We start from the raw sequence: 55,976 nt of genomic DNA, 5'->3' as shown, positions 1-55,976 counted from the left end.
GACAGGAGGTTTGGCACATGGGCCAGAAGAAAAACGCGGATTAGCCGGCCGCGTTGCCGGTTTTGTGGTAGCCATTGCTGTTACCCTCTCAGATATGCGCCCTTCGTTGGGGAAGGGTGTCCCACCGCCGGGCATAAGCCCAAGTGCGGGCTTTCACAACAGTAAAAATGTCGCTAGACCGCCGCTTAAGGCGCTTTTTGCGACACTCTCTGACGCGGATAGGAAACTCATGTTTACGGTCACTCTTTTGACAAACCCTGCTGAGCGAACGCTGGAATTAGCGTTGGTTGATAGTTTGCGTAACGCTTGGGGTGGCGGAGAAGCGCATTGGCTCGCCGTTGATGAAGCGGCCGAATTCGACATTCCGCAAACGCCTGATAATCAATGGGATGTTTGGCAGGATCTGCAAGACAACGGCGTTGATCTGATTGTGCAACCCACCGCAAACAGGCGCAAAAAAATGCTCTTGGCGGATATGGATAGCACGATGATCCGTCAGGAATGCATTGATGAACTTGCCGCTGAGGCGGGCGTCGGTAAACGCGTTGCTGACATTACCGCGCGGGCGATGAATGGTGAGTTGGACTTTAACGAAGCACTGACCGAACGGGTTGGCCTGCTCAAGGGTTTGCCCGAATCGGTGATCGAAAAGGTGCTGGACGAACGGATCACATTGATGCCCGGCGGTTATGAACTTGTCAGCACGATGAAGGCGAACGGCGGATACGCCGCGTTGGTCTCTGGCGGGTTTACGGCGTTCACTGCACGAATCGCTGCCACCCTCGGGTTTGATGAAAATCGGGCGAACACATTGTTGGTCGCCGATGGAAAGCTGACGGGTGCGCCCGGCCTGCCAATTTTAGGCAAGGCTGCCAAAGTCACGGCTCTCGAAGAAATCACCGCCAAGCTTAACATTCCAGAGGCGGATGTTCTTGCCGTTGGTGATGGGGCAAATGACCTAGGGATGTTGACGCGCGCGGGCACGGGCGTTGCGCTTCACGCGAAGCCATCGGTGCAAAAAGAATGCGCCGTGCGCGTGAATCACGGTGATCTGACCGCGCTGTTGTTTATCCAAGGGTACAGCCGCGACGCCTTTGTGACCTAAAGCCGCTTGCAACGGCTGCAAAATCTGCGCGTCATATGGGGAGTTAAAGGATACCCCCAATGAAAAAGACGCTTAGACCCGCGACGATTGCTGCTCATGCTGCGGGGGCATTGGACCCACAATCTGGTGGGGTTGTGCCAGCCTTGCAGCCGTCAACGACATTTACACGCGACGAGAATTACGCGCTCACCCGGCCCGACAATATCTATTCACGCGATAATTCCGACAATTTGCGCCAAGCAGAGGAAGTTATTCGCAAACTCGAAGGGGCCGCGGAAACGTTGTTGTTTCCATCGGGTATGGCTGCAATTGCGGCGGTATTTCGGACTTTGGCTAACGGTGCGGCGGTTGTCGTTCAATCTGGCATCTACTGGGGCACAACGTCATGGGTGCGCGATTTCTGCGCCCGGCGCCAGATTACACTGATCGAAGCTGACCTGCCTGATTTGGTGAAACAAGCGCAGCAATCTGGGGCGGCGATGGTTTTTGTTGAAACTCCGTCTAACCCTTGGCTTAAGACAGTCGATATTGCCGCGCTTAAGGCGGCAATTGATGCGGTGCTGGTGGTGGATGCGACTGCTGCGACGCCGATCTTGATGCAACCTTTGGCGATTGGCGCGGACATCGTGATGCATTCAGCGACCAAGGCAATCAATGGGCACTCTGACGTCTTGGCGGGTGTGTTATCGACCAACGACATTGCGGCGCAAATCTGGCAGGATATCCGTGCAGATCGCAAAGGGGCGGGGGCGATCCTTGGCCCGTTCGAGGCATGGCTTCTGACGCGGGGAATGCGGACGTTGCCGTTGCGTATTGAGCGGATGTCACAAAACGCTATCGCTCTGGCACAACATCTGTTCGACCATCCAAAAGTCGCGGATGTATTTTATCCAGGCTTGCCGTCACATCCCGGTCACGAGATCGCGACCAAGCAGATGAACGGCGGCTATGGCGGTTTGTTATCAGTTCTCGTCGATGGATCACGTGAAGACGCGCTGCGGGTGGTTGCCAAGCTACAGTGTTTCTTGCGGGCGACTTCATTAGGCGGTGTCGAAAGCCTCGTCGAACATCGGCACACAATCGAGCCACACACTGGCATCCCCGAAAACTTGATCCGGGTTTCAGTCGGGATCGAAGATATTAAGGATTTGATCGCGGATTGGGATCAGGCGTTAGACTGAGGCAAGGGGTGCATGAACAAATTCAATTGTGATCGGGACTGTCAGCCTAGTGAGGTGGGGCATGACCATCGATAAAGTTTTGATCCGTATGACGGCTATCAATGCCACTGATTAGTTTACTGAGCAATCGTTGACGCATTCAGGTCGGAGTGTTTTGTTCGGTGATGAATTTAGCGATGAGCGTAGCAGATGATATTCACATCGGAAAAGAAATCTCAGAAAATACGGCATGCCTTGGCGGAATACGTTGACGCTGCGCTAACAGCGGCGCGTTTTTTGCCGCGACCACTCGTCCATGATCGTTGGCTAACCGGCCCTCAAGCTTTTTATGGATATGGCAGTTTTAGCCGTGAAAATGCAGATAGCTTAGACCTCTGTCGCATCTGTTTTTGGCGGTACGGGCACAACTTCTATTTTCAGCGATATGGCGGCGCCTTTTTTGTGGAGTTTGCACGGGTGCCCTTGCCCTTCGTCGTCGAGGATATCGATCTATTTTCTGATGATCCCACGATACATGAGAAGGTGATTGAGCCAGACGATGTAACGCTCGATAGGTGTGCTAAATTTCCAGCCGGTGCGCTTCGTGGGTCACCGGATATGACAACCGTCCAGCGCCATATATTCAGATACAATCACATCTGGGACGATCAACAAGCCTTGAATGACTTATCACAAATGGTCGCCGGATACTTGCCGCAGATGGAACAGTGGTTCGATGACAATCTCGACAGACCCAATGCGGCAACACTGCGGACAAAGGTTTAGTTTCGCCTAAGAGAAATCAGGAGCGAGATCTTTTGATCTGCAAACCATTCTTGAGAAACACATGCGACTTTGGGCTCAAAGCCGTCATTCCTTCCAAGTTGGCCCCTTAGAGTAATGCCATACGACAAAAAAAGCCCGGGCAAATTGGCCCGGGCAAGTCCAACAGGGAGGTGGTGATGAACCCGATCACCGGCGGGATCTTGGGCCCGGTAGCTCACGGAGGGAGGAAGAGGAACTACCGGGTTTGGAGTACTACGCCACTAATCTATAGCCGCCAGATTCGGTCACAAGAAGGCGAGCATTTGACGGATCTGGTTCAATTTTTTGGCGAAGACGATAGATGTGGGTCTCTAACGTATGGGTTGTAACGCCAGCATTGTAACCCCAAACCTCGTGCAACAGCACGTCGCGGGCAACTACGCCCTCGGTTGAACGATAGAGGAATTTAAGGATGTTTGTTTCCTTTTCGGTCAGGCGAACCTTCTTATCGTCTTCTGTTATCAGCATTTTTTGCGCGGGCTTAAAAGTATAGGGCCCAAGCTGGAAAATCGCGTCTTCGGATTGTTCATGCGCGCGCAACTGGCTGCGGATACGCGCAAGCAGCACGGGGAACTTGAACGGCTTGCTGACATAATCATTCGCGCCTGCGTCTAAACCTAAAATTGTGTCAGCGTCACTATCTTGGGCCGTCAACATGAGAATCGGGCATTTGACGCCCTGCTTGCGCATCACGCGGCATAGTTCGCGCCCGTCCGTGTCGGGTAGGCCGACATCAAGGATCATCAGATCGTAGAGACCTTCCTTTGCTTTTGTCATCGCGCTCGCGCCGTCATCGGCCTCGAATACGTCAAAGTCTTCGGTCATTAGCAGCTGTTCACCCAGCGCCTCACGCAGGTCATCATCATCGTCGACCAGCAAAATTTTCTTGAGTTGTCCCATGACAGCCTCCTTCTTTACTCACAAGAGATGTGGTCTTGATACGCAGAGGACAAGGATTTCCGTCAAACATTCACACGCTCGTGTGATTAATCGTGCAAATGTTTCACTTTGCTTCAGAACAGGGTAACGATGTGTCATAATATAACAGGGCACATGGCATGGGATTTAATCCAGATATCACCGAACGACTGGCGCGCGCGCGGGCTGACCTGCGGATGGGCGTTCCTGTTGTATTTGATGGTGGCGCTGTCGTTTTAGCCGTTGAGACGTTAGATTCCGCGCGTTTGGCACATCTGAGGGAACTGGGCGGAACCCCGGTGCTCGCTGTGACAAGCTGGCGTGCCCAAACACTAAAGGCCCATGCCTATGATGGTGATTTGGCGCGAATCGAGCTTCCATTCGATGCCGACCTGTCATGGGTCCAATCTGTTGCAGACCCGGCTGACGATCTGCGTTCCCCGATGAAAGGTCCGGTTAAAACCCAGCGTGATGGTGATGCCGGTTTGCATCGCGCCGCAATCGCGTTGACCAAAGCGGCACGGCTTTTGCCTGCGGCAGTGGTGCTACCAATCAATGATCCGGTCGGATTTGCGCGTGATAACGACCTTACCTTAGTGCCCGCCGATGGTGCGCTGAATGATGCGCTGAGCCCGCATAACCACATCATCAGTGCACGTTTACCATTACAGGTGTCCGAGGCGGGGCGGCTGCACATTTTCCGGCCTGATGATGGCGCCGAAGAACACTATGCCGTTGAAATCGGCCAACCTGATCGGGACAAACCCGTTCTGTCCCGTCTGCATTCGGCGTGCTTTACCGGCGATCTGCTGGGGTCATTGAAATGTGATTGTGGGCCGCAATTGCGCGGTGCGCTGGCCCAAATGGGCGAAGAGGGCGCGGGGGTTCTGCTATATTTAAACCAAGAGGGGCGTGGAATTGGGCTTGCCAATAAGATGCGTGCCTATTCGTTGCAGGATCAGGGTTTTGATACGGTAGAGGCCAATCACCGCCTAGGGTTTGAAGATGATGAGCGTGATTTTCGCATTGGCGCTGAAATTCTGAAACGGATGGGATTTTCGCAAGTTCGCCTGCTCACCAATAATCCTGCAAAGGTCGCGAGAATGGAAAGCTGCGGCATCCAAGTCGTCGAACGTGTGCCGCTGCGTGTGGGTGAGAATGCGCATAACCACGATTACCTACGCACAAAGGCCGCAAAATCGGGCCATTTGCTGTAGCCGCCCCGGTCGCTACTTTCCTTCGGCGACGTCTTGCTGGATCTGCTTGGCGCGATCTTCTGGGATTCCGAAAAGCTGCTCAATCTCGTGTAGCACTTTGTTTTCTTTTTCGTGGCGAATGTCATCGGCATAGACCACACGCCATAGTGCCCGGAGCGTGGCGATCTTTTCATCGTCACTGATCGCGTTTTGTAAAATGCCTGCGATGTCTTGTGTCTTGGGAAGCTGTCTTTCGAGCGTTTCGCAAGACGCCCGCATTTTTGCCGCCTGCACTGGGTTCATCGCGTATCGTTCGGCCAGCACTTTGTCGATCAAAGTGATTTCTTCAAAGAGATAGGCGTCATCTGCCTTTGCTGCACGTACCAGTAGGGCACCCATTGCGTGCCGCACGTCAGCTTCGGGCAGGCTTGTTGGGTTTTTGGCATCTCCGTGATGGCAAAAAAAGGCGAGCAGATTGTCAAACATCGAAGCGATCCGTTGGTTGGGTTCCAATCGTGCCGCCCAAATGCGCGGCCCCTACACCGAAGTGTTGCGAATAATCTTCATCACGCAACTCAAAAGCGTTGATATTGCTGCATTTCATCGCATAGCGCGGCAAAGTTACATCTGTCGCGACGTTGGCAATGATCTGCGATTGCAACCCCGCGCGGCCCTGTGCCATATGAAAAACAGATGAAGGGGACATCATGATTGCACTGGTTCGCACTGTAGCGCTGTTATTTTTATTGTTGGCGCCTCTATCCGGCTGGGCGCAAGATTTGCGGATCACGACCGTGACGCGCGAACCGTTTTCGATGAACCAACGTGGTGATGAAACAGGGTTTTCTCTCGATCTGTGGGCGGAAGTTGCCGAGGATCTAAATTGGACCTACGAAATCGTGCGTGTTGATAGCTTTGGCGATATGCTGAGTGCGGTCAGCTCCGGCGAGGCAGACGCTGCCGTGGCGAATATTTCGATCACCTCAAGTCGAGAAGCCATTTTGGACTTCTCGCAGCCGATTTTCGAATCTGGCTTGCAAATTATGACGCCGTCAGACGGGCAGGGCGTTTCCATGTGGAACGCGCTCTTGTCGCTCGATCTTTTGCTGGCGATTGCAGCGGCTTTTGCAATTCTTTTCGGTGGCGGGATGTTGATGTGGCACTTTGAGCGCCGCTACCAAAGCTATTTTGACCTGACTGCCCGCGAAGCAATGTTCCCCGCATTTTGGTGGGCGCTGAACCTCGTCGTGAATGGCGGTTTCGAAGAGCGCCAGCCACGTTCCCCAATGGGCCGTGTTTTTGGCGTGTTCATGGTGATCTCTTCGCTGTTTGTTGTGTCGATCTTTGTGGCGCGGATCACTGCGGTACTGACAGTTGACGCGATCCAGTCGCAAGTGAGCAATATTGGCGATCTTTACGGCAAATCTATCGGTACGGTCGAAAGCTCTACCGCGGCGGATTTCTTGGATCGGCGTGATTTGAATTTTGTTGGTTATGCGAACCTCGAAGAGCTGATCGCTGCTTTTGAGGATGAAGATATCGACGCTGTTGTCTTTGACGCACCGATCCTTGCCTATTACGCGGCCAATGACGGCAAAGGGCAGGCCCGCGTTGTTGGTAATCTTTTCGTTCCAGAAAACTATGGGATCGCGTTGCAATCTGGATCGCAACTGGCAGAGCCGATCAACCAAAGCCTGCTGCGCCTACGCGAGAACGGAACATATGATTCCATTCATCGCAAATGGTTCGGTTCCAGCAACTAGAGTTATGGCGACCCGCTAGTGGCGGGTGCCGTCGTCGCCTTCGTAGAATGGGGTCATTTGCGCGACGATGACGCTGTTTTCGTCTAACGCGCGTTGCATCAGCTCTATCTCGTCATCACCGATATCGTGCCCCTCGGCGAGGCGTTCATCTAGCGTTCCGTAGCCGGACACATCCAGTGGGGCAAGGTCCGCTTGTTTCAGGATGGCGACAGTTTCGCGCACGGCTTCTGCCTCATCGATGCCACTTGCATAGCACATGAGCGCGGCCCCGGTTGCCCCCTCGGGAAGCCCGTCGTTTTCGTTGCGGCCGACTTCGACCAGTAGGGTAAAGACCTGCTGGCGGCTTTCTTTCTTGCTCATTTGGTGTCTTCCTCTTCCCAACGAGACTTTGTCGCCCACATCGAAGAAATAATGATAATGATCTGAGCTGGCAGATAAATCACCAGCATAAGAAACAGAATTGTCCAAAGCAGCGAAAACTGCATGACATAGATAAAGGTCAGCGCAGGCGGATAAACCGCGAATGCCAGCACTAACCCGGTCAAAACGATGTCAGCCAGAACTGGCAACCAAGCGGCCCGCCGCGAGGGGCGTTCCCCTGCAGCGATACGCTTGCGCGCCAGCGTCCGGCTAATCAGCATTAGTCGCGCAACAGTTCGTTGATGCCGGTCTTGGACCGCGTTTTCGCATCAACACGTTTCACGATGACCGCACAGTAGAGGTTCACACCGTTTTTGGATGGCATCGATCCAGATACCACAACAGAATATGGTGGAACCTCACCATACATGACTTCGCCAGTTTCGCGGTCGACGATTTTTGTGGATTGGCCGATGAACACGCCCATACCCAAAACAGAACCTTCGCGAACAATACAGCCTTCGACAACTTCGGAACGCGCACCGATAAAGCAGTTGTCTTCGATGATAGTTGGGCCCGCTTGCATTGGCTCTAGGACGCCGCCGATGCCAACGCCACCAGAAAGGTGCACATTTTTACCGATCTGGGCGCAGGACCCGACGGTGGCCCAAGTGTCAACCATCGTACCTTCGTCAACGTAGGCGCCAAGGTTCACAAAGGATGGCATCAACACAACGCCAGGGGCGATAAATGCGGATTTGCGGACGACTGCGTTTGGCACAGCGCGGAAACCTGCGGCTTTCCACTGGTTTTCGCCCCAGCCTTTGAATTTGCTGTCAACTTTGTCCCACCAGCCGCTGCCCTGCGGGCCGCCGGTTTGCTCTTCCATGTCTTTGATGCGGAAGCCAAGCAATACAGCCTTTTTGGCCCATTGGTTTACGTGCCAGCTGCCGTCATCCAGTTTTTCAGCAACGCGTAGGCTGCCGCTATCCAATGCGTTCAGCGTATCTTCGATTGCTTCGCGTGTTTCACCCGTTGTCGCAGGTGTAATCGTGTCGCGCGCTTCCCACGCGGCTTCAATTGCGGTCTCAAGGGCGGCGTTGGACATCGGCGTCTCCGGTTTTTTCTGGTCACTTGTTGCTATGGGCTATAGACCGGAAAAGCCCAAAAGCGCAATGCGAGGAAAAGCAGTATGAAAGACGATCGCCGTCACCCACTTCGTCATAGTTCTCAGGATCGCGAGGCCGCGACACAAATTCCCGACACGCCACAGACGCGCGCGCCGTCTTATGCCTTGGCTTTCGCAGACGAAGATTTCCTTTGTCGCGAGGAACTGCGCCCGGTGCGTTTGCAGCTTGAGCTACTTAAGCCAGAAATGCTGATGAACGAGGCCGAGATCAATTCGACGGTCGTTATGTTCGGCGGTGCACGCATTCCGTCGCCCGCCAACAAAGATGAGGCGCGAACCCAGACGCTCGCTGATTTGTCGGTTTTTTATACCGAGGCGCAGAATTTTGCGCGGATCATGACAGAGCGGTCGCTCAAGGCGGGCGGTACAGAAGACGTGATCGTTACCGGCGGTGGCCCCGGTGTAATGGAAGCCGGCAACCGCGGTGCCGAAGAGGCGGGCGGGAAATCCATTGGCTTGAACATTGTATTGCCTCACGAACAGGCACCCAATGAATATGTGACGCCTGAGCTTTGCTTTAATTTCCACTATTTCGCTATTCGCAAGATGCATTTCCTGATGCGGGCATCTGCAGTTTGCGTATTCCCCGGCGGATTTGGCACACTGGACGAAATGTTCGAGGCACTGACATTGATCCAAACCGGCCGCATGGCGCGGGTTCCGTTCTTGCTGTTTGGACGTGAATTCTGGGAAAAGATCGTGAATTGGGAGGCCCTGTCAGACGCGGGCACAATTTCTGCCGACGATCTGGATCTGTTCCGTTTTGTCGACACTGCCGAAGAAGCCGTTGCCGCCATTGATGCATGGGAAGGCAAAGGCGAAAAGCGCGGCGTAATTCCGGGGCGCTGAATGATGCACAAGGCGATCATGGTCATGGGCGTATCAGGTGCCGGTAAGTCCACGATCGCCGCTGCATTGGCGGATGACATGGGTGGTCGTTACCTTGATGGTGACGATTATCACCCGCCAAGCAATGTCGCGCATATGGCGGCGGGCAATCCTTTGACCGATGACATGCGCTGGCCGTGGTTGGATATACTTGCGCAGGCCGTAAATGCGGCCCGCCAAGAGCAGATCATCGTCTTTGCCTGTTCTGCGCTCAAGCAGGGCTATCGCGATTATCTGACCAATGCGGTTCCCGATCTAAAGCTGGCCTATTTGGATGCACCCTATGATGTGGTCGCGGCACGTTTGGCTCAACGCGAAAACCACTATATGCCGACGAGCTTGCTTGACAGTCAGTTTGCTGCGCTCGAGCCGCCAGCATCACCCGATGCGCAGGCGTCAATTGATCAGCCCATTGCCGATATTGTGCGAGCCTTGGCGCTATCGCTCTGACGGCACCTCGAGGTGCTGCATCGGTTTTGCGGTCGGTGAGCGGATCGCTTGGATCGCGGCCTTGGCCAGGAATTCGCCTGCCGCGCCAACCTGTTCTGCGGTCGTCAAAATATCTGCACGGAACAGATTTAGGAATGGCATCGCCTCTTTGGTATAGACATCAATGTCCTTGCCGACCTTCGCACCGCGTTGTTCGAGCCCGGCAACAGCGGCCATCGCGGATGAGGTGGATGCCGTGATGATACCGTCGATGTCATTGTACTTGGCCAGCGTGTCACTGACATAGGTCACTATTTCGCTGATGTAGCTATCGCTCGTAACTGGATCAGCGAGCATGATTTCCACGTTACATTCGGATGCTGCTTGCCGTGTTCCAAAGATCACATGCTGGGCATAGCTTTGCGCCGTCGGCGGAGCAATCAGCAAAAGTTTCTTGCGTCCCCGTGAGGCGAGCTTGCGCACAGCGAGCTGGCCGAAGGCGCTATTATCAAAATCGTAATAGGCGTGCCGCTCGGCCCATTCAGAACGGCCATGGGTCGCAAAGGGAAAGCCGCGCTCCATCAGGTAGGCGATGCGAGGGTCTTGGGGGCGAATTTGGTTGATAATCACCGCGTCCGCTGATCCCGTTTCGACGATATAGCGCACTGGTTCTAGCGGGTCCTGATCAGGAAAAAATGGTGTGACAACCAAATGAAAAGGTGTGTCGCGCAAGCCGCCGGCAACGGATGAAATCAGGCGTGCTGTGTGGCTCATGGTGTCGTGCTCTGTCGACATCACCAGACTGATGACATTCGTACGCCCTGTCCTTAGCCGAACACCAGCGCGATTAGGCACGTAACCAATTTCATTCGCAATTTTGCGGATGAGCTTTTTGGTTTCTGTCCCGATATCAGGCGCGTCATTCAGCGCGCGTGATACTGTCGGCACAGCAAGTCCACTGATCCGCGCGATGGTTTTGAGCGTCGGCTTGCCACCTTCGGGCCGTACATCAGCCGATGTTTCAGGAAGCGTCTTGTTCCTTGGCATGGTGATTTTCCTCCCGTTTTTTGAGGTCGTAAGCGGCAAAACTCCTATTTGGAACTGCTGTTTTACGTGTCAAACCCGAGTAAATTCAGGTTGTCCCTCATATCGCCTGCGTGTTTTCTAGGCAATAATTTAATTTTTCTTGCGAGGTCAATCTAAAACGATATAGGCTTTTCTACAACGATTTAGAACCAGGGAGGAGAGAATCGTGAAACTGACAACCAAATTGATGGCGTTCTCGGCTATCGTCAGTGCATCGTCCGCATCCGCGGTCGAATTGGAGGTTATGCACTGGTGGACGTCCGGCGGCGAGGCAGCAGCTGTTGCTAAATTTGCTGAGGCATGGGACGCATCCGGGAATAAATGGATTGATGGGGCCATCGCTGGCGGCGGGGATACAGCCCGTCCAATCATGGTAAGCCGCATTATCGGTGGCGATCCACCCGCAGCGTTCCAGTTTAACCATGGTCGTCAGGCCGAAGAATTGATCGAAGCAGGATTGCTTCTTGATCTCACCGACGTCGCCGAAGCCGAAGGCTGGGCCGACATCGTAAATCCCCCCTCATTGTTGGACGCTTGTACTGTAGATGGTCGCATCTACTGTGCCCCGGTGAACATTCACTCTTGGCAGTGGATGTGGCTGTCAAACGGCGCCTATGAAAAAGCTGGTGTGCCCGTCCCAACAAATTGGGCTGAGTTCACAGAAACCGCCCCAGCACTGCAAGAAGCAGGGATTACCCCGCTTGCGATGGGTGGTCAGTCTTGGCAGCAAAACGGTGCTTTCGGCGTGATGGCCGTGGCGCTTGCCGGTGAAGAAGCATGGCTTGCCGTAAACCGTGACAAAAACGCCGACGTTGTGATGGGCCCAGAATATGCGCGCGTCTTCGAAGCGTTTGGTGCCGCACGTGAACTATCAGCTGGCCTGAACGTTCAAGACTGGAACCAAGCGACCGCAGCTGTGATCAACGATACCGCTGGTGCGCAGATTATGGGCGACTGGGCGCAGGGTGAATTTGCAGTTGCTGGCAAGGTTGCTGGCACCGACTATTCATGTCTGCCTGGCTTGGGCGACGTTGCTATCCTGTCAACAGGTGGTGATGCATTCTACTTCCCGGTTGTTGACGATGCAGAAATTACTGCTGGCCAAAAAGAACTGGCTGCCATGCTGTTGTCGCCACCTGTTCAGGTGTCGTTCAACTCTGCCAAGGGTTCGCTGCCAATTCGTGGTGATGTTGACCTGACAACAGTGAACGAATGTACGCAAAAGGGTCTCGACCTTTTGGCTGCGGGCAACATCCTGCCAGCGGGTGAGACATTGATTTCGCCTGACACGACCACACAGCTGAACGATCTGATGACTGAGTTCTGGAATACACCTTCCATGACACCTGCCGAAGTGCAGGAACAGTACGCAGCCATCATCGCTGACGCTGACTAATCTCGTGAAAAACTGAACGCGCATAGGCCCCCCGATCTGGTGGGGCCTGTGTCGACACGTAGCCATTTATCTAGGGAGGAGAAGGATGGCGCTTTCAGAAGCCGCACATGCCGGTGCACAAACCGAGCAAGGTGGGCCAAGCCATAAACCCGTGCGATTGTTCAAGAATATATCGGCTAAGATTGCATCATTGCCGATGGTCTTTACCGCGCTTGTTGTGTTCTTGGGCGGAACAATTTGGACAGTTGTTTATTCGTTCACTGATTCAGGTCTATTACCGCGATTACGTTGGGACGGACTGGACCAATATGAACGGCTCTGGAATAGCCGTAAATGGTTGGTGTCAATCGAGAACCTCGCGATTTATGGGGTATGTTCGCTGATTGGGACACTTGTGATCGGCTTTACGCTTGCGGCGTTGCTAGATCGCAAAGTACGTGGCGAAGGCGTTCTGAGGACGATCTTTCTTTATCCATTTGCGCTGTCATTCATCGTGACGGGGCTTGTCTGGCAATGGATCCTGAACCCACAGTTGGGTTTGCAAAGCGTTGTGCGCGGTATGGGCTGGGAAAGCTTTACCTTTGATCCTTTGAATAACTCAAAAATCGTTATGTTTGGCCTGCTGATCGCGGGGCTATGGCAGGGGACCGGGCTGATCATGTGTATCATGCTGGCAGGTCTGCGCGGCATTGACGAAGACATCTGGAAAGCCGCCCGTGTTGATGGGATCGGCACCGTAAAAACCTACATCCGTGTGATTATCCCGATGATGCGACCCGTGTTTGTGACGTCGCTGGTGCTGATCGCATCTGGAATTGTGAAGCTCTATGACCTTGTGGTGGCGCAGACCTCTGGTGGACCGGGGATCAGTTCGGAAGTACCGGCAAAATACGTCATGACCGCCATGTTTGGTGGGCAAAATCTGGGGCAAGGGTTTGCCGCATCCACGATGATGCTGGTGACGGTTGTGATCATCCTTGTGCCTTGGGCCATTCTTGAATTCGGAGGGAAGAAGCGTGGCTAATCCCGGAACACTTGCTCCGACTGCGGCAGTCAATGCAGTCAACCCTGATCTCGACGAACCGCGCGGCCCAAAACCACGCAAAGCGCTAAGCCGCACGAACATCATGCTCTATGGCACGTTGATTGTGGTGGCGATGTATTACGCGCTGCCGCTTTACGTGATGGTCGTCACCTCTCTTAAGGGGATGCCCGAAATTCAGATGGGTAACATTTTTGCCCCACCGCTTGAGATCACCTTTCAACCCTGGGTCAAAGCATGGGCCGAAGCCTGTACCGGCATCAATTGTGATGGTCTTTCACGCGGGTTCTGGAACTCTGTCCGCATTCTGATCCCTTCTGTGATTATTTCGGTCGCTGTGGCCAGTGTGAATGGCTACGCCTTGTCGATGTGGAAATTCAAAGGCTCAGAGGTGTTCTTTAGCATCCTCATGATTGGGGCCTTTATTCCCTATCAAATCATGCTCTATCCAATCGTAATCATGCTGCGCGAGGCTGGCTTGTACGGTTCGCTGACAGGTTTGGTTTTGGTGCATGTCGCCTTTGGGATGCCCATCAATACCTTGCTTTTCCGCAATTACTTTGCCTCGATCCCAGAGGAGCTGTTCAAGGCTGCCCGCGTTGACGGGGCCGGGTTCTGGTCGATTTTCTTTCGGATCATGTTGCCGATGTCACTGCCGATCTTTGTTGTGTCCTTGATCATTCAGGTGACGGGCATCTGGAACGACTTCCTCTTTGGGGTGACCTATATTTCTTCGCCTGATCGGTATCCGATGACCGTGCAGCTGAACAATATCGTGAACTCTGTACAGGGGGTTAAGGAATACAACGTGAACATGGCGGCCACTTTGCTGACCGGGCTTGTTCCTCTCGTTATTTACTTTGCCTCTGGCAAACTTTTCGTACGCGGCATCGCTGCCGGCGCTGTCAAAGGCTGATAAAATATGACTAACTCTGTAGAAATCAAAAATCTCGACCTTTCGTTTGGCGCAGTCAAAGTGCTGCAAAATCTCAACCTCAACATTGGCGAGGGCGAGTTCCTTGTGCTGCTGGGTTCATCGGGCTGCGGCAAGTCAACTTTGTTGAACTGCATCGCGGGCTTGCTCGAGGTGACGGACGGCCAGATTTTCATCAAAGGCAAGAACGTCACTTGGGCAGAGCCATCTGACCGCGGTATCGGGATGGTGTTCCAATCCTATGCACTTTACCCGCAGATGAGCGTGAAAGGGAACCTGTCGTTTGGTTTGAAAAACGCCAAAGTCCCCAAAGATGAGATCGAAAAGCGGGTCGCACGGGCGGCTGAAATCCTGCAAATCGAAGCCTTACTCGACCGCAAACCGGGTGCCTTGTCCGGTGGTCAGCGTCAGCGTGTCGCGATTGGCCGCGCTCTGGTGCGTGACGTTGATGTGTTCTTGTTCGATGAACCATTGTCGAACCTCGATGCAAAACTGCGCGTTGATCTGCGTGTCGAGCTCAAGCGCCTGCATAATCAGCTTGAAAACACGATGATCTATGTGACCCATGATCAGGTCGAGGCGATGACGCTCGCGGATCGTATTGCTGTCATGAAGGGCGGCAAGATCATGCAGTTGGGCACGCCAGACGAGATTTATAACCAACCGCGCAACCTTTATGTGGCGGACTTTATTGGTAGCCCGTCGATGAACTTCCTTGAAGGTGCGCTTGAGGGTGGTGCATTTAGGGTCGATGATATGGTGATCCCGATGGACGATTACGAATTCGCCGGGCCCCAAACGGCGGATCGTCCCGCAACGATTGGGATACGGCCAGAGCATGTGGTGACGGGCGAACTCGTTAAGAATGCGCCGTTACAGTTTGAAGTGGCTGTTGATCTGGTCGAGCCAATGGGATCGGATACGTTGGTTTACGCAAAACTTGGCCAGCATAGTTTCCGCATCCGGATGGATGGGCAGGCACGCGTGAAAGACGGCGAAAAGCTGTCGATTGGGATTGATCCATCGCGCGCGTCCTTGTTTGACAAAGCAACAGAGGATCGCCTGTGACACAGCTTAGTCTTGCTGGTGAATGGTCGCTGTCGGATGACAGCGGCGATTACACCTGTGCAATGCATCTGCCCACCGATGGGATCACCGCGCTGCATGAGGCAGGGCTAATTGCTGATCCTTATTGGGGGCGCAATGAATATGATCTGCGCTGGATTTGCGAGCGTGACTGGACAGTCAGCCGTCATTTCGACGTTTCCGAAATCGATATAGATTTGGTGCTGTCCGAGGTCGACACTGTTGTGACGGTCCGTGTGAACGATCAGATTGTCCTAAAGGCAGAGAACGCATTTCGCACCTATCGCGTGCCATTGTCAGAGTTCGCAAAGGTCGGGACGAATACGATCAGCATCACATTCCATTCCCCAGTTGTGGCGGGTGGGAAAAAGCAGGCGGCGCATCCTTTTCCGCTGCCCATCAGTAAGAACTGCCCAATCCCGGATGGGAATATGCTGCGCAAACCAGCCTGTGATTTCGGTTGGGATTGGAATATTGCGCTGGCTCCGTTCGGAATCTATGGCACCATGGCGATCGAGCCATCCAAAGTTGCCCGTATTGAGCGGCTAGCAGTGACCCAAGATCACAGCGAAGGAGCGGTCGCGCTGGGCGTGACGGTCTACACCGCACATCACGATGGTGAAGTCTCTGTATCTATTGCGGGTCAGACAGTGTCAGGCACCGTGGATAACGGCTGCTGTGACTTGTCCATTCAAATCGATAATCCCGATTTATGGTGGCCTGCGGATCAGGGTGATCAGCCGCTCTATGATCTGACTGTGACTGCGGGTTCTGCCACGGCACATCGCCGTATTGGTCTGCGCAAGCTCGAACTGATCACCGAAAAAGACGACGCCGGGATGGGGTTCAAGTTCCGCATCAACGGACGGGATGTGTTTTGCAAAGGGGCAAATTGGATTCCCGCTGACGCATTGCCTGGCCAGATTACCGAAGAAAAAACACGCGACTTGCTGCAATCGGCAGTCGACGCGAATATGAACATGGTCCGAATTTGGGGCGGCGGTCGGTATGAGCCAACCTCGTTCTATGATGCTTGCGATGAATTGGGCTTGCTGGTTTGGCAGGACTTTATGTTCGCTTGTAACCTCTACCCATCCGACAACGCCTATCTGGACGAAGTCCGCGCCGAGATCAAAGACAACGTCGCGCGGATGCATCATCACGCCAGCATTGCGGTCTGGTGCGGTGATAATGAACTGATTGGCGCGCTTGGCTGGTATGATTGCAGCATCAACGATCGTGATCGGTATTTGGTGAACTACGATCGACTGAATAGGGCGATTGAGACGCAGTTGCTCGAAACTGATCCGACTGCGATTTGGTGGCCGTCATCGCCTTCGCCGGGCCCAATGAATTTTGGTGATGCATGGCATGATGATGGATCGGGCGATATGCATTTCTGGTCGGTCTGGCACGAAGGCCGGGACTTTGAGCATTATCGGGATGTCAGCCCGCGGTTTTGTTCAGAGTTTGGCTTCCAAAGCTATCCGTCGATGAACGCGATCCGCAAATTTGCAGGCGAAGCCGATCAGAACATTGCCGCGCCCGTCTTTGAAAGCCACCAAAAGAACGAAGGTGGCAATGCACGGATCGCAGAAACCATGTTTCGCTATTTCCGCTGGCCTAAGCATTTTGATGACTTTGTGTACATGTCCCAAGTTCAGCAGGGGCTTGCGATTAAAACAGCGGTCACCCATTGGCGAAGCCTCAAACCGCATTGCATGGGCACATTGATCTGGCAGCTCAATGATACATGGCCGGTTTGTTCTTGGGCGTCATTGGATCATGGGGGCGATTGGAAATTGCTGCACCATATGGCGCGGGATTTCTATGCTCCTGTCTTGGTCACGGCGGTACCACAAGATGACGCGCTTGTTTTGCGGGCGGTCAATGACACGCCGCAGCGATGCGAGGTTACCGTCACGGCCTATGGCGTGAACATGCATGGCACGCTGCGCGAGCTTGGAACAGATCGGGCAGAAGTCGCAGAGAACGCCGTTGATGTGCTTCGCGTTGCGGCCCACGACCTTGGGCAGGATGAATTGTTGCATTTTGAATGGAGCGTTTCAGACGGCTCTACTGGCAGCGATACCTTCGCGCCTCGACCATACAAAGACTACGATCTTATTGTGCCTAATCTGGCGTATCAGGTTGATGGAAATGTAATCACGATCACCGCAGATGCGCTGGCGTTGTTTGTCGCCGTCGAGGCGGACGTCGCCGGGCGATTTGATGACAATGCATTTGCCCTTTTACCGGGGCAAAGCAAACAGGTGCGTTTCACACCTGCTGATCCAACTGACAAACCAAACTTCACGCTGCGCGATTTGCACAGCGCGACCTACGCATAAATAAGGAGAGCACGATGCCGCGGATTTCATACCAGTTGTACTGTTCGCGAAATTTTCCGCCCTTGGCCGACACGCTGAAAATGTTGGCTGACACAGGGTTCAAAGAGGTCGAAGGCTTTGGTGGCTTGTTCGATGATCTTGATGCGCTCAAGGCGGGGCTAGACGCGACAGGTCTTAAGATGACCAGCACGCATATCGGGCTGGATATGGCCGAAGGCGATGCGGCCAATTTGATCGCAACGGCCAAGGAATTGGGAACAAATAAGATCATCGTTCCCTTTGTCATGCCCGATGACCGCCCCAAGGATGCCGCCGGTTGGGCTGCGTTCGGCCAACGTCTGTCCGAAGCGGGCAAGCCGTTCCAAGATGCAGGGCTGCTGTTCGGCTGGCACAACCATGACTTTGAATTTGTTGCCACAGAAACAGGTGACCTGCCGCTCGACTTGATCGCTGCGGCCTCTGACGATCTGATGCTTGAGCTGGATCTAGGCTGGGTCTTGCGTGCCGGGTTTAGCCCCGTCGACTGGATCAATAAATATGCTGGCCGCATCACGGCTGCGCATATCAAGGACATTGCCCCAGAAGGTGAAAACACTGACGAAGATGGCTGGGCCGATGTCGGTCACGGGGTCCAAGACTGGGCACCCATTCACGCTGCGCTTCAGGCGACAGGCGTGGACCACTACGTGATCGAACATGACAATCCAAAAGACCACGCGCGCTTTGCGCGCCGCAGCTTGGCCTCAATTCAAAAATTCTAAGAGATACTCATGACAAAACTTGGTGTAGGCATCATTGGATGCGGTAATATCTCAACCTCGTACTTAAAATTAGCGCCGCTGTTTAAGTCGCTCGAGGTCAAGGCAGTGGCTGACATCAACATAGATGCCGCAAATGCGCGTGCTGCGGAATTTGGCGTGCGTGCGGAAACTGTGGATGACTTGCTCAAGGCCACTGACGTTGATGTGGTCGTAAACCTGACGATCCCAGATGTGCATTTCGCCGTGACCAAGCGGATTTTGGAGGCTGGCAAACACGCCTATTCCGAAAAACCGCTTGTCCTAACGCTGGATGAAGGCAAAGAGCTACGCGATCTCGCAGAGGCCAAGGGCCTGCGCGTTGGCTCTGCGCCGGATACTTTCCTGGGCGGGGCGCATCAATTGGCGCGTGCGCAGATTGACGCTGGCAAAATTGGACGGATCATCGGTGGGACCTGCCACGTGATGAGCCACGGCATGGAAGCATGGCATCCCAATCCCGACTTTTTCTTTAAGCCGGGTGGCGGCCCCGTTTTGGATTTGGGTCCATACTATATTACCAACCTCATTCAGCTTATCGGGCCGGTGAAATCTGTAACGGCGCTTGCAACTGCGACCTTTGCCACGCGAACTATCGGCAACGGTGATCGCTTGGGTGAAACGGTGCCCGTTGAGACACCCACCAACATTCAGGCCTTGCTTGAATTTGAAAACGGCGCGGTTGTGACACTTGGCGCGAGCTGGGACGTCTGGGCGCACCGTCATGCAAATATGGAGCTATATGGCGAAGATGGGTCCATCTTTGTGCCTGATCCGAACTTCTTTGGCGGAGATATCGAGATCAGTGGCGCGGATAGTGAAATCACCACTGTTGACCCGTGGGAGCATCCATTCGGTGTCGCCAACCAAGAAGATCGCGCGAACTATCGCTGTGCCGGGCTGGCAGATATGGCCGCCGCAATCGCCGAAGGGCGCGAGCACCGCTGCAATATTGACGTGGCCGTGCATGCAGTGGACGTGATGACCAGCATCCTACGCGCCGGAGAAGAGCGGCGTTTCGTTGAAATGACCACGACGTGTAAACGGCCAGAGGCACTATCCCCTGAAGAGGCGCGCGCACTGCTCGCATAAAGACAAGCGCCCGCAGTCTTTTTGCTGCGGGCATTTCATTTAGATAGCATGAGCCGTCGGTTGATGCGGGGGTGGCATGCCAATTGGCATACGTTGTGTGCGGCTCGCTAATGCAGAGGCGCGTTGTTTTAAATCATTGCGCACCGCGTCGCGAACAAGGCTTGCAATCGCAACCTCGTCACGTCCGGCAACATGTTCAAGCGCGTCAAGCAGTTCAGGCGGGAGATCAAGCATAATGTGTTTCATGCGGTATGCTTAACGAAACACGATAAATATATGGTTAAAGCCCGGTCTCTTGTGCGATTTGCGCGCGACTTTTTCGCTGACGTTCGGTTGCTGATTTCAACTGACCACAGGCAGCCATGATATCTTCGCCGCGTGGCTTGCGTACAGGTGACGAATATCCAGCATTAAACACGATATCCGCAAAGGCGCGAATACGGTTATTCGACGACCGCTTGTAAGGTGCGCCGGGCCATTCGTTGAAAGGGATCAGGTTGATCTTAGCAGGGATGCCTTCGATCAGTTTAACCAGTCGATGCGCGTCTTCGTCGGTATCATTTACGCCATCCAGCATCACATACTCAAAGGTGATCCTCTCGGAATTTGAGGCTTTGGGATAGGCGCGCAATGCGTCGAGCAAGTCAGCGATTGGCCAACGTTTGTTGATTGGCACCAGCTTATCGCGCACTTCGTCTGTGGTAGCATGGAACGACACGGCCAGTTGGCAACCGATTTCTTCGGCAGTGCGGGCGATCTCGGGTACGACGCCAGAGGTCGATAGCGTAATGCGACGACGCGAAAGCGCGATACCTTCGGGATCAAGCGCGATCTTCATCGCGTCACGCACATTTTCAAAATTGTACAACGGTTCGCCCATGCCCATCAGCACGATGTTCGACAAAAGGCGTGGCGCCGCGGTGTTGCGTGCGCCCTGTTCGGGCCATTCGGCCAAATCATCGCGCGCCAGCATAACTTGGCCAATGATCTCACCCGGCGTCAGGTTACGCACCAATTTTTGCGTTCCGGTATGGCAGAACGAACAAGTGAGCGTGCATCCGACTTGGCTCGAGATACATAGCGTCCCGCGATCCGTTTCGGGGATATAGACGACCTCGACTTCGTGGCCACCAGCGATCCGCACCAAATATTTCCGGGTGCCATCTTCGGAAATCTGGCGTGTCACGACCTCGGGAAGGGCAATGACGAATTTCTCAGCCAGCATGGCGCGGTAGTCTTTGGACAGATTGGTCATCTGATCAAAATCGCGCACCCCCCAATGGTACAGCCATTGCCAGATTTGCCCAGCACGCATTTTCGCCTGCTTTTCCTTCGTGCCAGCAGCGATCAACGCCTCGCGCAGGGCAGGGCGGGTCAGGCCAATGATATTTTGCGGACCGTCCGGCAGTTTGCGCGGAATGGTCAGGACATCCTGGGTGATGGGGGCCTTGGGGTCCATTGGGTGCTCCAAATCGGGTTCAGGCGTTGCATATAAGAGGAACGGGCCGCTTTCACAAGAAAAGCAGCCCGCCCCAGAAAAACTAATTTTGCAACGCGAATACGTTGCGATTGCAGCTAAAGCTTAGCTGGCACACTGCGAGGCAGCTTCGTCAACTGCGGCGGTAAAGCCAAGCAAGCTGAATGTATCTTGTGTTTGCGTGCCGCGACCTGAACGGCCGGTCAGTACCGCATCGGCACCACGTTTCATGGCAGCAACGAATTTAGCATCGTCTTCGGCACTAGCGGGCCATGCGAATTCGCCTTCGGTGAACATCTCGTAGCTGGTGTCGCCGATTTTGACAGATACTGTCGACCCACTAGCAAATGGATATCCAGCGGCAAACATGACCTGACCTGATACGTTTTCTGACGGACGATAGAAAACAATCATCTGAATTTCGCCACGGCGCACCGTTACAACGTTGCCGTCGCGGGTATTTACCGTTTCAACAGGCGCAGAGACCGCCCAGCATTCTTTTGGGTCGCTTTCCACATAGACCGCCCAATCTGTATTTGCCGCAACACGGTTTTCGCTCGAGTCCTGCGCAACCGCCGCATTCGCAAAAGTAAGTGCCGCCGCGATGCCCAACGTGCGTGCAATATTCAAAATCATCTCGCAGCCTCCAAGCTGTCTTTTGCCTCAGTGTGGTCTGTCAACTGCGATGCCATGATCGACACCTTTTGGGTAGCAGACCCCATTATATCCGGATACTTTATCACCTATCAAAAAATAGCGTAGGGGGAAAAGCCCCCAAAACCGTGATGGGCGCGCTATTGCAACGACAGTTACAATCCAAAAAGGCAAAAAAATGGCGAATCCTGTTGATCTGGTCGAAGTTTGGCGCGGCGAGCTGCTTGAATGTGTGCATCAGGGCCATGCGGTGATCTGTGATGACACTGGCGAAATTGTGAACGCTTGGGGTGATCCTTCGGCTGTGATTTTCCCACGGTCGTCGTGCAAGATGATTCAGGCATTGCCTCTGCTAGAAAGCGGCGCAGGTGCGCATCTATCGCAAGAACAGCTCGCTTTGGCCTGTGCGTCGCACCAAGGTGCCGCAATTCACACGGATCGTGTGGGTGTCTGGCTTAAGGAAATGGGTATGACCGAGGATGATTTCCGCTGCGGTCCGCAAGTGCCCGGCGACAAGCCCGCACGCGAGGCATTGATCCGCGCAGAGCAAGAGCCGTGTCAGATCCATAACAATTGCTCTGGTAAGCACGCTGGCTTTCTGACCTTGAACAAACACTTGGGAGGCGACGCAGATTACGAGAAAATCGACCACCCGGTGCAGCAGGCCGGGAAAGCCGCATTCGAAGAAACAACCCAAGAAACCAGCCCGACCTATGGGATTGATGGGTGTTCTGCGCCGAACCATGCTTGCACCGTTCACGGGCTTGCGCGGGCAATGGCGTTTTTTGCAAGTGCGCATGATCGGTCTGACCGACGCAGCAACGCAGCGGTTCAACTGCGCGAGGCGATGATGGCCTTTCCCGAATTGGTTGCCGGCGAAACCCGTGCGTGCACTGATTTGATGCGGGCGATGGATGGGCGCGCAGCGATCAAGACCGGGGCCGACGGCGTATTTGTCGCCATCATTCCAGAAAAACGTCTGGGTGTTGCGTTGAAAATCCGCGACGGCGCAACCAGAGCAAGCGAATGCGCAATCGCGACTATTCTTGTGAAGCTCGGTGTTTTGGATGCCAATCATCCTGCAGCTATCGCACGGATGGCGCCGATCCTTAAGAACTGGCGCGGGATTGAAGTGGGTCAGGTGCGGCCAGCCGCTACATTCGCCTAGCGAATGCGTGTCTCGGGCGCGGCAATCACGCCCGAGACATATTGATTACTCTGCGATGGCAGACAGCAAATCTGGGTTCGTTACCAGATTGCGCACACCGTGGGCGTGATCTTCTTCAAAGACGTTGTCTTCGAACCATGTGCCAACGGTATTGATATCAACGCGCGCGACATTTGGACGAACGTTCCAAGTGACTTGGAAAGGAGAGCCATTTTCGTTGTAGCTCGGGCCTGTTGTGGAACCTGCGTAAGTGATCGCATCGCCTGTGTTTGTTGGAATGTTTGGCGCTTGGTACAGGCCATCAACCATTTCAACTTTGGCCAGTTCGGTAAAGTCTAGGGCATCCGCGTCATTGACCAGCACAAAGACTTGTGCCTCGACCCGCAGTTGTGGGTTGTTGATTGCATCAGACAAGCAAGTACCCAGTGTCGGGCCAGGCTGCGCTTGGGCTGTTGAGAAGACATAGTGTACTTCGATCGTATCGCCTGGTTGCAGGTCGCCATGTTCGGTTGCGCCGATCGGTGCATCAATTGGGGCCAGTTCTGCCTCGGTCAATTCGCCTGCGTATTTAAAGCCAGTCCCGTAGCCGTGACCGTCGCCGTTGCCAGCATATTCGGTGAACTCACCGCCGCGGTGCTCTGCGTTTTCATGAAAGTGAATGTCGCACAGGTTCATTTGCGAAAATGCAGGTGCGGTCTGAAAGCTACGTGCATTGGTGCCGTCAATCACCGAGATGTCGCGGGGTGATTGTGGGCCAAAGCCTGCGCCATCCGTATTCGCGGCAAGCGCTGCGCGCTGCGCGGCTATGACATCGTCTGCGACAGTGTCTGCGCTTTCTGCGAACGCAACGTTCTGGAATGCCAGTAGCGACGCCAGAGCGACAACCGAAGCTGATTTCATTTTCATGATGATCTTCCTTATTTATTGTTCAGACCGCCAGAGCGGCAGGTGCGCCCGGATGTGACGATCCGGCGGCAACGAGCACCTTGGGGTTTCTGATGTAAAGCCAAAATATCCTGAATATAGAAACAATGCGAAAAACCGCGCATTTTGTTGCCTTTTCGTTCTGTATTCGGTGGCGTGGCCCGCATGTTGTGTGTAGCATTTGGCGCGAACGCAGTATTTGCCCTGCCACGCAGGCGCACGATGTCTGAATTGCCACGCCAAAGAAAGAATGGAAAACCATGCCTTTTACGCTTGCCACATGGAATATTAACTCTGTCCGGTTGCGCGAGGACATCGTCGCCAAGTTGATGCGCGAAGAGGCCCCTGATGTCTTGTGCTTGCAAGAATGCAAAAGCCCGGTCGATAAAATTCCGCTCGCTCAATTTCAGGCGCTTGGCTACACGCATATGGTTGCGCGTGGTCAAAAGGGTTATAACGGCGTTGCGATTTTCTCAAAGATTCCAATGGTCGAGGCAGGTGCCGAAGACTTCGCCGCTCTGGGCCATGCGCGCCATATTGCGGGACGGCTTGAGAATGGTGTCACGATCCATAACCACTATGTGCCCGCAGGTGGTGACGTTGCTGACCGCGAGGTAAACGAGAAATTCGGCCAAAAACTGGACTATTTGACTGATATGCGTGACGCCTATCATGCTGCGACCCCAGAAAAATCAATTTTGGTCGGTGATCTAAATATCGCGCCGCGTGAGGACGATGTTTGGGATCATAAGAAGCTGCTCAAAGTGGTGAGCCATACTCCGATTGAGGTCGAGCATTTTGCCGAAGTGATGGATGCGGGCGGCTGGGCCGATGTAACGCGCAACGACGTGCCCGAAGGAAAGCTGTACAGCTGGTGGTCCTATCGTGCCAAAGATTGGGATGCCGCCGACAAAGGGCGACGTCTGGATCACATCTGGGCAAGTGCCGATATCAAGAACGCGGGTCATTCCAGCCGCGTATTGCGGGATGCCCGTGGATGGGAAAAGCCGAGCGACCACGCCCCAGTTTTCGCGACCTTTGATCTTTAGGATTATCTGCGACCCGCAGTTGAACGCGGGTCGCGATATGCGCAAACCTAGCGTTTGTGGGTGCGTTCTGCGTATTCTTTATATTCATCGAGCAGGTGATCTAGCTCTGCCAATTCGACTTCGAGATCATGAAAGATTTCGGTTTTTTGGTCGAGGCTGAGTTCGCCGCCATCGATCAGGATTTGCTCATTCGCTTTGATGGTTTCCCAGCGTGCCAGCAGCTGGTCCAAGTCTTCGCGGATTTTATCTGTTGGTGCTTCCTGAAGCCCCGCCTCAGGCATGCCAAACCGCAGTGCTTTGAGAGAGGTTTCAAAAATCGTCACAGTTTCGATCAAGTCGGCGCGGGCTTCTTCGGCGTGATAGTCCGCCCAGATTTCGCAGGCATCTTTCGCCATCTTCTGTGTTAGCATCCGCTGCCGCCCTGCGATTTCAATCATCATCGCATCTGCTGCGCTGATCTCAAACGGGTGGGCATATTGCCCCGAAATGTCAGCCGCTAAAATGGTGGTAAGCTCAAGCAGCTTTAAGTTGTGGTCATCAATGATATGGGCGCTTTCTACATCGGTGCTGTCAGCCAGAATCGCGTCAATCGCACCGTGGATTGATGACCATTCGGTATCCACATGTTCGATATCGACCAAGGTTAGCCGACGTGTTTCGGGGTGCAGAATGTTAAGTTCTGGGTCGCCGTCGCGCAGGGCGGCAATATAGCGGTCGAACTCAGCGGTTGCCTTGGCCAAAACCTCATGTGCTTCGTCGGTCGCGATACCGGAACTGAGCGCACAGGATGCCGCCGCGACTTGCTGTGTTAAAGTACGTAACTGGCCAGCGATCCGGATACGCTCTGCACCATCAGATTCAACGTCATATTGGACTTGGATCAGTTCGGCATCGGTTGTGATGTCTTCGGCCGTTGCGGCGACAAGTGTTCCAACAAGGGCAAGCGGTGCGAACAGCACCATACGCGGAAAAAACATAGAATCGTCCATTCAATGAAATATTTGTTTAGCTACGCCAAGCTGTGAAAGACAAATAAGTCCAAATCATGATGCGGCCGTAAAAAATTTATCGGCTATGCGACGAGTGCAGCCCGGACAATATGTTGACGCAAGTCATCAGCCCTCATGATTGCGTCGTATCCCTTGGGACGCGCTTGGGGTGTGGAATTGAATGTCTGGGCAGTGCGACTTGTTAAATTTGTTCATTGGGTGGGGCCGCGACGTCGCGCATGCATTCGAATATTGAAAAAACACAGTTGCGTTGTTAAATTTAAGTGCAGCCCTGCGCCGGGGTTCTGACGGCGTGTATTAAGGAGGACAATGATCTGTCTCTTTCAACTTCGGCCTCAGATGCGGCCACTGCAGGAATTACCGGCATGACCGCGCCAAAAACTGTGACCAGCGAAGCCATGTTGGCAACCGTTCTTCAATCTCTTGACGATGATAAAGGTGAAGACATCGTGCAGATCAATCTGCGCGGTAAATCCGAGATGGGTGACTATATGGTCATCGCCTCTGGCCGGTCTTCGCGTCAGGTGACTGCCATGGCGGAAAAACTGGCAGAACGCGTGAAGCAGGAATTCGGAACCTTTTCCAAGATCGAGGGCAAAGAATCCGGTGACTGGGTGTTGATCGACACTGGCGATGTGATTGTTCACATTTTCCGCCCGGAAGTGCGCGAATTCTATCAGCTTGAAAAAATGTGGCAGCCCGGGACGGCAACGGCAAGCTAATGCGCGTTCACATTTGCGCTGTGGGCCGGCTGCGGCAGGGCCCCGAGCGCGACCTATACGATGACTATCTGACACGCTTTGATCGGACGGGACGGCCTTTGGCGCTGGGCCCGGCGAAATTGATTGAAGTCGAGGACAAAAAGCGTAGCGGCATGTCTGCCGAAGCCACGCTTTTGCAAAAGGCGATTCCGAGCGGCTCTTTGATTTGCACCATGGATGAACGGGGCAAGCTGATGTCCTCGCCAGATTTCGCAAACTTATTGGCAAGCTGGCGTGATCAGGGGCGTCAGGATGTTTCCTTTGTCATTGGCGGGGCTGATGGTATCGACCCGGCGTTGCGATCGCAGGCTGATGCATCGTTGAGTTTTGGCAAGATGGTCTGGCCCCACATGATGGTGCGCGTGATGCTGGCAGAGCAATTGTACCGTGCTGCTTCGATTTTGTCTGGTGGTCCTTACCATCGGGCGTAGTTCCGCCTCCGGCGGGAGTATTTTTACCAAAGCGAGGTTGGGCGTGTTTTGTTTGCCGCACAGCTGCGCTAGACCATGCGTAAAGTCATTACGGAGATTATCTGATGTCGGCACCTAAACCTGTAGTCTTGTGTATTCTTGATGGTTGGGGGCTGCGTGAAGACGCAACCGGTAATGCGCCTAAATTGGCGAACACTCCGAACTTTGACGCTGTCATGCAGGGGCCACATGCCAAGCTGTTGACCCATGGCCGTGATGCCGGATTGCCCAGTGGGCAAATGGGTAACTCTGAAGTAGGGCATACGAATATTGGTGCAGGCCGCGTGGTGGCGATGGACCTTGGTCAGATTGAACTGGCGATCGAAGAAGGCACATTTGAGCGGGCCGAGGCGTTGCAAGCGTTTATCGCGAAGATGCAGAAAAGCGGTGGCCGCGCGCATTTGATGGGCGTTGTCTCTGACGGTGGTGTGCATGGTCACATTGCGCATATCGTTGCGGCGGCGCAGGCTTTGGATGCGGCTGGTGTTCCTGTTGTCGTGCATGCGATTACTGACGGGCGCGATGTCGCCCCCAAATCGGCGATCCCGTTTATGCAAGAACTACAAACTGGATTGCCTCCATCTGCCAAGATCGTAACCGTGATTGGCCGTTATTTTGCAATGGATCGTGACAACCGTTGGGAGCGCGTTCAAACGGCCTATGATGCCATGGCTTCAGGGAATGCGGCCAACGCCGAAAATCCAATTGCTGTGATCGAAGCAGCCTATGCGGATGGCAAAACGGATGAGTTTATCCCGGCCACCGTGATCGGCGATTACGCTGGCTTTGCTAAAGGCGATGGGTATTTTTGTTTGAACTTCCGCTCGGATCGTGCGCGCGAAATTCTGGCCGCTATTGCTGATCCCGCATTCGACGGGTTTGAGCGTGTGCAGCCGGAATTCGCCGGGTTGCTGGGTATGGTGAGCTATTCGGACCGCCACGATGATTGGTTTGAAACGGTCTTCCCAAAGCGCGATATCCAAAACACTTTGGGCGCTTGGGTCGCGAAACATGGTTTGCGTCAGTTCCGGCTCGCAGAAACTGAAAAGTACCCACATGTAACGTTTTTCTTGAACGGAGGCGTCGAAGCGCCCGCCCCAGGCGAAGATCGCTATATGCCGAAATCACCAAAGGTGGCGACGTATGATTTGCAGCCTGAAATGTCGTCGGCAGAGGTAACAACAGCCTTTGTTCAAGCCATTGAAGATGGATACGATCTGATTGTCACCAACTATGCCAACCCTGACATGGTCGGGCATACAGGGGATCTGAATGCGGCGATTGCGGCTTGCGAAGCTGTCGATCAGGGCTTGGGCGCCGCGCTGGCTGCGCTGAAGGCGGCAGGTGGCGCAATGATCGTGACCGCAGACCACGGCAACTGCGAGACAATGATTGATCCCGAAACGGGTGGGCCACACACTGCGCATACGATCAACCCGGTTCCGGTTGCACTGGTTGGTGGGCCTGACGGTGCGGTCTTGCGTGATGGGCGTTTGGCCGACCTTGCGCCGACAGTGCTGGATCTAATGGGCCTTGATTTGCCACCTGAAATGACCGGGCGCAGTTTGATCGAAAAATGAGGCTCGCAGCGGCATTGATTTGGCTGGCTTTTCCAGCCGTGGGGCAGACAGCGGATGCAGTTGCGCGTGATGCGATTATCCAATTGCAGGACGCCCAAGGCCGATTGCAAGCGGCTGGCGGAGCCAGAGAACAGATCAGTGCGCTTACCGAAACAGTACAGGCTTATGAAGTGGGGCTAGCTGCAGTGCGTTCGGGGTTGCGTCAAGTAACCGAGCGCGAGGCGGAATTATCCGCAGAGCTAGTAGCGCAGCGAAACGAGATGGGGCAGCTATTGGGTGCCTTGTCTGTGATTTCGAATACGCCCAAGCCCGTGACATTTCATAACCAGCAACCGCCGCTTGACGCTGTGCGAGCCGGGATGTTGGTCAGCGATGTTGCCGCTGGTATTCAGGTGAGGCTTGATTCTTTGAAGGTGCAAATCGCAGAGCTATCTGATCTCTCTGCTTTGCGTGCGGAGACCGAGGCCAATTTGGCTGAAGGCCTGAGCGGGGCGCAATCGGCGCGGGCTGCATTGGGGCAGGCGGTTTCTGAACGCACTGACCTACCTAGCCGTTTTGAAGAGAACCCCATTCAAGTTGCTCTGCTCTTGGCGAGCGCAGAAAGCCTTGGCGATTTTGCTGATGCGTTGTCCGTCGCACTCCCCGATCCGAGCGAGACGCTGGCCCCTATGGGAAACCTTCCGCTGCCTGTGCCCGGTATTGTGCAATCTGCAGGGCGTGATCGCGAAGGCGTCTATATTGCAGCGGCGCCGCAGGCCTTAGTTACCGCGCCCGTTTCTGGCACATTGCTATATCGTGGTCCGCTATTGGATGATTTGAATGTGGTGATTTTGGAACCCACAGCGGATGTATTATTTGTGTTTGCGGGTCTTGATACGCTTTATGGCGAAGTTGGGCAGGTTGTCCCAAAGGGTGCTCCTTTGGGGTTAATGGGTGGCGACGCTACAAAAGTTAACGGTATTTTGACTGAAAACGAGCCTGATAGCACAGAAGCAGAGGCGCAGCCTCTTTATCTTGAGGTCAGGGAAGGGCAAAGTCCGGTATATCCGGATGCATGGTTTGCGCTGGAATAGACATAGGACGTAGGATGAAAAAGTTGATATTGGCCGCTGCAGGCGGTGCCGCTTTGGGTTTGGTAACAACAATTCAGGTTGCGGGGCCTCTTGTTGCTCAGGACGTGCAAGAAAGCACAAGCGTATATGAGCAGCTTGATCTGTTCGGCGATATTTTTGAACGCATTCGTTCTGACTATGTCCAAGAGGTCGACGACAAAGAGCTGATTGAAGCTGCGATCAACGGAATGCTGACGTCGCTCGACCCCCACTCCAGCTACATGTCCGCCGAAGACGCAGCTAAAATGCGGGTCAGCACCCGCGGCGAATTTGGCGGTCTCGGGATCGAAGTCACCCAAGAAGAAGGCTGGGTCAAAGTCGTATCGCCCATGGACGGCACACCGGCAGAGGCTGCAGGCATTTTGGCGGGTGATTACATCACTGCGGTCGATGGTGAATCTGTCATGGGCCTGACCTTGGACGAGGCTGTGACGCTGATGCGCGGGCCCGTTGGTGCGGAAATCGTCATTACCGTTGTCCGTGAAGGCGAAGTAGAGCCTTTTGATGTCTCGATCATTCGTGACACCATCAAATTGACCGCTGTCCGCAGCCGTACCGAGGGCAACGCAGTTGTCTTGCGTGTGACGACGTTCAACGAACAGACCTTTCCGAACCTCAGCGAAGGGATCGAAGAACAGGTCGAAGCCGCTGGCGGTATCGACAATGTCGACGGCTTTATTCTGGATTTGCGCAACAACCCGGGCGGGCTGTTAAATCAGGCGGTTTTTGTATCGGATGCGTTTCTTGACGCTGGCGAAATTGTTTCGACCCGTGGACGTGACGCCAGCGATGGCGACCGTTTCAACGCGACGACGGGCGATTTAGCGCAAGGCAAGCCAATCGTTGTTCTGATTAACGGCGGGTCTGCTTCTGCATCCGAGATTGTTGCTGGTGCTCTGCAAGACCATCGCCGCGCAATCATCGTTGGCACGAATTCCTTTGGGAAAGGGTCCGTCCAGACCGTTGTTCCGCTGAGCAGCGATGGGGCGATGCGCCTGACCACGGCACGTTACTATACCCCATCGGGCCGTTCGATTCAGGCGCTGGGTATTTCACCAGATATTATCGTTGAACAGCCGCGCCCGCAGCCCGTGGATGAGGATGAAGAAGAAGGTGCAAACAACACCAGAAGCGAGGCGTCACTGCGTGGTGCTCTCGACAACGATAGTTTGACCGAAGACGAAATTCGCCAAATCGAAGAAGATCGCGCCCGTGCGCTTGCCGCAGCAGAGTTGCGTGAAGACGATTATCAACTGGCCTATGCTATTGATATCCTGAAAGGTTTGAACGCACTCGGGCCTGTTGCGAACGGTAGTAACTAGGGCTCAAAGCATATCACTTAAGGTGGCGCAGATTGTGCCACCTTATATAGGTCAGAATTATTGACTTAAATGCCGGTTCTGCCATGATGCTGCTCTAGCCTCGTGGAGAATCGGCAAATGTGGGATCAGATATTTTCGTCGCGAATGTCGCGGATGACGGCCTCTGAAATCAGAGAGTTGCTCAAGCTGCTTGATCAGCCTGACATTATTTCATTTGCCGGCGGTATTCCTGACCCCAAGCTGTTTCCCGTCAAGACCTTTCAAGATGCTTTTGCAGAAACGCTTGGCCCCGACACCCAAGATGAGGCGCTGCAATATTCCGCAAGCGAGGGCTATCCGCCGTTGCGTGATTGGATCGCTGGTGAGATGGCAAAGCTGGGCGTTGCCTGCGACCGAGATAACATTCTGATTACGTCCGGTTCTCAGCAAGCGCTGGATTATTTGGGTAAATTGATGCTGTCGCCGAACGATACAGCTTTGGTATCGTGGCCGACATATTTGGGCGCGCTTGGTGCGTTCAACGCCTATGAACCACACTATGACCGGCTACAGCCGCATTCTAATCGCGCCGCCGCAGATTACGCTGAAGTCGCATCCGGCAAGGGCGGTCAGGTGAAATTTGCCTATGCCTCGGTCGATTTTGCCAACCCGACAGGAGAAACGATTGACCGGGCGGGGCGAGAATCCATCTTGGATATGGCTGATGAGCTGAACATTGCAGTGATCGAAGATGCTGCCTATCAGTCGCTGCGCTACACCGGAGAAGCAATTCCCCCGATGCTGGCGCTAGAAATCGCGCGCAAAGGGCATATTGACGCTTGCCGCACGATCTATTGTGGAAGCTTTTCCAAAACGCTGTCACCCGGATTGCGTGTTGGTTGGGTTTGCGCGGCCAAGCCTGTCATTTCCCGGCTGGTCCTGATGAAGCAGGCATCGGATCTTCATTCGCCTTCGATCAACCAGATCGCCATCCATAAGGTCGCGCAGGCCTGCTTTGGCGAACATGTGGAAAAATTGCGAAAGTCTTATAAAACGCGGCTTGATCATATGCTTAACGCGCTTTCGCAGCACATGCCCGAAGGAGTTACATGGACGAACCCAGAGGGCGGGATGTTCGTTTGGCTCACGCTGCCCGAACATCTTGATGGGGCCGAACTCTTGGCGGAATCCTTGCGTTCACAGCGGGTTGCCTTTGTGCCGGGGCGGGCGTTCCATGCAGATGGATCATGCGGCAATACAATCAGGCTAAATTTTTCACAACAAACCGAAGGCACCATCGATGAAGGTATCCGACGGTTGGGGCAATTGTTGCGAGGTTAGACCTTGGTTCGTGTGCCTTTGGGATCATAAAACGGGCCAAGCTGTGCAATGGCGCTGACGCGGCTGCCCATAATGTCGATCTCGAATGTACTGGCCAAAAGTTGGTCGACGGTTTCGCCTGTGCAGGGCACATAACCCATGCCAATCGCTGCGCCCAGATGATGCCCATATGCGCCCGACGATAGATAGCCGACAAAGGAGCCATCCCTGATAATCGGCTCGTGGTGATAGAGAAGCGGTGCAGGATCATTGAGCTTGAACTGCACCAAACGGGTCGCCAGCCCAGCATCGCGTTTGCGCAAAACGGCATCGCGGCCGATGAAATCGGGCTTGTCCGTCTTGACGGCAAAGCCCAGCCCAGCCTCTAGCACATGATCCTCGCAGGTGATGTCGTGGCCAAAATGTCGGAACCCTTTTTCCATGCGGGCTGCGTCCATCATGTGCAATCCGCAAAGCTTGAGACCGAATGCCTGACCTGCCTCATGCAGTACCTCGAACACATGGGCGGCCATATCGGTCGAGACATAGATTTCCCAGCCAAGTTCCCCAACATAGGTGAGGCGATGGGCGCGGGCGATTGCCATACCAATTTCAATCTCTTGCGCCGTGCCAAAAGGATTGGTCGCGTTGCTGAAATCATTTGGTGACACAGCCTCTAGCAGTTTCCGGCTATTTGGCCCCATGACCGCCAGCACGGCCTCGGCCGCGGTGGTATCTGTGATAACCACATTGAAATCACCGATGTGCCGCTGCATCCACGTTTGATCGGCTAACCGTGTGGCCGCCGGTGTGACGATAAGATACGCGGTTTCCGACAGCCGTGTGACGGTCACATCTGCCTCGATCCCGCCGTGACGGTTCAAGAACTGGGTGTAGACGATTTTCCCGATGGGTACGTCCATTTGACCGCCGCAGATATGGTTAAGGAACGGCATCGCATCGCGTCCCTCAACCCGGATTTTGCCGAACGAGGACATATCGTACATACCAACGTTGGTGCGGATGGCGTTTAGCTCTTGGGCGACGTTGTCGAAAAAAATCTGGCGTTTCCACGAATATGTATAAGCGGGTGCTTGATCGCCCGTTGCAAACCAATTGGCGCGCTCCCACCCGGCGAGTTCGCCCATGACAGCCCCGCGATCGAGCAATTGTTGGTGGAATGGGCTGCGTCGGATACCGCGCGCTGTTGCCTTTTGGCGAAAGGGAAAATGATCCGCGTACAACAGCCCAAGCGTTTCTTTGGAGCGTTCAAACAAGTAGGTCCTATTGCCCTGAAAGGGCTGCATACGTGAAATATCGACGTCGCCTAGATCAAACGGTTTCTCGCCCGTTTCCATCCACTGCGCGAGCGCCATTCCCGCGCCACCCGCAGACTGAATTCCCACAGAATTAAAACCCGCAGCCACCCAGACGTTATCCATCTCGGGGGCTCGTCCTAAATGGTAGGCGTCATCGGGCGTAAAGCTCTCTGGACCGTTAAAGAACGTATGGATACCTGCCGTACCCAGCATTGGGACACGGTTTACTGCGGCCTCGAGAATGGGTTCAAAGTGGTCGAAATCATCGGGTAGCTGGTCAAATTCGAAATCTTCGGGGATACCATCCATCGCCCACGGTTTTGCATTTGGTTCAAAGGCACCGAGCAACATCTTACCAGCGTCTTCTTTGTAATAGGCGCATTCGTCTGGCACGCGCAGCACCGGTAATTGGCCTAGATTTGGGATGTTTTCTGTGACGATGTAGAAATGCTCGCAGGCATGCAGGGGCACATTCACCCCAAGCATTTTGCCAACATCACGTGCCCACATCCCGGCGCAATTGACGACCATATCGCAGGTGATCGACCCAGACTCATCTTCGGTCTGCCAGTCAACCGCGCTGATCCGACGACCCTCGCGGCGAACTTGTGTGACTTTGGTGTGTTCCGCGACGATGGCGCCTTTCATCTTGGCGCCTTTGGCGAGGGCAAGCGCGATATTCGCAGGGTCACCTTGGCCATCACGCGGCAGGTAAACGCCTGCTTTGACATCGTTGATATTCAGATGCGCATAGCGTTCCTTAACCTCTTGGGGCGAGATTTCTTCGACACTTACCCCAAACGCGCGGGCCATTGCCGCCTGTCGAAAGATTTCTTCTTTGCGCTCGTCTGTGAGGGCGACGGTAATGGAACCATTGCGTCGAAATCCTGTTGCGATCCCTGTCTCTGCTTCGAGATTGCCATAGAGTTCTTGGGAATAGCGGGCGAGCTTGGTCATGTTGGCGGTTGCGCGCAGTTGGGCAATCAATCCGGCTGCATGCCACGTCGTCCCCGAGGTCAGTTGCTTGCGTTCTAACAGAACCACGTCATTCCAACCGAGCATGCACAGGTGATAGGCAACAGAACAGCCGATCACGCCACCGCCAATGATGACAACTCTTGCATGCTTTGGAAGCTCGGCCATGCGTTTCGAATCCCGTTCCGTGAAATGCAGGATTATAATTTCACGGAATGCCGTCTGGGTCACGGTTTATCTACACGTCTAAGGCGAAAGCTCGCGCATGTTTAGACGATTGTGTGCCCAGCTTTGCGGATTTCATGGGCAAGTGTTGCGATATGCTGCGGGCGAACCTCGCAACAGCCGCCGACGATGGTGGCGCCCATTGCGATCCATTCCATCGCGAGTTGGGCGTAACCCTCGGGGGACAGATCGCTACGTGCCGAAAGGCTATCGACGGTAGGGTTTTCGCCTAAAAAATCGCTGCTGATTTCGACGAACCCGTTTGCATAGCCCCCAAAAGGCAGGCCGCCTTGCGGAAGAATTTCCATCGCGGTCGTCACTGATTCTGGTGAGGTACAGTTGACCAAAAGGGCGGATGCACCTTTGATGTGGGGCAAAACCTCGGTCAGTTTCTCGCCAGAGCGTAGGCGGGTCCCGTCCCGATCTTTGACCGTAAGCGCGAGCCAAACGGGTTTGCCGGTAGGCAAGGCTGCAGCCAAAACGGAACGGGCGTGATCGACTGAGGCCACTGTTTCGCAAATGATCAGATCAACGCGCGGCGCAAGAAGTTTGGCGACCTCTGTATAAAGCGGTATCGCCTCGGCTGCGGGTGGGTGAATATCCGGCCGATATGACGCCACGAGCGGGCCAATCGCCCCGGCAATACGACCGTGCCCTGCGCAAGCGGCCTCTGCCTCGGTTAGGGCCGTGTTGTAGAGCGCGGCAAAGCGATCAGCCAGCGCTGTGCCAACCAATCGGTCGCGATGCAGTGCATATGTATTTGTCATCGCGACGGTCGCGCCAGCGTTGCGATAATCCCGATGGATCGAGGACACCAAACACGGGTGGTCTACCATCACTTGCGTTGCCCACAGGGGCGTTGGCGTGTCGCCGGATCGGCGTATCAACTCCTGGCCCATGCCGCCATCAAGTAACGTGATATCTACCATTATGAAATTACTCAGTAAATTGGAGGTGAGATGATCCAGATAATTTCGCAGGGCTTCGTGCCGGGGTTGCACCAACGAAAGGTTTCGCCGCGCAGGCGAAAGCTATCGCCGGTGTTGAGTTTGAAGTGTTTCCCGTCGACCCAAATTTCAAAGATACCGGTAATCACATAACCGATTTCTTGGGTCTTGCGGACAAGTGGTGTGATTAGCTCTGATCCGGGATCAAATTTCGAATGAATGACTTCAAAGTCATCGGTGAGGTCAGGGGAAAGTAACCCTTCGGTCAGTCCGGGGGTGCGGCTGCCGATGGGACGGCGTGCATTGGACCTGACAACAATCCCTTCGTCGCTTGGGCTGACACCGGTTTGCAGCAGGCTTGAAACGGCAACATCTAGAACGGATGCCAGTTCGCCCAGATCCGAAATCGCAGGAACAGAGATGTCACGTTCGACTTGGCTGAGCCAGCCGACTGATCGGTTCAGGCTCTCGGCCAGTTCAACAAGTGTCATTCCCCGCGCCTTGCGCAGAGCACGAATGTCTGCGCCCAACGTCTGCGCTGATTTTTCAAATTGTGACATAGCGTCCTAGAGTGAAATAGAAAATGCAGTAATGCTATCGCTTAAGTTGATAAGCGTAGTGCTATATTGGACAAAATTTACCTTGAATCAACTGTAGGTATTAACCAGCAAAAACATTTGCCAATATCTGTGACAGGGCCACCGCATCGGTTTCGTCAAAGGCATCGGGCAAATTGCTGTCGATATCAAAGACCGCGATGACTGTGCCGCTCTGATCGAACACGGGTAAAACCAGTTCAGATTTTGTGCTGCTCGCACAGGCGATATGCCCTTCAAAGGCGTCAACGTCGGGCACAAGTTGCGTTTGTTTTGTGCGTGCCGCCGCACCGCATACGCCGCGTGAAAATGGAATGGTCAAGCAGCCGTGCCCACCCTGATAGGGGCCGATTTTGAGCATTTCAGGCTCTGTGACCCGGTAGAACCCGGTCCAGTCAAAGCGGTCATCGCTATTGTGGACTTCGCAGGTGACGGTCGCCATCAGCGCGATAACGTCAGTTTCGCCCTGCGTCAGGGATGCGATCGTATCGCGCAGAGTGTCGTAATTTACACGCATGGTCATTGATCTCATTGCCTTGGTTTCGGGGTGGTCTATCGCTCTGATGAAAAACCAACAACCCCCGTTGCGATTGGTCGGCAAAAGCTTACCGTAGCGGCAGACTACGGAGGAGACACAGCGCATGCGCGATTTTCACAAACCTGGCCGTTCGGCCGTTTATGCGACCAATGGGATGGCTGCGACATCGCACCCGCTGGCTGCTAAAGTCGCCGTTCAGATGCTGGAATCTGGCGGCAATGCAGTCGATGCAGCAATCGCCGGGGCGGTGCTTTTGGGAATTTGCGAACCGCAGATGACAGGGATCGGCGGCGATTGCTTTGTGTTGCTGACGCCGCCCGGCGAAGATCGTGTTGTCGCGTTAAACGGATCGGGCCGCGCCCCGGCAGGATTGGATGCCGATGCTTTGCGGGCAAAGTCGGGCACAATCGCACCCTATAGCGTTGATGCAGTCACGGTGCCGGGCGCTGTTGATGCGTTTTGTCGCCTGTCCAAAGATTGGGGGAGATTAGGTATCAAGGCAGCTCTTGCTCCTGCGATCCACTATGCAGAGGCGGGCGTGCCCGTGGCGCCGCGCGTTGCGTTTGATTGGGCGTTGGGTGAACAAAATCTTTCAGGGCGTGCGCGTGAACTATTCTTGATGAATGGCAAGGCACCAACGGCAGGGCAGATGTTTCGTGCCCCCGGACAGGCCAAGGTTCTGCGCGAAATCGCGATGGAGGGCCGCGCCGGTTTTTACGAAGGTGAAGTTGCCGAAGACATGGTCGCCAGCCTACAGGCATTGGGTGGCACGCATACGCTTGATGATTTCGCAAAGACCAGTTGTGATTACACTGATCCGATCGTGGGCGGCTATGGCGGGCTCGATCTTTTTGAGCATCCACCCAACGGGCAGGGGGCGACGGCGATCTTATTGCTGAATATGCTCAAGCATTTTGACATTGCCGGGATGGATCCATGGGGTGCCGAGCGCGCCCATATCGAGGCTGAAGCGACCAAACTGGCCTATGACGCGCGCAACCGATTTATCGCTGACCCGGATTACACGACCAAAGCAGACTACATGATGCAGCCCGAAACGGCTGCCAAGCTTGCGGCGCTCATTGACCCGAAAAAGGCGATGCCTGCGGCGGCCCCCCTGACCGAGGCCGTGCACAAGGACACCATCTATATCACCGTGGTTGATCAGGATCGCATGTGCGTGTCTTTGATCTATTCGGTCTTTCACTCGTTCGGCGCGGGCTTGGCCTCTGACAAATTCGGCGTATTGTTCCAAAACCGTGGCGCTGGATTTACCCTAGAGCAGGGGCACCCGAACGAAGCAGGCGGTGGCAAACGTCCTATGCATACGATCATTCCGGGTCTGCTGAAGAAAGACGGCAAGCCTTTCATGCCATTTGGCGTTATGGGCGGGGCGTATCAATCTACAGGGCACGCGCGCTTTGTCACGAATGTCACTGACTTTGGCCTATCCCCCCAAGAGGCGATGGATGCACCTCGGTGTTTTGCTGACGGTGATGTGCTGAATGTCGAGAATGGCTATTCGGATCAAGTTAAAGCGCAGCTGCGTGATATGGGGCACAACGTGCAGACCCCGGAAACCGCCATTGGCGGATCACAGGCTATTTTGCTCCACGAGAGTGGCGTTCTGGAAGGTGCTAGTGACCCACGCAAAGATGGCTGCGCGCTTGGGTATTGATTGATTTGGGATTGGGCTATCCGGCGCGCAACGACCGCAAAAATAGCCCGATCCCCCCAACCAGCAGCACAAGGATCACGATCAGGTCAAAGGCGCTCATGCGTTCAAGCTGCAACGTCATATTCGCGATCACGCCAAAAATAAGCGCGACCAGAGACCCACCAGCGAGAAACCAGCCGATCCAATTCTTGGAGTTATAGAAAATCAGACCGATCCCAAACATAAATGGGATCAGAACCATGCCGGATGTCACCGGGATGCCACCAATCCCAAATACACGCGATCCAAATCCAAAATTTGGGCGGATCACGATTCCGTCCAGCAGCAGATAGCCACCGCCGATCATCATGATGACGCCCAGCAAAAAGCTGCCAGTTCCGCCGTCTGTTCCGCCTGCGCCACGTGTTGCCATGGGGATTTGCCTCTGATTTGATCTTATAACTGGTTGTAATAAACAACCTAGCGCTTGGCTAGGCTGGGGAATTTAGATGATTTCCCACCGTGTGGGAGAGTTCTCCTGCCACTTCTTTTCGTGAAGCAATGGCGTGTCATTGTCGAATGCTGCCTTGCCAAGGCATAGATATCCGGTGAGCTTCCAATCGTCTGGTACGCCTAATGTGCGTGCAACAGAATCCGGATCAAGGATCGATACCCAGCCCAGTCCGAGGTTTTCAGCACGTGCAGCAAGCCAAAGGGTGTAGATCGCGGTGACGCTAGAATAGCATAGCATTTCTGGCATGGTTTGACGGCCCAATCCGCGCCCTTCGGCGGGATCACGATCTGTGAATACCGCCAAATGCACGGGCGCTTCGCGCAATCCAGCCAGCTTTAGCTGGGCATAAGATGCACGGGTGTCTTCGTCATAGATTTGGCTCGCTTCGGCATTCGCCGCCTCAAAATTTGCAATGATCTTGTGGCGCAGTGCGGGGGTATGCACCTGAAGCACGCGCCAAGGGCGGGCGTTCCCCACCGACGGGGCAAGGTCCATCGCGGCGCGTAATCGATGCAATGTTTCGTCGGGGATTGGATCAGGCAGGAAATGCCGAACATCGCGTCGCCAGCGCAGGACATCATGCAGCGCATCGCGGTGCTTTTGGGTAAGTTCCATCAGGTGAGTTTCCATTTGCCAGATTGGCTAGGCAAGAAGGCTTCGATCGCGGCGGTGGCAATGACAGCAGTATCACCTGTTTCAGGGTTAGCTACGTTCATTCCGCCCAACACGGCAGTCACCGTGGCACGCCCGCGCGGTAGCTGTGCGGCAAGGGCTGTCGTATCAATGCTGTCCGGGGCTTGGGCACCGACAGTGACCTGAACACGCATTTCTGTATGCGGCATGTCGATGCTTTGGAAAATGGGCAGGGTAGAGTGCCGCATTGCGTCTTCGATCGCGCGGGCAGCGGCCTTTTGATAGTCCATCCCGTGCAGATCGTTGCCCATCCCCATTTCGATAATGATGCGCTGATCTGTCATGCTGGCACCATGTCAAAGCTGACGCTAATCGCGACATTGGCGATCACGGTCGGGTTCCCATCGGGTCGCGGAATATCAAGCCCGCCCCGTACAACTTCGAACCGTGGCGTCCCATAAGGGAACACATCACACAGTGCGCTCGTGTCAACTTGGTCAGGCTGCTGCACCGCGATTTGAACATCAATTTGCATGGCTTCCTTTGGGAAACCAAAAAGCTCTGCCACGTTGATTGAATTGCGCCAGAGCGCATCTTGCAACGCCCGACGGGCCGCTTGGGTATAGTCTTGGCGGCGCAGGCTGGTGCCCATGCCAAATTCCGTGAGTACGCGATGGATCGGCATTTCTTATTCGGTCGTCTGTTTCATTGAACAGAACATAAGCTAATCGCGACCAATATACGAGAAGCGTCTTTGGGTCTGATCCCATGCAATTGGTTTGTTGCGGCACAGCCGTTTCATACTGTCATCCAGCCCCATGCGGTTCGCCCAGTTCGCCATGGTTCGCACCGGCACGGCGTGGATATCGCCAAATCCGTCGACCAAGACGCATTCTTTGGGTCCCAGTCCGTCAGCTGTCTGTCGGCGCCCAAACACAAAATTGCGCGCCGTCAGATCGCTGGCGCGAATGTTGAGTTCATAAAGACGTGCAACGGTGTCATTGAGCATCTCAACATGTTCTTGGGTAAGGCGGCCCTGTTCAATCAAATCAAACAATGTATCGCCCAAGACGCCCTTTGAGGATTGAACCCGCTCTGTCAGGCAGCCCAACCCTAGTTGCGTGCTCACGAACCCAAACATGTGGGTAATGGGTGGCCGAAATTGCGCACCTTGATTGGACAGCATCAGCCGCAAGTATTCGAGGTATTCTTTGCGGATTTGCCGATCACGGGTCGACGGCAACCAACGCTCCAAGAACAGGCTGAACTTTGAGCGACCTTCAGTGTCAGCTTGTGTGAGCAAGACCTTGACCAGTTTGCTGTCGTCGAACGGGTGCAAATACACCGCCCGCTGCTTTCCGCTGGCAAGCATGTCTTTTGGATCAAGGTTCAGAAAGGCGCGCGTCATAATAACGTTACATATATATGTTCGAGCACCTTTCAATGGGTCTTTGGGCTATGCGTGGGTCTGAAACGTTGGGTTAGTATTCGACGCCGATCTGCGCCTTGATCCCAGACCGGAAGGGATGCTTGACCAGTTCCATCTCAGTAACAAGATCTGCAATCTCAATCAGATCCTCATGTGCGTTGCGCCCTGTCAGCACGACATGGGTCATCTCTGGCTTGTGATCGCGCAAGAATGCGACGACTTCGGCGATGTCAACATAGCCATAGCGGATCGCGATGTTGATTTCATCCAGTAAAACCATGTGGTTGGTTTCATCGAGGATCAGCTCTTTGGCTTTTGCCCATGCGGCTTGGGCCATCTCTGTGTCGCGCGATTTATCTTGGGTTTCCCAGGTAAATCCTTCGCCCATTGTGTGGAATGCACATGTATCCTGAAACTTTGATAGGATCAGGTCGCGTTCACCAGTGGACATGCCACCTTTGATAAACTGCACGACCGCGCATTTCATGTCATGCGCGATGCAGCGAAAGATCATGCCAAATGCGGCCGAGGATTTTCCTTTACCCTTGCCGGTATTGACGATCACCAGTCCTTTTTTGTCGGTCTTGGTGGCCATGATTTTATCACGCGCAGCCTTTTTCTTGGCCATCTTTAGGGCGTGGCGGTCGGTATCATCTGTTGGTGCTGTCATATCGGTCGCTTCCTATTTGCCACCAAAATGACTGGCCCACTGCAATCATGCAATGGGCGTTCTGCGTTTTCAGGCTGCTGATGCGTTAGTTTAGAACGACGGTGATGGGCTTATAGCCAAAGTCGTCTTTCGTGAGGTTGCGGTTGTCCCCAGAAAGATCAATGAGCCCGTTAGTAAGAACCGAAGGACCACGACGCTGCATTGTCAAGTTCTCGACTTCAGAAGTGGCAGTTCCGCTTTGGCCGTCGGTGTCTACGCAGCGCAGATTGATCGCCGGTGAATCCGGGCCATAATCCGGTACGATAATGTTCGCAGGTGTTTCGAAAACGGCTGCGTAAAGGCCAGCATCAAGGGTACACCGTGCGCCAACGATTTCGTTCGAAGCAACCCCACCGTTCGTCGTGCGAACTGTCAAAAAACCTGTTCCGCGAAAACGTGGCGCGTCCGCACCCTGAGCGCGTGCGCGCGCATAGACATCAACGCCGCTTGCAGTGCCTGGGTTTGTTGGGATGACTTCAATTGGCCCTTGGTTAACCGGGGCTTGGGCGCAGGCGGAAAGCAGTGCCAAGACCGCTGCTGTTTGTGCCAGAATTTTCATCATAATCACCCCTAAGCTGCCTGTGGGGCGTATATACGTGGGCCAGCGAGGGCAGTAATGGGAAAGTTTGGCGTTTCGCGTCACTCGGCGTTGTTTTGCCAAACCGTGCCAAATTTGTCTCGGAAATTAATCTATCGCGTGCGGGTGGTGGCTCTAGGGTTGTATCTTTACGTTTGCGTCATTTCAGAAATGATCTCTTGAAGCCGTGCACGGGCGGAGTTCGACTTGGGGCGCCACAAGTTTCGATCTATCGCCTCTTGAAGACGTTCTGCGATTTCGCGAAGCGCGGGGGCGTTGGCGTTGGCGATAAAGTCGCGCGTTTCGTCGTCATTGATAAAGGCATCTTCAACGAGGTCGAAATGGTGGTTGCGTACCATGCCTGTGGTTGCCGCAAAGGCGAACAGATAGTCGACGGTCGCCGCAATCTCGAATGCCCCTTTGTAGCCGTGACGTTTCACCCCTTCGATCCATTTGGGATTGACTACTCGGGATCTGACGACGCGCCCAATTTCGTCATCCAACGTGCGGATGACTGGACGTTCGGGACGCGAATGATCGTTGTGATAGATTGGCCGATCTTGACCTTGAAGGGTGCTGACCGCCGCTGCGGCGCCACCTTCGAATTGATAGTAGTCGTCGCTGTCCAGCAGATCATGTTCGCGGTTGTCTTGGTTTTGAACAATAGCGTCTGTTTGCGAGAGGCGCGTTTCAAATGCTTTGCGATCTTTGCGACCCTCTGCGCCAGAACCGTAGGCGTAGCTGCCCCATTCAAGATAGGCGTCAGCAAAGTCGGATTTGTCAGCCCATATCCTTTCGTCAATCAGCGCCTGAAGACCTGCGCCATAGGCGCCCGGTTTCGAACCAAAGACACGGGTTTTGTCCTCGCCTGCTTTGGCCCGCGCCGCAGCGGGATTCACATCAGCGGCTTCGTCAAGCTCTTGCACCGCGCGTGCGGCGCTATCGACCAGTGCAATGAGCTGTGGGAATGCGTCGCGGAAAAACCCTGAGATACGCAATGTGACGTCGACGCGTGGACGCCCAAGGATGGATTGTGGGAGGATTTCAAAGCCGGTAACGCGGCGGTTGGCGCTGTCCCACTTGGGCTTAACACCCATTAGAGCGAGCGCCTGTGCGATATCATCGCCGCCTGTGCGCATATTTGCTGTACCCCATGCTGTGATCAACATGCTGCGGGGCCAGTCACCGTGGTCTTGCAGGTGTTTTTCGATCAGCAAATCTGCGGATTTCCAACCAAGCGCCCAAGCCGTTGGTGTGGGCACGGCCCGGCTATCGACGCTGTAGAAATTGCGCCCAGTGGGCAGAACGTCCAAACGCCCACGGGTTGGCGCGCCAGACGGGCCCGGGTCGACGAAGTGCCCTGATAGGGCGGTGAGGAGACCCGCCCCTTCGTCAGGTCCGCAGGCCTGGATCGTGGGCAAAATTGTCTCAAGGATTTCATCGAGTACGGCCTGTGACGCTCGCGGGGTAAACCCCGCATCGCCCCACCCGCCGTCCCGAAGGCCACTTTGGCAGAGCTCTTCTAGTCGTTCGATGGTATCACCGTTTGTCCGCCATGTTGTTCCGTCGTCGAGAGCCGCAGGCTTTTCGGGCGGTGCTGCGGTCATATCGCAATCGAGCGGGTCAATCTTTAGGTTCAGATCATCTGCGAGGGCACGTAGAAGCGACGCGTTCCTGCCAGTGCCGTCGCCACGCGGCACACGGGCGAGTGCGATTGCGAGGTCGCGTTCTTGCTGTCCTTTTGGTGACTGTCCAAAGATATGCAGCCCATCTCGAATTTGCGCTTCTTTGAGTTCGCACAGATAGGCGTCGAGTTTACCAAGGTCGCTCTCGTGGTCGCCTGTGAAGCCTGCGTCATTGGAGAGCCCGGTGACCTCGGAGAGTGACAAGATTTCGTTGCGCAGATGATCGATCCGGCGAGGGTCAACGCCGGCGGCTTCGTAGTATTCGTCGACGAGCGCTTCAAGGTCGCGCATCGTCCCGTAGCTTTCTGCGCGGGTTAGTGGTGGCGTCAGGTGATCAATGATGACCGCAGATGTGCGTCGTTTTGCTTGGGTACCTTCACCCGGATCGTTGACGATGAACGGGTAAACGTGTGGGGTTGGCCCAAAGACAGCCTCTGGCCAGCAGGTTTCTGATAGGGCGACAGCTTTGCCGGGGAGCCATTCAAGGTTCCCGTGTTTGCCCATATGGACGATTGCATCAGCGCCCCAGTGGTGACGTAGCCAGAAATAGAAGGCCAAATAATTGTGCGGCGGAACAAGGTCAGGCGAGTGATAAGTATCGGTTGGGTCGATGTTATAGCCGCGTGCAGGTTGGACGCCCACGACAGCGTTTGCGTAGCTATGGATTGAAAGGGCGAAGCCCTTGGCCGCCTCCGGCGGGAGTATTTCGGACAAAGCGAGGAAAGGGTCGTCTTCGGGTTGGCCCCAGCGTGAGGTGATCTGTTCTTTGATTTCCCATGGGAGCGTATCGAAATACTGTTTGTAGGTGCTCAGAGGGAGAAACTCGCCGCCATTTTTCTCTGCGCGGTCTGTCAGCCAATTGGTTGGCCCATCCATGATGCTTTGTATGAGTTCGGCGCTATCCGTGGGCGGTGTAACTGTGTGGCCGGTCGATTTTAGCAGGTTGAGCACATGTACTGTCGCGGCGGGTGTATCCAGCCCGACCCCGTTTGCGAGCCGCCCGTCTTTGTTTGGGTAGTTAGCAAGGATCAGCGCGACCTTCTTGTCGCTGGCTTGTGTCCGCCGTAGGTGTGCCCAGTTGCGGGCGAGTTGGCTGGTAAAGTCGATCCGGTCGCCTAACGCCTGATAGGTTGCGATGGGGCATTCGGTTGCCTCGTCAAAGAATGCTTCGCCTTTAAAGCTGACGGCGCGGGAGAGGATGCGCCCGTCCACCTCTGGCAGGGCCACGTTCATCGCGATGTCGCGGGCGGTTAAACCGTGAAGGCCTTCGCGCCATGTTGCCTCTGACGCGCCGGATAGGATGACCTGAAAGATTGGCGCGTTGTTGGCGAGGAGTGGATTGGTCGGGCTGTCGTCGCCGTCGTGCGGGCTGCCGACCGCGAAGGCGGTGCAGTTTAGGATTACTTCGGGTGGGGCTGCAGTGAACAAAGTGTCGAGTGTTGCGCGGCTGACCGGGTCTTTGAGTGACGCGACAAACACGGGCAGGGGGTTTAGGCCTGCGCGTGATAGGCTGCGCACCAGACGGTTGATCGGGTTTAACCCGCCACCTTGGACAAGCGCGCGGTAGAATATGATCGGGACGATTGGCGCGTCGTCCGTCCACGCTGCCCGGGCCGCGTCGAGGTCGGCGATGCCTGAACCGGGCCAGTATACACCTGCGCGGAGCAGGGGGCTGGCTGCGGCTGGTTTGTCGCTGCCGTCCAGCATGGCGCGTGCGTAACCTAACAGATTGGTGCTGTTTTGGGGGCCGCCTTCGACGAAATAGGACCACAGCGCGTCGTAATCTTCGCCTGAAACGGTAGATAGTTCACGCAGTTCTTGGTCCGGCTTATCGTCACCGGGCAGGGCGACAAAGGGGATGCCTGCCTCGTGCAGGCGCGCTGCATATTGCGTCAGCCCGTATTTCCAATATCCGGCACCGCCCAAGATGCGCGCAATCACCAGCCGTGATTTCGTGGCGCAATCGTCAAGGTGTAGATCGACCGACATCGGGTGTTGCAGATGCATCATATTGGCAAGGCGCAATCCGGGCGGATTATCCATCTGCGACCGCGCATCCGACAATGCGGCCAGTTCAGTATCAGCGGCAGAAATAATCACCACGTCGGCGGGTGTTTGGCCAAGATCGACTGGCTCTGATCCGTCAGAGATTGCGCCGGGTGTCGCAGCAAGCAGGTGCATTAGAAAGTTCCCCGTGATAGTGGACGCCCAAACATGAGGTCAAAACGATGGATTACAAAGCAGCAGGTGCACCCAAATTGGGTAAGAATGCCCCGAAACATGCCGAACATAACGCGCATGGGTCGAAGAAAAAGCCATTTGGCGCGCGCGAAGATAAGGCCGCCTTGTTGGCCCGGATGAAGAAGGCAGCTGAGAAGAAGTAGCTTCAAAGCGCCTTTTCCATAAAGATTGAACTGTTCGCTTCGGCGTAATCGCCGAAAGGACCGCATGGGGTGAACCCATGTCGCGCATATAGCTTGTGCGCGGCGTGCAGCAGATTACCTGTTTCAAGCTTTATTATCGGCAGCTTGACTTCGCGTGCTTGGTCTTCGAGTTGACGCATAAGCGCATCTGCGATGCCTTTGCCTCGTGCATCAGGATCGACAAACATGGATTTGATTTCGCCGTAGCCGTCTTTGACAGCCAGCGCGCCAGTGCCCAAGATTTGGGTGCCGATGCGGGCGGTAAAGAAATGGATACGCGGCGAAACCAGTTCGTCGATTTCAAGGTAATAATTGTCTTCGGGCGGAAAGAGTGACGCCATCAAGGCGTGGCTTTGTCTGAGCAAAGCCGTTGCCTGAGGATGGTGTGGATCTGTCCGCTCGACGATAATCATGCTTGCAGGGCGGCTGTGATGGCTGCCTGATCAAGACCCGCTTCGCCGATGACGACAAGTCGCGTTTCGCGTGGTGCGTCGCCAAAGGGTTGGTCAAAGTAGGTATCAACGCGAGGGCCGACGGCCTGTAGAGTCTGGCGCATAGGCTTACCTGTTACCGCAACAAACCCTTTCAGGCGCAGAATGTTGTTGGCGCGGATGACATCGGCGACTTGGGCTGCGAACGCGGTTGGGTCCTCGATTTCACCACGGGTGACGGTGAAGGATTCGAATTCATCATGGCCATGTTCGTGTTCATGATCGTGGTGGTGATCGTCGTCGTCATCATGGTGATGATGGTGATGGTGGATTTCGTGACGCGCAGACAGATCAGATTCAGCGCCGACACCTTGGCCAAGCAGAACATCGACGGGTAGGGCACCCATGGATGCTTTGATGACCTGAACACCGTCGCGGCTTTCGGATTTTAGCGTTGCTGTGAGTGTGTCGGCTTCTTCGGCCGACAATAGGTCCGCCTTGTTCACAACGATCATATCGGCGCAGGCGACTTGGTCTTCGAACAATTCAGACAGTGGCGTTTCGTGATCGAGGTTTTCATCTTGGGCGCGCAGCGCATCGACTGCGGCGACGTTATGGGCGAACTGGCCGTCGTGGACAGCACGGCCATCAACCACGGTCACAACGCCGTCGACTGTCACTTTGGTTGAAATGCCCGGCCAGTTGAACGCGCGGATAAGAGGCTGCGGCAGCGCAAGGCCAGACGTTTCGATCACGATGTGATCGGGCTTGTCTTCGCGGGCCAGAAGGGCCTCCATCGTGGGTATGAAATCATCTGCGACGGTGCAGCAAATGCAGCCGTTTGACAGCTCCACGATATCGTCTTCTGTGCAGGTCTCTTCGCCGCACCCCTTGAGGATGTCGCCGTCTACGCCGAGGTCACCAAATTCGTTGATGATCAGCGCGATGCGCTTGCCTTGGGCGTTTTGGAGCATGTGGCGGATGAGGGTGGTTTTCCCGGCACCAAGAAAGCCGGTGACAACGGTCGCGGGGATTTTTGCGGGCATGGGTATGTTCCTGCTACAGATGTTTCCAAACGGAATGACGGCCCCAAGGGACCGTCATACAACATGTTTTGTTTGGTGCGCTTAAGCGGCGTAGAGGCGTGGTGTGACCAGACCGCTGTTTTCGAGGCCGCGCATTGCCTTGGCGCCAGCAAGAACCGCAAGATCAACAAGCGGCTCTAGCAGTAGAACTGTCATGTAAGCCGCACCGAATGTGCCTACAGAAGCGAGGTTTTCTGCGCCGAAACCTTGGCCGTAGAATGCCCAGAATGCGACCCAAGCAACGATACCGCCTTGGTAAGTCGCAGACATTGCCAGTGCTTGTTTGTAGCTAAGGTCAACGTAAGCTGTGCCCTTGGCGATGACGTTTTTGGTCAGCGCGTGTAGGCCGAACAGTGGAACCAGCAGTGTTGTCAGGTTCATGCCGTATTGTGGCAGGTCGAAAGGTGAAAGCAATGTACCTTGGATCAGCAGGCCAGCGGCAAGGCCGATAGCAGCAGGCGCGGTGCCCAACATTAATAGCAGGGTTGAACCCATGATCAGGTGGACTTCGGATACGCCGACAGACATGTGCGGCAGAAGTTCAAAGAATACCAACACGGCAAGTGTCGCCATCGTGGCACGTGCGATCAATGAGACGGCACCGCGATCCCGCAGGCTTTCCCAGATTAGTTTCGCGGAATAGGCGGTTGCGCCAGCGGCGGTGACATAAGAAAGCGCAATTTTGGCGCCAGTGACGATTCCGGGTTCGATGTGCATCTTCGTTTCCTTTGTTTCCCGTCATCCCCGACGGTTGTGACACAATTTTGCAAGGCTGGTCTCCTGGCTTGCGGGTCAAGGTGCGGTGTTCGCCTTCCCGGGGCAGGCCCAGTGGCTATGTGAACACGCACTCTCCGCATACAGTCGCGGGGGCGGCTGTGGCATTGGACCTCCGGCGCGGATCGGCCCTTCCACATTCCCATTTCATCCCCAGATGCTTGGCATCAGCGGGGAACCATGCGCGGTTGTTGTGCGCTGTCGGATAGGCCGACGTCAAGAAAGAATGCGACTTTGTGCACGATTTGCGCGACGTGAATGCGTTGGCCTCTGCGCGTTTTCGCAATATCTTGTGGATAACTGGGCGGAAGGTGGCACATGCAGCGTCTGCGTCGTTGACAGCTTGCGGTGTGGGGGGACATGCTTTTGAACCAAAGGAATCACGAGGTTCGTTCCATTGCGTTTTAGCAAATTGCGTTTGAATGGCTTTAAAAGCTTTGTCGACCCCACCGATCTGATCATTGCAGACGGTTTGACGGGCGTTGTTGGCCCGAATGGCTGTGGTAAATCCAATTTGCTCGAGGCTTTGCGCTGGGTGATGGGTGAAACGCGGGCTAAATCCATGCGCGGTAGCGGTATGGAGGACGTCATCTTTGCCGGGGCTTCAACCCGCCCCGCGCGCAACTTTGCCGAAGTATCGCTGGTCATCGATAACGGGGATCGGCTGGCGCCGGCGTCGTTTAACGACAGTGACCAGCTTGAGGTCATCAGGCGGATCACGCGCGACGCGGGGTCGGCCTATAAGGTCGGTGCCAAAGATGTGCGCGCACGCGATGTGCAGATGCTGTTCGCGGATGCCTCGACTGGAGCGCATTCGCCTGCGTTGGTGCGGCAAGGGATGATTTCAGAGTTGATCAATGCCAAACCAAAGGCGCGTCGCCGTATTTTGGAAGAGGCTGCCGGGATCTCGGGCTTGTATCAGCGTCGTCACGAGGCCGAACTGAAGCTAAAAGGTGCTGAAACAAACCTGACGCGCGTGGACGATGTGATCGAGCAGTTGGCCTCACAATTGGGGCAGCTTGCGCGGCAGGCGCGTCAAGCGGCGCGGTATCGCGAAATCGGAGAGAAGTTGCGTCGCGCGGAAGGCATGCTGTTGTTCCGTCGCTGGAAAGAAGCCGACGAGGCAATGTTGGCCGCCGCTGAACAGTTGCGTGAACGCACGACCGCAGCGGCGCAGGCAGAACGCACCGCACGCGAAGCCGCAGAGACAAGAACCGCGTTCGAAGACGCCTTACCTCCGCTGCGTGAAGAAGAAGCCATTGCTGCCGCGGTGTTGCAGCGATTGCAAGTTCAGCGTGACACGCTGAAAGATCAAGAAGACCGTGCAGTCGAAATGATCGAAACCTTACAGTCACGGATCGACCAGCTAGGCCGCGATATCGAACGTGAGGGCGGGCTGAACAAAGATGCTGGGGAAACCATTGAGCGTCTGGAATGGGAAGCGCGCGAAATTGCCAAAGCCGGAGAGGGGCATGCCGACCGGCTCGAAGAGGCGCAAGATGCTGCGCGCGAGGCGGCGAGCGTTCTTGAAGAACGCGAATCCGATCTGGCGCAATTGACCGAAGATGTGGCGCGTTTGGCGGCACGACATCAGTCTGCACAACGCTTGGTCGCCGATAACCGCACCACGATGGAAAAGAACGAGGCAGAGGCGGTAAGAGCAAAATCTGCAATGCAGGATGCAGCAATTGCGCTTGCCAAAGCAGAAGAAGAGTTTGCTGCTGCCGGTGCCGCCGAAGAGGCCGCTGTCGCTGCTGCCGAAGCTGCGGATGCCGCATTGTCAGAGGCCGAAGAGGCGCGTGCCGAAACACAGACCCGCGAAAGCGATGCGCGTGCATTGCGTTCCGAAGCTGAGGGCGAAGCAAATGCGCTGCGCGCAGAGGTCGCGGCGCTTGCAAAGCTGGTTGAACGTGACACCGCAGATGGTGGTCAGGTGCTTGATCTCTTGCGGGTGCAGGGCGGATACGAAAAGGCGCTCGGTGCGGCTTTGGCCGATGATCTGCGCGCGCCCGAGATTGATGCGACGGGCAAATCCGGCTGGGCGTTGCTACCTGGGTACAATACGCCACAAATATTGCCCGACGGCGTGAAGGCGTTGACCAATTTTGTCACAGTGCCAGAGGTGCTAGCGCGTCGCATGAGCCAAGTTGGATTTGTGGACGCAGCGGATGGTCCGCGCCTACAGGCCGACCTGAAGCCGGGGCAGCGGCTTGTCTCTGCTGAAGGGGATCTGTGGCGCTGGGATGGTTTCCGGGCAGCTGCCGAAGACGCGCCATCTGCGGCAGCATTGCGGTTGCAACAGTTGAACCGGTTGACTGAACTCAAGCGCGACCTTGAAGAGGCTTCGGCGACGGCAGCGGGTGCTGCCGATGCGCATGATGCGCTGACGATGTTGCTCAAGCAGCAGACCGAAGCAGATCATGTGGCCCGTGCAGCACGACGCGAAGCAGATCGTCAGGTCGCAGAAGCCAACCGCGCTGCGAGCCGCGCAGAGGCGGATCGCAACCTGACGCAAGGCAAACAAGAAAGCCTTGGGCTAGCCCTTAAGCGTCACGAAGAAGAAGCGATGAGCGCGCGCAAAGCGCTCAACGAGGCAGAGGCCGCAGCGGCAGCTTTGGGTGATTTGGATGATGCGCGTGCGGCTGTCGAAGACGTGAAAATGTCGGTCGAAGCTGCGCGGATCACGATGATGTCACATCGTTCATCTCATGACGAAGTGCGCCGCGAGGGCGAGGCACGTTTGAAACGCTCGCAACAGATCACAAAAGAGGTCAGTGGCTGGAAACACCGGCTTGAAACCGCGAGCAAACGTTCGGCGGAATTGGCCGAGCGTAAAGCGCAATCCGAGGCGGAATTGGTTGATGCAAACGCCGCCCCGCAAGAAATTGCCGTCAAACGCGCAGAGCTAGCGGATGCGATTGACGAGGCCGAAGACCGACGCAAAGCGGCCGCTGATAAACTGGCCGATGCGGATGCGGCGCTGCGTGAAGCAGGACATCAAGAACGTGACGCAGAAAGGCTTGCCTCTGAGGCGCGTGAAGCGCGAGCGAGGTCTGAGGCCCGTGCAGACGCTGCGCGTGAAACCGTAGCCTATGCCGCTGAGCGTATCCAAGAAGCGCAAGAGGTCACGCCCCAACAGTTGCTTGAAACGCTTGATGTGTCTGTAGACGAAATGCCTGCCTCTGACGAAGTGGAGGTGCAGGTCAACACATTAAAGCGGCAGCGAGACAGCCTCGGTGCGGTCAATTTACGTGCAGAAGAAGACGCCAAAGAAGTTCAGGAAGAACATGATGCGTTGGTGTCCGAAAAAGCGGATCTAGAGGCCGCGATTTCAGCGCTGCGGTCGGGCATTGCCAGCCTCAACAAAGAGGGTCGCGAGCGGCTGCTGACAGCGTTTGAACAGGTGAATGAGAACTTTGGCCTATTGTTTACCCATTTGTTTGGCGGTGGTGAGGCAAAGTTGGTTCTGGTTGAGTCAGATGATCCATTGGACGCGGGTCTAGAAATCATGTGCCAACCGCCGGGCAAAAAGCTGAGCACATTGTCGCTGTTGTCAGGCGGGGAGCAAACCCTGACCGCATTGGCATTGATCTTTGCGGTGTTCCTTGCCAATCCGGCGCCGATTTGTGTGTTGGATGAGGTGGACGCGCCGTTGGATGATGCCAATGTGACGCGTTTTTGTGACCTGCTTGATGAAATGTGCCGTCGCACTGACACGCGGTTCCTGATTATCACGCACCATGCCGTCACAATGAGCAGGATGGACCGTCTGTTTGGTGTGACGATGGGCGAACAAGGTGTGTCACAGCTTGTTTCTGTGGACCTGGAAAAGGCCGAGGCGATGGTGGCGTGATGCCGTGTGGCGCTATTGCGGTGCAATGCGCCCCACCCGCCATCCCATCTCGCTAAGGCAAACGTTCGCGCAGAACGCGCACCATATTTCCGCCCATGACTTTGCTGATTTGCAGCTCGGTCACGTCTTGATCCAGTAGCGCTTGTGTGAGGGCGGCGAGTTCTGAGGCGTCGAAACTGGTTGCAACGGACCCGTCGAAATCTGATCCGAGCGAGACGTGATCTTCGCCAAGCAATGCGATTGCTGCTTTGATGGTACGCGCGATGCCTGCCGGGCTATCGTCGCATGTCACATCGGCCCAATAGCCGATAGCGATGACACCGCCCGTTGCGGCAATTCGCATCATCAAGTCGTCAGTAAAGTTCCGTTTGACCGGGCAGACAGAATGAATGCCCGTGTGGCTCACAACAAGCGGGATATCCGTCATGGCAAGCACATCGCGCACTACTTGGGGGGATGAATGTGCCAGATCGAGCAACAGATCGCGCTGCGCGATTTCGGCCACGAGTTCACGGCCAAACTCTGTCAGCCCATTGTCACCCTGACCGTGCAAAGAGCCGCCGACGGCATTGTCAAAGAAATGTTGGAGCGCGATCATGCGATGTCCAGCTTGTTCGAGGCGGTCTAAATTCGCTAAGTCGCCTTCAAGCGGGTGTGCACCTTCGATTCCGAGCAATCCACCAACAACCTGCATTCCGTTCGCCCGGTCAGTCAAAAGCTGGTCGAGTTGCGCGCGTGTCGTGATGACCCGCAGTTGCCCATTCGATTTCGCCGCATATCGGTGCAATCGGTCTGCCTGATAGAGTGCGCGCTCTAAAAGGCTGTTCCATGTGCGCGGCGGCCAAAGCTGACCGACAGCGAGCAAAGTGATATTGTCAAAGCTATCGCTATCATTTGCGTGGTAGTTCTGACCTGCTGGGCTCTTGGTAACAGCGGTAAACATTTGAAGCGTGACATTGCCTTCGAGAAGGCGGGGTAAATCGACGTGCCCGCGTGTGGCGCGATCCAGTAAACTGCGTTTCCAAAGCAGGGTATCGGCATGCCAATCCCCAATGATTAGTCGATTGTGCAAGGCTTGCGCTTGCGGGCTGATCGGATAGGGGGCGTGCGCTGCAACTGCGTTGCGCCCCTTTTCGACATATCCCGGGGCAAGGGTTAGAAATGCGGCGATCCCGAGAATGATGATAGCAAGAGTAATTCCAAGGAAACGCCGCATCTTTGTCACCTAGAGCTGATTAAGCAGCGATAGCGTCGGCCATGCGTCTGCTGGAAGACCTAGCCGCTGTTGCTCGGCTTGGACGGCTTCGCGTGTTTTGGCGCCCAAAATGCCATCGATCCCGCCGACGTCATGGCCGCGCGCGCTTAGCTTTTGTTGTAGTTGTTGCATTTGCGGTCCGCTGAGCGGCGCGCTTGGGTTGCCAGCGTTATAGACCGAAGCCCCAGAAAGCCGGGTCGCAAAATATGCAGCGGTCGTCACGTAGACAAAGCTTTTGTTCCATTCAAAATAGACGTCAAAATTTGGGTAAGCGAGGAAAGCCGGGCCATTGCGCCCCATCGGAAGCAAAACAGATGCCTCGAGGTTTGATGGGCCAAGCGACCCTTGGCGTGCTGTGACCCCGGCATTTGCCCAGTCGCGGACCCGGAATTTGTGGTTTAGCCCGGTTTGTGACCAATCCAAATTCGCGGGAACGTTGATTTCTTGCAGCCATGGTTCATTTGCGCGCCAGCCCAGTTGCGACAGCACATTCGCCCCAGACATCAGCGCATCAGGCGCCGAGGTCTTGAGCGTGACGTGACCATCGCCGTCGCCATCCATACCCCGTTCGATGATATCAAGCGGGAGCATTTGGACCTGGCCAATTTCGCCAGCCCAAGCGCCCGTCGTATTTTGGGGATCCATATCGCCGCGATGATAAAGCTCGATTGCAGCGAGAAGTTGTGGACGGAAAAGTTCTGGGCGGCGGCAATCATGCGCGAGCGTCAAAAGCGCGTTGCGGGTGTTGAAGTTGCCCTGCACCTGTCCGTAGTCAGTTTCGAACGCCCAAAAAGCGAGGAGGACGCCGCGCGGAATGCCGAAGCGTGCTTCGATTGCGTCGAATGTCGCGTCGTAACGCTGGCTGTAGATGCGCCCGTTGTCGACCCTGTTTTGAGAAATGAGCGCACGTGAAAAGCTGATAAAGTCCTTTTGAAAAACGCCCTGAGAACGGTCAGCATTGAGAACGCTTTGTTCGATGCGCGCCCCTTGAAAGAAGCGATCTGCGGTTGAAGCGGGAATGCCATTGGCGCGGGCTTCGGCCTTTACGCCCTCAATAAAACCGTTCACAGAACCGCCGCATGTTTGGGCAGAGGCAGTGCTGGCAATCAAACTCAGTGCAATGGCTAAGCGCATTGTAAATCTCCTATTGGTTGCGCGCACGTTAACAGGCGCGCAAAGAGGTGCAAGTCTCGTTAGTTTTTGGCGCGCAATAGGAAGAGGCCCGCCGCAACCGCGAGGCTGATTGCCGTGAGTAACCACGCCCAATCGGCGACCAAGGTGGTCAGCGCATCAAGGTGTGAGGCAAAGAAATAGCCAAGCAAAACATAGCCTGCGACCCAGATCGCCTCGCCGAGTGCGTCCCAGATAAAGAACCGCAGAGGGTCAAGTTTTGCAGCACCTGCCGCGAAATTGACCCATGGCCCTAAGGGGGCGGCAGCCCATGTGCTCAAGAAAACGCCAGCGCTGCCCCAGCGGTCAACAACCTGTTGCGCTCGCGCAAAGAGTGCCGCGCGATTAGGGCGGGTTTCCAGAAAGCCGTCTAGCCAGTTGCCTCCAGTGCGCCCGAGCCGAAAACCTGTCTGGTCGCCAGCGAGTGCAGCAAGGTATGCAACCAAGAGCACCTGCCAGAGTACAAGATCACCGGCGGCAGCAAATGCACCACCTGAGAGCATGACTGCAAATGTTGGGACGGGCACGGCAAGGCAGGAAAAATACGCTGACGCCGCGATGATCAGCAGCCCCCAAGTGGCCACCAGTCCAAAGAAGAAATCAATCACGTTTGCGATCCTTGAACTCGGCGATGGCGTTTTCAAGTGCGATGATTAACAGGTCCACATCGACGCCTTGATTATCGGCAATATCGTCGAGCGAGATCTTGCGGTGCATCAAATCTTGGCCCGGGGCGAG

57 protein-coding genes and 1 riboswitch (2 of these 58 cut by a window edge) are annotated in these 55,976 nt (G+C 55.0%); of the genes, 25 read left to right on the top strand and 32 right to left on the bottom strand.

Annotated features, from left to right (window positions below; all coding sequences use genetic code 11):
• Positions 1 to 75, bottom strand: partial view of a phosphoserine transaminase gene (locus tag TW80_RS12845; RefSeq protein ID WP_045997834.1) — the 5' end (the start) only. Its footprint begins 1,068 nt before the window's first position; only the first 75 of its 1,143 coding nucleotides appear in the window; it begins with the start codon at positions 73 to 75; its stop codon lies beyond the left edge, outside the window.
• A 154-nt stretch (positions 76 to 229) separates the two neighbouring features.
• Between TW80_RS12845 and serB the strand changes: the two genes are divergently transcribed.
• The 3 genes from serB to TW80_RS12830 all read left to right on the top strand — a co-directional run bounded on the left by serB (position 230) and on the right by TW80_RS12830 (position 3,051).
• Positions 230 to 1,105, top strand: a complete 876-nt coding sequence (serB, locus tag TW80_RS12840) for a phosphoserine phosphatase SerB (RefSeq protein WP_045997833.1) — start codon at positions 230 to 232, stop codon at positions 1,103 to 1,105.
• A gap of 59 nt (positions 1,106 to 1,164) precedes the next feature.
• Positions 1,165 to 2,286, top strand: coding sequence for a trans-sulfuration enzyme family protein (locus TW80_RS12835; RefSeq protein WP_045997832.1), 1,122 nt, complete (start codon positions 1,165 to 1,167; stop codon positions 2,284 to 2,286).
• A 189-nt stretch (positions 2,287 to 2,475) separates the two neighbouring features.
• Positions 2,476 to 3,051, top strand: coding sequence for a hypothetical protein (locus TW80_RS12830; protein WP_157033270.1), 576 nt, complete (start codon positions 2,476 to 2,478; stop codon positions 3,049 to 3,051).
• A gap of 252 nt (positions 3,052 to 3,303) precedes the next feature.
• Here the strand turns inward: TW80_RS12830 and TW80_RS12825 are convergent, their stop codons facing one another.
• Positions 3,304 to 3,990 carry a response regulator transcription factor gene (locus tag TW80_RS12825; protein WP_045997830.1) on the bottom strand — a complete coding sequence of 229 codons (687 nt, stop codon included), beginning with the start codon at positions 3,988 to 3,990 and terminating at the stop codon, positions 3,304 to 3,306.
• A gap of 158 nt (positions 3,991 to 4,148) precedes the next feature.
• Between TW80_RS12825 and ribA the strand changes: the two genes are divergently transcribed.
• Positions 4,149 to 5,225, top strand: a complete 1,077-nt coding sequence (ribA, locus tag TW80_RS12820; protein ID WP_045997829.1) for a GTP cyclohydrolase II — start codon at positions 4,149 to 4,151, stop codon at positions 5,223 to 5,225.
• A gap of 12 nt (positions 5,226 to 5,237) precedes the next feature.
• On the opposite strand, the gene TW80_RS12815 is transcribed toward ribA, so the two are convergent.
• Together TW80_RS12815 and TW80_RS12810 are read right to left on the bottom strand one after the other, a co-directional pair.
• Entirely contained in the window at positions 5,238 to 5,690 is a 453-nt protein-coding gene (locus tag TW80_RS12815) for a tellurite resistance TerB family protein (RefSeq protein ID WP_045997828.1), read from the bottom strand.
• A complete protein-coding gene (locus TW80_RS12810; protein WP_045997827.1) occupies positions 5,683 to 5,913 on the bottom strand; it encodes a hypothetical protein in 231 nt (76 codons plus the stop codon). The genes TW80_RS12815 and TW80_RS12810 overlap by 8 nt, the downstream gene beginning before the upstream one ends.
• Here TW80_RS12810 and TW80_RS12805 point away from each other — a divergent pair.
• Positions 5,912 to 6,967 carry a transporter substrate-binding domain-containing protein gene (locus TW80_RS12805; RefSeq protein ID WP_045997826.1) on the top strand — a complete coding sequence of 352 codons (1,056 nt, stop codon included), beginning with the start codon at positions 5,912 to 5,914 and terminating at the stop codon, positions 6,965 to 6,967. The two genes, TW80_RS12810 and TW80_RS12805, sit on opposite strands and share 2 nt — an antisense overlap.
• Before the next feature lie 15 nt (positions 6,968 to 6,982).
• Here the strand turns inward: TW80_RS12805 and TW80_RS12800 are convergent, their stop codons facing one another.
• From TW80_RS12800 to dapD, 3 genes are read right to left on the bottom strand one after another with little or no spacing between them, the layout of a single operon-like run.
• Positions 6,983 to 7,327, bottom strand: coding sequence for a hypothetical protein (locus tag TW80_RS12800; protein ID WP_045997825.1), 345 nt, complete (start codon positions 7,325 to 7,327; stop codon positions 6,983 to 6,985).
• Positions 7,324 to 7,608 carry a hypothetical protein gene (locus TW80_RS12795; RefSeq protein WP_045997824.1) on the bottom strand — a complete coding sequence of 95 codons (285 nt, stop codon included), beginning with the start codon at positions 7,606 to 7,608 and terminating at the stop codon, positions 7,324 to 7,326. Before TW80_RS12795 ends, TW80_RS12800 begins: the two co-directional genes overlap by 4 nt.
• Complete coding sequence (gene dapD, locus TW80_RS12790) at positions 7,608 to 8,435, bottom strand: 2,3,4,5-tetrahydropyridine-2,6-dicarboxylate N-succinyltransferase (RefSeq protein WP_045997823.1); 828 nt, start codon at positions 8,433 to 8,435, stop codon at positions 7,608 to 7,610. The genes TW80_RS12795 and dapD overlap by 1 nt, the downstream gene beginning before the upstream one ends.
• Before the next feature lie 84 nt (positions 8,436 to 8,519).
• On the opposite strand from dapD, the gene TW80_RS12785 reads away from it, so the two are divergent.
• Positions 8,520 to 9,365: an LOG family protein gene (locus TW80_RS12785; protein WP_045997822.1), complete on the top strand. Its 846-nt coding sequence runs from the start codon at positions 8,520 to 8,522 to the stop codon at positions 9,363 to 9,365.
• Positions 9,366 to 9,854 (top strand): gluconokinase, encoded by a 489-nt coding sequence (locus TW80_RS12780; protein WP_239450548.1) that lies wholly within the window; start codon positions 9,366 to 9,368, stop codon positions 9,852 to 9,854. It begins immediately after the preceding gene.
• Here the strand turns inward: TW80_RS12780 and TW80_RS12775 are convergent.
• On the bottom strand, positions 9,843 to 10,880 hold the full coding sequence (locus tag TW80_RS12775; protein ID WP_045997821.1) for a LacI family transcriptional regulator: 1,038 nt from the start codon (positions 10,878 to 10,880) through the stop codon (positions 9,843 to 9,845). The genes TW80_RS12780 and TW80_RS12775 overlap by 12 nt on opposite strands.
• A gap of 205 nt (positions 10,881 to 11,085) precedes the next feature.
• Between TW80_RS12775 and TW80_RS12770 the strand changes: the two genes are divergently transcribed.
• From TW80_RS12770 to TW80_RS12740, 7 genes are all read left to right on the top strand, one after another.
• On the top strand, positions 11,086 to 12,315 hold the full coding sequence (locus TW80_RS12770) for an ABC transporter substrate-binding protein (protein ID WP_239450547.1): 1,230 nt from the start codon (positions 11,086 to 11,088) through the stop codon (positions 12,313 to 12,315).
• 196 nt (positions 12,316 to 12,511) lie between these two features.
• The gene (locus TW80_RS12765) at positions 12,512 to 13,339 is read left to right on the top strand and encodes a carbohydrate ABC transporter permease (protein ID WP_446720137.1); all 828 of its coding nucleotides are present in this window, start codon (positions 12,512 to 12,514) and stop codon (positions 13,337 to 13,339) included.
• The gene (locus TW80_RS12760) at positions 13,332 to 14,273 is read left to right on the top strand and encodes a carbohydrate ABC transporter permease (protein WP_045997818.1); all 942 of its coding nucleotides are present in this window, start codon (positions 13,332 to 13,334) and stop codon (positions 14,271 to 14,273) included. Before TW80_RS12765 ends, TW80_RS12760 begins: the two co-directional genes overlap by 8 nt.
• Positions 14,274 to 14,279: 6 nt before the next feature.
• Positions 14,280 to 15,359, top strand: coding sequence for an ABC transporter ATP-binding protein (locus TW80_RS12755; protein WP_045997817.1), 1,080 nt, complete (start codon positions 14,280 to 14,282; stop codon positions 15,357 to 15,359).
• Complete coding sequence (locus TW80_RS12750) at positions 15,356 to 17,728, top strand: glycoside hydrolase family 2 protein (protein WP_045997816.1); 2,373 nt, start codon at positions 15,356 to 15,358, stop codon at positions 17,726 to 17,728. The genes TW80_RS12755 and TW80_RS12750 overlap by 4 nt, the downstream gene beginning before the upstream one ends.
• Positions 17,729 to 17,742: 14 nt before the next feature.
• Positions 17,743 to 18,489 (top strand): sugar phosphate isomerase/epimerase family protein, encoded by a 747-nt coding sequence (locus TW80_RS12745; RefSeq protein ID WP_045997815.1) that lies wholly within the window; start codon positions 17,743 to 17,745, stop codon positions 18,487 to 18,489.
• A gap of 9 nt (positions 18,490 to 18,498) precedes the next feature.
• Positions 18,499 to 19,617, top strand: a complete 1,119-nt coding sequence (locus TW80_RS12740; protein WP_045997814.1) for a Gfo/Idh/MocA family protein — start codon at positions 18,499 to 18,501, stop codon at positions 19,615 to 19,617.
• Positions 19,618 to 19,656: 39 nt separating this feature from the next.
• Here TW80_RS12740 and TW80_RS12735 read toward each other — a convergent pair whose 3' ends face one another.
• From TW80_RS12735 to TW80_RS12725, 3 genes are all read right to left on the bottom strand, one after another.
• On the bottom strand, positions 19,657 to 19,863 hold the full coding sequence (locus tag TW80_RS12735) for a ribbon-helix-helix domain-containing protein (RefSeq protein ID WP_045997813.1): 207 nt from the start codon (positions 19,861 to 19,863) through the stop codon (positions 19,657 to 19,659).
• 34 nt (positions 19,864 to 19,897) lie between these two features.
• Complete coding sequence (rlmN, locus tag TW80_RS12730) at positions 19,898 to 21,076, bottom strand: 23S rRNA (adenine(2503)-C(2))-methyltransferase RlmN (RefSeq protein ID WP_045997812.1); 1,179 nt, start codon at positions 21,074 to 21,076, stop codon at positions 19,898 to 19,900.
• 123 nt (positions 21,077 to 21,199) lie between these two features.
• A complete protein-coding gene (locus TW80_RS12725; protein ID WP_204218501.1) occupies positions 21,200 to 21,730 on the bottom strand; it encodes an invasion associated locus B family protein in 531 nt (176 codons plus the stop codon).
• 196 nt (positions 21,731 to 21,926) lie between these two features.
• Between TW80_RS12725 and TW80_RS12720 the strand changes: the two genes are divergently transcribed.
• The gene (locus TW80_RS12720; RefSeq protein WP_045997811.1) at positions 21,927 to 22,916 is read left to right on the top strand and encodes an asparaginase; all 990 of its coding nucleotides are present in this window, start codon (positions 21,927 to 21,929) and stop codon (positions 22,914 to 22,916) included.
• Between the two features lie 45 nt (positions 22,917 to 22,961).
• On the opposite strand, the gene TW80_RS12715 is transcribed toward TW80_RS12720, so the two are convergent.
• A complete protein-coding gene (locus TW80_RS12715) occupies positions 22,962 to 23,822 on the bottom strand; it encodes a delta-class carbonic anhydrase (RefSeq protein WP_162197174.1) in 861 nt (286 codons plus the stop codon).
• Positions 23,823 to 24,100: 278 nt separating this feature from the next.
• Between TW80_RS12715 and TW80_RS12710 the strand changes: the two genes are divergently transcribed.
• Positions 24,101 to 24,889 (top strand): exodeoxyribonuclease III, encoded by a 789-nt coding sequence (locus TW80_RS12710; RefSeq protein WP_045997810.1) that lies wholly within the window; start codon positions 24,101 to 24,103, stop codon positions 24,887 to 24,889.
• A gap of 47 nt (positions 24,890 to 24,936) precedes the next feature.
• Here the strand turns inward: TW80_RS12710 and TW80_RS12705 are convergent, their stop codons facing one another.
• Positions 24,937 to 25,866, bottom strand: coding sequence for a type IV pili methyl-accepting chemotaxis transducer N-terminal domain-containing protein (locus TW80_RS12705; RefSeq protein WP_162197173.1), 930 nt, complete (start codon positions 25,864 to 25,866; stop codon positions 24,937 to 24,939).
• Positions 25,867 to 26,255: 389 nt separating this feature from the next.
• Here TW80_RS12705 and rsfS point away from each other — a divergent pair, with 389 nt between their 5' ends.
• The 6 genes from rsfS (at position 26,256) to TW80_RS12675 (ending at position 32,464) form a co-directional block, all read left to right on the top strand.
• Positions 26,256 to 26,621: a ribosome silencing factor gene (gene rsfS / locus TW80_RS12700; protein WP_446720136.1), complete on the top strand. Its 366-nt coding sequence runs from the start codon at positions 26,256 to 26,258 to the stop codon at positions 26,619 to 26,621.
• The gene (rlmH, locus tag TW80_RS12695; protein ID WP_045997808.1) at positions 26,621 to 27,091 is read left to right on the top strand and encodes a 23S rRNA (pseudouridine(1915)-N(3))-methyltransferase RlmH; all 471 of its coding nucleotides are present in this window, start codon (positions 26,621 to 26,623) and stop codon (positions 27,089 to 27,091) included. The genes rsfS and rlmH overlap by 1 nt, the downstream gene beginning before the upstream one ends.
• Before the next feature lie 104 nt (positions 27,092 to 27,195).
• Entirely contained in the window at positions 27,196 to 28,710 is a 1,515-nt protein-coding gene (gpmI, locus tag TW80_RS12690) for a 2,3-bisphosphoglycerate-independent phosphoglycerate mutase (RefSeq protein WP_045997807.1), read from the top strand.
• Positions 28,707 to 29,783 carry a murein hydrolase activator EnvC family protein gene (locus TW80_RS12685; RefSeq protein WP_045997806.1) on the top strand — a complete coding sequence of 359 codons (1,077 nt, stop codon included), beginning with the start codon at positions 28,707 to 28,709 and terminating at the stop codon, positions 29,781 to 29,783. Before gpmI ends, TW80_RS12685 begins: the two co-directional genes overlap by 4 nt.
• A gap of 14 nt (positions 29,784 to 29,797) precedes the next feature.
• Entirely contained in the window at positions 29,798 to 31,144 is a 1,347-nt protein-coding gene (locus TW80_RS12680; protein ID WP_045997805.1) for a S41 family peptidase, read from the top strand.
• 117 nt (positions 31,145 to 31,261) lie between these two features.
• Positions 31,262 to 32,464, top strand: coding sequence for an aminotransferase-like domain-containing protein (locus tag TW80_RS12675; protein ID WP_045997804.1), 1,203 nt, complete (start codon positions 31,262 to 31,264; stop codon positions 32,462 to 32,464).
• Here the strand turns inward: TW80_RS12675 and TW80_RS12670 are convergent.
• The 4 genes from TW80_RS12670 to TW80_RS12655 all read right to left on the bottom strand — a co-directional run bounded on the left by TW80_RS12670 (position 32,461) and on the right by TW80_RS12655 (position 37,022).
• Positions 32,461 to 34,905 carry a GcvT family protein gene (locus TW80_RS12670; RefSeq protein WP_045997803.1) on the bottom strand — a complete coding sequence of 815 codons (2,445 nt, stop codon included), beginning with the start codon at positions 34,903 to 34,905 and terminating at the stop codon, positions 32,461 to 32,463. The two genes, TW80_RS12675 and TW80_RS12670, sit on opposite strands and share 4 nt — an antisense overlap.
• A gap of 101 nt (positions 34,906 to 35,006) precedes the next feature.
• Entirely contained in the window at positions 35,007 to 35,891 is an 885-nt protein-coding gene (locus TW80_RS12665) for a homocysteine S-methyltransferase family protein (RefSeq protein WP_045997802.1), read from the bottom strand.
• 11 nt (positions 35,892 to 35,902) lie between these two features.
• Entirely contained in the window at positions 35,903 to 36,469 is a 567-nt protein-coding gene (locus TW80_RS12660; protein WP_045997801.1) for a helix-turn-helix domain-containing protein, read from the bottom strand.
• 100 nt (positions 36,470 to 36,569) lie between these two features.
• Positions 36,570 to 37,022 (bottom strand): GAF domain-containing protein, encoded by a 453-nt coding sequence (locus TW80_RS12655; RefSeq protein ID WP_045997878.1) that lies wholly within the window; start codon positions 37,020 to 37,022, stop codon positions 36,570 to 36,572.
• A gap of 124 nt (positions 37,023 to 37,146) precedes the next feature.
• On the opposite strand from TW80_RS12655, the gene TW80_RS12650 reads away from it, so the two are divergent.
• Positions 37,147 to 38,721 (top strand): gamma-glutamyltransferase family protein, encoded by a 1,575-nt coding sequence (locus tag TW80_RS12650; protein WP_045997800.1) that lies wholly within the window; start codon positions 37,147 to 37,149, stop codon positions 38,719 to 38,721.
• Between the two features lie 16 nt (positions 38,722 to 38,737).
• Here the strand turns inward: TW80_RS12650 and TW80_RS12645 are convergent, their stop codons facing one another.
• The 8 genes from TW80_RS12645 to cobN form a co-directional block, all read right to left on the bottom strand.
• A complete protein-coding gene (locus TW80_RS12645; protein ID WP_045997799.1) occupies positions 38,738 to 39,133 on the bottom strand; it encodes a hypothetical protein in 396 nt (131 codons plus the stop codon).
• 72 nt (positions 39,134 to 39,205) lie between these two features.
• Positions 39,206 to 39,829 carry a 5,6-dimethylbenzimidazole synthase gene (gene bluB, locus TW80_RS12640; protein WP_045997798.1) on the bottom strand — a complete coding sequence of 208 codons (624 nt, stop codon included), beginning with the start codon at positions 39,827 to 39,829 and terminating at the stop codon, positions 39,206 to 39,208.
• The gene (locus TW80_RS12635) at positions 39,829 to 40,191 is read right to left on the bottom strand and encodes a Lin0512 family protein (protein ID WP_045997797.1); all 363 of its coding nucleotides are present in this window, start codon (positions 40,189 to 40,191) and stop codon (positions 39,829 to 39,831) included. The genes bluB and TW80_RS12635 overlap by 1 nt, the downstream gene beginning before the upstream one ends.
• Complete coding sequence (locus TW80_RS12630; protein ID WP_045997796.1) at positions 40,188 to 40,532, bottom strand: Lin0512 family protein; 345 nt, start codon at positions 40,530 to 40,532, stop codon at positions 40,188 to 40,190. The genes TW80_RS12635 and TW80_RS12630 overlap by 4 nt, the downstream gene beginning before the upstream one ends.
• 39 nt (positions 40,533 to 40,571) lie before the next feature.
• Entirely contained in the window at positions 40,572 to 41,255 is a 684-nt protein-coding gene (locus TW80_RS12625) for a YrbL family protein (protein ID WP_045997795.1), read from the bottom strand.
• Between the two features lie 73 nt (positions 41,256 to 41,328).
• Complete coding sequence (gene cobO / locus TW80_RS12620; RefSeq protein WP_045997794.1) at positions 41,329 to 41,946, bottom strand: cob(I)yrinic acid a,c-diamide adenosyltransferase; 618 nt, start codon at positions 41,944 to 41,946, stop codon at positions 41,329 to 41,331.
• An 85-nt stretch (positions 41,947 to 42,031) separates the two neighbouring features.
• Entirely contained in the window at positions 42,032 to 42,547 is a 516-nt protein-coding gene (locus TW80_RS12615; RefSeq protein ID WP_045997793.1) for a hypothetical protein, read from the bottom strand.
• A 164-nt stretch (positions 42,548 to 42,711) separates the two neighbouring features.
• Positions 42,712 to 46,428, bottom strand: a complete 3,717-nt coding sequence (cobN, locus tag TW80_RS12610) for a cobaltochelatase subunit CobN (RefSeq protein WP_045997792.1) — start codon at positions 46,426 to 46,428, stop codon at positions 42,712 to 42,714.
• 47 nt (positions 46,429 to 46,475) lie between these two features.
• Between cobN and TW80_RS18305 the strand changes: the two genes are divergently transcribed.
• Positions 46,476 to 46,631, top strand: coding sequence for a hypothetical protein (locus tag TW80_RS18305; protein ID WP_045997791.1), 156 nt, complete (start codon positions 46,476 to 46,478; stop codon positions 46,629 to 46,631).
• A 2-nt stretch (positions 46,632 to 46,633) separates the two neighbouring features.
• On the opposite strand, the gene TW80_RS12600 is transcribed toward TW80_RS18305, so the two are convergent.
• The 3 genes from TW80_RS12600 to TW80_RS12590 form a co-directional block, all read right to left on the bottom strand.
• Positions 46,634 to 47,083: a GNAT family N-acetyltransferase gene (locus TW80_RS12600; protein ID WP_045997790.1), complete on the bottom strand. Its 450-nt coding sequence runs from the start codon at positions 47,081 to 47,083 to the stop codon at positions 46,634 to 46,636.
• Complete coding sequence (gene cobW, locus TW80_RS12595) at positions 47,080 to 48,147, bottom strand: cobalamin biosynthesis protein CobW (RefSeq protein WP_045997789.1); 1,068 nt, start codon at positions 48,145 to 48,147, stop codon at positions 47,080 to 47,082. The genes TW80_RS12600 and cobW overlap by 4 nt, the downstream gene beginning before the upstream one ends.
• A gap of 81 nt (positions 48,148 to 48,228) precedes the next feature.
• Positions 48,229 to 48,903: an energy-coupling factor ABC transporter permease gene (locus TW80_RS12590; protein ID WP_045997788.1), complete on the bottom strand. Its 675-nt coding sequence runs from the start codon at positions 48,901 to 48,903 to the stop codon at positions 48,229 to 48,231.
• A 36-nt stretch (positions 48,904 to 48,939) separates the two neighbouring features.
• A riboswitch (cobalamin riboswitch) is annotated at positions 48,940 to 49,158 on the bottom strand.
• Positions 49,159 to 49,357: 199 nt separating this feature from the next.
• Here TW80_RS12590 and smc point away from each other — a divergent pair.
• The gene (smc, locus tag TW80_RS12585) at positions 49,358 to 52,813 is read left to right on the top strand and encodes a chromosome segregation protein SMC (RefSeq protein ID WP_045997787.1); all 3,456 of its coding nucleotides are present in this window, start codon (positions 49,358 to 49,360) and stop codon (positions 52,811 to 52,813) included.
• 52 nt (positions 52,814 to 52,865) lie between these two features.
• On the opposite strand, the gene TW80_RS12580 is transcribed toward smc, so the two are convergent.
• The 4 genes in view from TW80_RS12580 to TW80_RS12565 are tightly spaced (at most 59 nt apart) and all read right to left on the bottom strand, a layout consistent with a single transcriptional unit that may run on beyond the window.
• Positions 52,866 to 54,029 carry a dipeptidase gene (locus TW80_RS12580; RefSeq protein WP_045997786.1) on the bottom strand — a complete coding sequence of 388 codons (1,164 nt, stop codon included), beginning with the start codon at positions 54,027 to 54,029 and terminating at the stop codon, positions 52,866 to 52,868.
• Positions 54,030 to 54,038: 9 nt separating this feature from the next.
• Complete coding sequence (locus TW80_RS12575) at positions 54,039 to 55,202, bottom strand: lytic murein transglycosylase (protein WP_045997785.1); 1,164 nt, start codon at positions 55,200 to 55,202, stop codon at positions 54,039 to 54,041.
• A 59-nt stretch (positions 55,203 to 55,261) separates the two neighbouring features.
• Positions 55,262 to 55,846: a DedA family protein gene (locus TW80_RS12570; protein WP_045997784.1), complete on the bottom strand. Its 585-nt coding sequence runs from the start codon at positions 55,844 to 55,846 to the stop codon at positions 55,262 to 55,264.
• Positions 55,839 to 55,976: the 3' portion of a hypothetical protein gene (locus TW80_RS12565; RefSeq protein ID WP_045997783.1), read on the bottom strand. The gene runs 228 nt beyond the window's last position; the window shows 138 of its 366 coding nt (coding positions 229-366); its start codon lies off the right edge, out of view; it ends in the stop codon at positions 55,839 to 55,841. Before TW80_RS12565 ends, TW80_RS12570 begins: the two co-directional genes overlap by 8 nt.

The sequence above is a fragment of the Loktanella sp. S4079 genome, from assembly GCF_000967725.1.
GTDB lineage: Bacteria > Pseudomonadota > Alphaproteobacteria > Rhodobacterales > Rhodobacteraceae > Yoonia.
This window is presented reverse-complemented; position numbering and strand designations above follow the sequence as displayed.

Excerpts from the sequence above, each read along its gene's own strand:
- serB (WP_045997833.1), top strand. The coding sequence starts at position 230 with ATGTTTACGGTCACTCTTTTGACAAACCCTGCTGAGCGAACGCTGGAA.
- TW80_RS12835 (WP_045997832.1), top strand. The coding sequence starts at position 1,165 with ATGAAAAAGACGCTTAGACCCGCGACGATTGCTGCTCATGCTGCGGGG.
- TW80_RS12830 (WP_157033270.1), top strand. The coding sequence starts at position 2,476 with ATGATATTCACATCGGAAAAGAAATCTCAGAAAATACGGCATGCCTTG.
- TW80_RS12825 (WP_045997830.1), bottom strand. The coding sequence starts at position 3,990 with ATGGGACAACTCAAGAAAATTTTGCTGGTCGACGATGATGATGACCTG.
- ribA (WP_045997829.1), top strand. The coding sequence starts at position 4,149 with ATGGGATTTAATCCAGATATCACCGAACGACTGGCGCGCGCGCGGGCT.
- TW80_RS12815 (WP_045997828.1), bottom strand. The coding sequence starts at position 5,690 with ATGTTTGACAATCTGCTCGCCTTTTTTTGCCATCACGGAGATGCCAAA.
- TW80_RS12805 (WP_045997826.1), top strand. The coding sequence starts at position 5,912 with ATGATTGCACTGGTTCGCACTGTAGCGCTGTTATTTTTATTGTTGGCG.
- TW80_RS12810 (WP_045997827.1), bottom strand. The coding sequence starts at position 5,913 with ATGATGTCCCCTTCATCTGTTTTTCATATGGCACAGGGCCGCGCGGGG.
- TW80_RS12800 (WP_045997825.1), bottom strand. The coding sequence starts at position 7,327 with ATGAGCAAGAAAGAAAGCCGCCAGCAGGTCTTTACCCTACTGGTCGAA.
- TW80_RS12795 (WP_045997824.1), bottom strand. The coding sequence starts at position 7,608 with ATGCTGATTAGCCGGACGCTGGCGCGCAAGCGTATCGCTGCAGGGGAA.
- dapD (WP_045997823.1), bottom strand. The coding sequence starts at position 8,435 with ATGTCCAACGCCGCCCTTGAGACCGCAATTGAAGCCGCGTGGGAAGCG.
- TW80_RS12785 (WP_045997822.1), top strand. The coding sequence starts at position 8,520 with ATGAAAGACGATCGCCGTCACCCACTTCGTCATAGTTCTCAGGATCGC.
- TW80_RS12780 (WP_239450548.1), top strand. The coding sequence starts at position 9,366 with ATGATGCACAAGGCGATCATGGTCATGGGCGTATCAGGTGCCGGTAAG.
- TW80_RS12775 (WP_045997821.1), bottom strand. The coding sequence starts at position 10,880 with ATGCCAAGGAACAAGACGCTTCCTGAAACATCGGCTGATGTACGGCCC.
- TW80_RS12765 (WP_446720137.1), top strand. The coding sequence starts at position 12,512 with ATGGTCTTTACCGCGCTTGTTGTGTTCTTGGGCGGAACAATTTGGACA.
- TW80_RS12755 (WP_045997817.1), top strand. The coding sequence starts at position 14,280 with ATGACTAACTCTGTAGAAATCAAAAATCTCGACCTTTCGTTTGGCGCA.
- TW80_RS12745 (WP_045997815.1), top strand. The coding sequence starts at position 17,743 with ATGCCGCGGATTTCATACCAGTTGTACTGTTCGCGAAATTTTCCGCCC.
- TW80_RS12740 (WP_045997814.1), top strand. The coding sequence starts at position 18,499 with ATGACAAAACTTGGTGTAGGCATCATTGGATGCGGTAATATCTCAACC.
- TW80_RS12735 (WP_045997813.1), bottom strand. The coding sequence starts at position 19,863 with ATGAAACACATTATGCTTGATCTCCCGCCTGAACTGCTTGACGCGCTT.
- rlmN (WP_045997812.1), bottom strand. The coding sequence starts at position 21,076 with ATGGACCCCAAGGCCCCCATCACCCAGGATGTCCTGACCATTCCGCGC.
- TW80_RS12725 (WP_204218501.1), bottom strand. The coding sequence starts at position 21,730 with ATGATTTTGAATATTGCACGCACGTTGGGCATCGCGGCGGCACTTACT.
- TW80_RS12720 (WP_045997811.1), top strand. The coding sequence starts at position 21,927 with ATGGCGAATCCTGTTGATCTGGTCGAAGTTTGGCGCGGCGAGCTGCTT.
- TW80_RS12715 (WP_162197174.1), bottom strand. The coding sequence starts at position 23,822 with ATGAAAATGAAATCAGCTTCGGTTGTCGCTCTGGCGTCGCTACTGGCA.
- TW80_RS12710 (WP_045997810.1), top strand. The coding sequence starts at position 24,101 with ATGCCTTTTACGCTTGCCACATGGAATATTAACTCTGTCCGGTTGCGC.
- TW80_RS12705 (WP_162197173.1), bottom strand. The coding sequence starts at position 25,866 with ATGTTTTTTCCGCGTATGGTGCTGTTCGCACCGCTTGCCCTTGTTGGA.
- rlmH (WP_045997808.1), top strand. The coding sequence starts at position 26,621 with ATGCGCGTTCACATTTGCGCTGTGGGCCGGCTGCGGCAGGGCCCCGAG.
- gpmI (WP_045997807.1), top strand. The coding sequence starts at position 27,196 with ATGTCGGCACCTAAACCTGTAGTCTTGTGTATTCTTGATGGTTGGGGG.
- TW80_RS12685 (WP_045997806.1), top strand. The coding sequence starts at position 28,707 with ATGAGGCTCGCAGCGGCATTGATTTGGCTGGCTTTTCCAGCCGTGGGG.
- TW80_RS12680 (WP_045997805.1), top strand. The coding sequence starts at position 29,798 with ATGAAAAAGTTGATATTGGCCGCTGCAGGCGGTGCCGCTTTGGGTTTG.
- TW80_RS12675 (WP_045997804.1), top strand. The coding sequence starts at position 31,262 with ATGTGGGATCAGATATTTTCGTCGCGAATGTCGCGGATGACGGCCTCT.
- TW80_RS12670 (WP_045997803.1), bottom strand. The coding sequence starts at position 34,905 with ATGGCCGAGCTTCCAAAGCATGCAAGAGTTGTCATCATTGGCGGTGGC.
- TW80_RS12665 (WP_045997802.1), bottom strand. The coding sequence starts at position 35,891 with ATGGTAGATATCACGTTACTTGATGGCGGCATGGGCCAGGAGTTGATA.
- TW80_RS12660 (WP_045997801.1), bottom strand. The coding sequence starts at position 36,469 with ATGTCACAATTTGAAAAATCAGCGCAGACGTTGGGCGCAGACATTCGT.
- TW80_RS12655 (WP_045997878.1), bottom strand. The coding sequence starts at position 37,022 with ATGCGTGTAAATTACGACACTCTGCGCGATACGATCGCATCCCTGACG.
- TW80_RS12650 (WP_045997800.1), top strand. The coding sequence starts at position 37,147 with ATGCGCGATTTTCACAAACCTGGCCGTTCGGCCGTTTATGCGACCAAT.
- TW80_RS12645 (WP_045997799.1), bottom strand. The coding sequence starts at position 39,133 with ATGGCAACACGTGGCGCAGGCGGAACAGACGGCGGAACTGGCAGCTTT.
- bluB (WP_045997798.1), bottom strand. The coding sequence starts at position 39,829 with ATGGAACTTACCCAAAAGCACCGCGATGCGCTGCATGATGTCCTGCGC.
- TW80_RS12635 (WP_045997797.1), bottom strand. The coding sequence starts at position 40,191 with ATGACAGATCAGCGCATCATTATCGAAATGGGGATGGGCAACGATCTG.
- TW80_RS12630 (WP_045997796.1), bottom strand. The coding sequence starts at position 40,532 with ATGCCGATCCATCGCGTACTCACGGAATTTGGCATGGGCACCAGCCTG.
- TW80_RS12625 (WP_045997795.1), bottom strand. The coding sequence starts at position 41,255 with ATGACGCGCGCCTTTCTGAACCTTGATCCAAAAGACATGCTTGCCAGC.
- cobO (WP_045997794.1), bottom strand. The coding sequence starts at position 41,946 with ATGACAGCACCAACAGATGATACCGACCGCCACGCCCTAAAGATGGCC.
- TW80_RS12615 (WP_045997793.1), bottom strand. The coding sequence starts at position 42,547 with ATGATGAAAATTCTGGCACAAACAGCAGCGGTCTTGGCACTGCTTTCC.
- cobN (WP_045997792.1), bottom strand. The coding sequence starts at position 46,428 with ATGCACCTGCTTGCTGCGACACCCGGCGCAATCTCTGACGGATCAGAG.
- TW80_RS18305 (WP_045997791.1), top strand. The coding sequence starts at position 46,476 with ATGGATTACAAAGCAGCAGGTGCACCCAAATTGGGTAAGAATGCCCCG.
- TW80_RS12600 (WP_045997790.1), bottom strand. The coding sequence starts at position 47,083 with ATGATTATCGTCGAGCGGACAGATCCACACCATCCTCAGGCAACGGCT.
- cobW (WP_045997789.1), bottom strand. The coding sequence starts at position 48,147 with ATGCCCGCAAAAATCCCCGCGACCGTTGTCACCGGCTTTCTTGGTGCC.
- TW80_RS12590 (WP_045997788.1), bottom strand. The coding sequence starts at position 48,903 with ATGCACATCGAACCCGGAATCGTCACTGGCGCCAAAATTGCGCTTTCT.
- TW80_RS12580 (WP_045997786.1), bottom strand. The coding sequence starts at position 54,029 with ATGCGGCGTTTCCTTGGAATTACTCTTGCTATCATCATTCTCGGGATC.
- TW80_RS12575 (WP_045997785.1), bottom strand. The coding sequence starts at position 55,202 with ATGCGCTTAGCCATTGCACTGAGTTTGATTGCCAGCACTGCCTCTGCC.